Below are 57671 nucleotides of genomic sequence, written 5' to 3'. Positions count from 1 at the left end.
TACAGGAACGTAAACCACCCATTTGCTGGTGAATGATTTCTTTCAGGCGACCTTTATAGGCAACACGGCCTTCGATGCCTTCTGGTACTAATTTGTCTGCTGCGTTATCAGATTGGAAATAACGGTCTGAAGAGCCTTTAGACATTGCCCCTAATGAGCCCATACCACGGTATGCTTTGTAAGTACGGCCTTGGAACAGGATAGTTTCACCCGGAGATTCTTCAGTCCCTGCGAACATCGAACCCACCATCACACACGCAGCACCCGCTGCAATCGCTTTGGAGATATCACCAGAGAAACGAATACCACCATCAGCAATAACTGGAATACCCGTGCCTTCAAGTGCTTCTGCAGCTTCAGCGATTGCAGTAATTTGTGGTACACCAACACCCGTTACGATACGCGTAGTACAAATAGAGCCAGGGCCAATACCGACTTTCACTGCGCTCACGCCTGCATCTGCTAACGCTTTTGCGCCTTCAGCTGTTGCAACGTTACCACCAATGATTTGTAAGTCAGGGTATTTTTGGCGAGTTTCACGAATGCGTTGTAATACACCTTCAGAGTGGCCGTGTGAAGAGTCTATCAGTAAGACGTCTACACCAGCTGCAACCAGCGCATCAATACGCTCTTCATTGCCACCACCAGCACCAACCGCAGCACCAACACGTAAACGACCTTGCTCGTCTTTACATGCGTTTGGTTTACGTTCTGCTTTCTGGAAGTCTTTAACGGTGATCATCCCTAACAGATGGAAGTTATCGTCGATGACTAAGGCTTTTTCTACGCGTTTTTCATGCATTTTTTGTAATACGATTTCGCGTGCTTCACCTTCTTTGACGGTAACTAAACGCTCTTTTGGCGTCATAACCGCGGTAACCGGTTGGTCTAAATCTGTCACGAAACGCACATCACGGCCTGTAATGATACCGACTAATGAATTGTCTTTCGCCACCACTGGGTAACCTGCGAAACCATTACGTTCAGCCATTTCTTGCACTTCGCGGATAGTGGTATCTGGGGTAACGGTGACAGGGTCTGTGACAACACCACTTTCATGTTTTTTCACGCGGCGAACTTCTTCCGCTTGACGCTCGATAGACATGTTCTTGTGGATAAAGCCAATCCCACCTTCTTGAGCCAAGGCGATTGCAAGGTCAGATTCAGTGACGGTGTCCATTGCTGCAGAAAGCATTGGAATGTTCAGGCGGATGTTTGCAGTCAGTTGAGTAGAGAGATCAGCTGTATTTGGTAATACTGTTGAGTGTGCAGGAACGAGTAATACGTCGTCGAAAGTTAGTGCTTCTTTTTTAATGCGTAACATAGGCAATATCCCACCAGGCAGCGTTATGGAAAGGTATAAAATATTGCCGCGGCATTATACACACCGTAATCGGTTGCTTCCAGCCTTTTTTTGAAAAATTACTTGATAACTCCGATAGCTAGGTTAGTATTTAGCGATTAAGTCCTTGTTTTAAAATTTGATCTGGCTCACATGTCGACTTCACAAAATAGTGCAATTTTTTCTGTTAGTAAGCTTAACCTTGCCGTGCGCGAACTTCTTGATCAGCAAATGGGGCGGATATGGCTAACTGCAGAAATTTCAAATTTTTCCCAGCCTAGTTCAGGTCATTGGTATCTGACGCTGAAAGATGACCGTGCACAAGTTCGTGCGGCGATGTTCCGTGGGCAAAATGCACGGGTAACCTTCCGTCCTCAAAATGGGCAACAGGTTTTAGTGCGCGCCACTGTCACGCTATATGAACCCCGCGGCGACTACCAGTTAATTATTGAGAGCATGCAACCTGCGGGCGAAGGGTTATTGCAACAACGTTTCGAGTTGCTAAAACAAACGCTAAGCGCGCAAGGTTTATTTGATACACGGCATAAAAAACCGTTACCCAGCCCAGCAAAATCTGTGGGGATTATCACCTCTGCAACGGGTGCGGCTTTGCACGATATTTTAAATATTCTTCGCCGTCGTGACCCTTCACTACCGATTGTTATCTACCCCACGGCGGTTCAAGGGGATCTCGCCCCTGCTCAAATCGCACGTATGATTGAATTAGCAAATTTACGCCGTGAATGTGATGTATTAATTGTTGGCCGCGGTGGCGGTTCATTAGAAGACTTATGGGCGTTTAATGAGGAAATCGTCGCAAGAGCGATATTTTCGAGCCAATTACCCATCATCAGTGCTGTAGGCCATGAAACTGACGTCACCATTGCAGATTATGTGGCGGATGTGAGAGCACCGACACCATCCGCTGCCGCGGAACTGGTCAGTCGTAACCAACAAGAAATGCTCCGCCAGATAAAATCAGCACAACAACACCTTGAAATGGCGATGGACTATTACATCGCAGGGCAACAGCAACGCTTTGCTAAGCTTCATCACCGTTTACAACAGCAACACCCGCAATTACGTTTAGCAAGACAACATAATCAGTTGAATTTATTACAGCAAAAACTTGCACAGTCAATGACTCGTCAATTGCAAACTGCCTCAGTTAAATTTGATAGAGCCAATCGTCGTCTGCAACAAAACGATTTACAACCACAATTGCAAAAACAACAGCGCCACTTACAACAAGTTCAATACCATTTACAAAATATGATGACGCAATTAGTGAACAGTTACAGGCAACGTTTTGCAGTAGCGTGCTCAAAAATGGAAGCTGTTAGCCCATTAGCAACACTGGCTCGTGGCTTTAGCATTAGCGAAGCACCTGATGGCGCAGTTTTGAAAAAAACCACCCAAGTTAAACTGGGACAACAGCTACGTACGCGCTTAAATGATGGTTGGGTAGAAAGTGAAATTACCCATATTGAAAAAGTAAAAGCAAGGCGCGCCACAAGAAAAACAAATTAACTGTTTTATGGGTTTCATCTTTTTAATTTAATGAAACCCATATTTTAACCCTAATTAGAAACGAATTTGCCCACCCAACATATAGGTACGCCCTCTTGCCGTCGCATTGTGTTTACCACGTTCCTCCATAATTGCTGTCGAATTTGAACGGTTTAGTGCATCAGAATAATTTTTATTTGTTACGTTATTTATTGTCATCATCAATTTGACGTTCTTGTTGATTTCATAATCGGTGTATAAATCAATCACGGTTGGCTGCTTTTCATATTTATCTTTTAAAGCATTCCCTTCATTATCTACAATAGATTCAACACCAATACGTTTGGATGGCCCAGTCCATGTAACCGTCGTTCCCAATGTTAACTTTTCATCCAATAAACGGACACCTGAATCTAAAGTTAGATAATAATCAGGTAGTTCCGTAAAATCTCCTGCACTAAAATCTGCGGTTTTCGCAATGGACGTAGGCTGGTCTCCAGTCTCTTTTGTATAAGAAAGCATTGAATAGAATACACCTGCATCATAGTTTGCTTGCAGTTCATAACCACGCAAATTAACGTCTTTTATTTCATTCGAATAGATATAGCTTTTTTGAGTAATATTCGGAAATTCGTTGTCCCAAACATCATCGTTCATCAAACACCATTCTAATTCAACCGCATTTGTTGGCTTACACAATAAATATGGCTTGCTCGTAATGTAATTTTTAATTTTTGTATTAAACCACAACGCTTTCAGATTAAATTGGTCGCCTTCAACAAATAAATCAGGTTTTAAACTGTTAAACCCAACCTGCCACGTATTTGCTCTTTCACCTTTTAAAAATGGGTTCATACTTTGTCCGCCATTTTGCGAATAAAAAACTTCCTGTGAATTTGGTGCCCTCATTGAATGTGCATAACTCACAAAAGGCTGGAATTCAGGTATGATTTCAGCAGAAAGTAATACTCCAGGGTTAAAACCACTCTCTTTTAAGTTAATATTAGCTTCTTCCTGAGGGAAACATTTCTCAGTTTCATCGCAAGCGGGTTTATAACCTTTTAAACGGTAGTGCATATAATTCAAATCAAATACCGCCGTATAAATATCGTATTTCGCTTCTAGTTGCGTATAACCGCTGGATAAATCCAGTATGCCTTCTGGGGAAAAAGGGTTATATTTTAATGTGTCATCATCAATAACTGAGCTTACTGTCTTTTGGTATTTCGTTTTCGATAATTTAGAACCGATTTTCCATTGAAAATCGACATCTCCATAAGAAAATCGGCTCGTATTTGAGATATTAAGGCCATCTGCAATATTTTTAGACCCGCCCTCTCTTAAAGCCCACCCAAGGGAATCCCCTTCAAACTTTTGGTTGCTATTACTGTGGTTTGCCAACACCTCAATATCCACTAGTTCATTTAATGGCGTATATTTATATTTAAGGTAATAATCTTCACTATCAATTTTACGGCGAGTTAATTTATTTTGTAAAAAACGGCCGCTAAACTCTAATTCATGTGTATCATTGGGTTTATATTTTAATTTGGTTAATTGTGATTGAGGCTTTTGTTTGAACGTTGAATCCGTTGCAAAATCATCACTGTCATATCCCGCACCATTTTTATAACTTCCGGGAATATTGTGACCGCTGATGGCAATTAAACCACCAAAATATCCTTCCCCATCATTTAATAATGTTTTTCCTGCAACGGAAACCATACCGTTATAGCCAAGCCCGTTATCTCCCCAACTTCCTTTGCTACGTAGTCCATATAAATTATCTTTAAAAATTACATCATCAATACCAAGAGTACGAAAGTTTGCGCTACCAGCTAAAGCATTCACACTATTACTGCCATTTAATTGCCCTTTTTCTACATCAACTTCAACAATAAAATTAGGGTCAATTAACGCGCCGAAATCATTATTGGGCTGTTGCCCATGCGTGTATTGGCTAGGCGAAATACCGTAGTAACTTTGTGTGACACCATCCACCATCATATTAACGCGACCAAAACCGCTCAGGCCTCGAATATTTACATTAATTGTGCCTTGGCTACCATCCATTTGGGTGTACGTCCCTGGCATAGTACGGATAATTTTATCCATACCTTGTAACTTATTTTCAGTTCCAACAGCACTGTAAGCACCTGGTTTTTCCAGTGCTTTAACCAAAGGCGTTTGTTTTTGCGCACCTGAGACTTTTAATTGGCTAAATTTAACAACCTTTTCTTTACCTTGATTTTCTTGCTGTGTATTTTCAGCGAAAGCAATCCCCTGAGCACCAGTAAAAACCATACTCGCACTCAATATTATTATTTTATTTTTCATTTAAACCATTCCTGTAAACGCAATATTTCTATTCACGCCCACAGTGCATTCCAATATAAAAAAGATAAATTCAATACCCATAATTGAATTATCAAAAAATGTTTCCCCCTAAATATATTCACACATTTAGGGGGTTATTATTAGATTGAATAAATTATTTTAAATAAGGAAAGTATTTAGCTTTATCTTCTAGCATTAAAAGAAAACTGTAATCCAGAGCAATATCATCAAGTGCATTAAAACGCCCAGATTTCCCGCCGTGCCCTGCGTTCATGTTAGTTTCCAATAATAATAAAGAATTGCCTTGTTTCATATCGCGTAATTTTGCCACCCATTTAGCGGGTTCCCAATATTGAACTTGAGAATCATGCAGGCCTGTGGTGACCAACATATGTGGATAACGCTGTGCTTTAATATTGTCATAAGGACTATAGGATTTTATGCGCCAATAAGCCTCTTCATTTTCAGGGTTTCCCCATTCATCATATTCCCCCGTGGTCAATGGAATAGAAGGGTCAAGCATTGTCGTCACAACATCCACAAATGGAACCGCAGAAACCACGCCTTCATATAACTCAGGCGCCATATTCACAATCGCCCCCATTAATAAACCACCTGCACTCCCCCCCATCGCATAAATATGCCCTTTTTTTCCATAACCTTGGTCAATAAGCGCATTGGTCGCATCGATAAAGTCAGTGAAGGTATTCATTTTATGAATAGTTTTTCCTTGCAAATACCATTTTTTACCCAGTTCACCACCACCACGAATATGTGCGATAGCATAGACAAAACCGCGATCTAACAGAGACAATCTTGATGAACTAAATGAAGGGTCCAAACCATAACCATACGCCCCATAGCCATAGATAAGTAATGGGTTTTTGCCTTGTTTAAAGAGGTCTTTGCGATAAACCAGTGAAACGGGGACTTTTACGCCATCGTTAGCCGTTATCCATAAACGTTCACTTTGGTAATTTGCCTTATCAAAATTTTTGATATCTTCTTGTTTTAGTAACTGTTTTTCTTGCGTTTGCATATTGATTTCATACACAGAAGACGGCGTAGTCATCGATGAATAGCCATAACGCAATTTGTTAGTATTAGGTTCTGGATTATTTGATATCCATGCCATGTACGCAGGGTCGTCAAACGTCACATAATTTTCTTGCTGAGTTTGCCAATCAATTTGGCGAATATTCACCAAACCATTCGCCCGCTCTTCAAGCACTAACCAGTTATTAAAGAGTTCAAATCCTTCTAAATCAACATCATCGCGAGGAGCAATCAACGTCGACCATGCCGAAAAATCATCATGTTTTTCTGCATTGTTATTAGTGTACAAACCAAATAATGGGTTTTGATGGTTTGAACGAATATAGAATTTCCCATTGAAATGATCAGGGTAGTATTCCACACCCGTTTGGCGAGGTTTAAAGGTTTCAATCGCTTTATCAGGTTGGTTAGCATCGATAATCCGATATTCGGATGTCTCAGTACTGGTAATGCCAATAAAAATGATCTCTTTCGAAGTCGATTTGCTTAAACTCACGTAAAACGTATCATCGTTTTCTTCATAAAGCAGTTTGTCTTGCGCTTGTTTTGTGCCTAACTTATGGCTAACCACTTGATATGGTAATAACGTTTGCTTGTCTTTATTCACATAGAATAAAGTTTGGTTATCATTCGCCCAAACAATATTGCCTGATGTATTCATCAACACATCATTTTGCCACTGGCTTTCATTAATTTTACGAAATGAAACCGCGAATTCATTACGCCCTTGTCTATCCTCTGCAATTGCCATTATCGTGTTATCGGGTGAAATTGTTAACGCCCCCATACGATAATATTCTGTACCTTCCGCACGTTGGTTACCATCGACTAAAACAGTCCATTCACCTTGGCTATTTACAGGGCGTCTTTCATAAATTGCATAATTTTTTCCAGCAACAACACGAGTGCGATAAGTATAGCCATTAAAATCGTACGGAACTGACTCGTCATCTTGTTTCATCCGTGAGAATAACTCGTCGTAAATTGCTTTTTTTAATGACTCACCTGATTTAAGCTCTTGCTGTGTATAGGCATTTTCTTGGGTGAGATAGTCAATGACCTCTGGCGCTTTACGCTCGTCATCCCTTAACCAATAATAGTTATCGACACGGGTATCTCCGTGGATTGTCATCGTATGTGGCTGCTTTTTGGCCATCGGTGCTGTCATTCGTTCCTCCGCAAACACTGCGCTTGTCTGTAATCCCAATAATGCAATAAGACAAAATTTAACGGCTCCTGATAAGCCTGACAATCTATTTAAGTGCGTTCGCATTTTTTACCCTGATTATTTATTTTCAATCGTAAAATCAATCGGCAATTCCACCGTCACTTTGCCTTGAGTTAACATATCGGCAGGGGGTACTGGCAAGGGCTCAGCTCGAGTGAGTACCCGTTGCGCTTCTCTATCTAATGAGTTTGTACCTGAGCTTCTGACTAATGCACTATTCACGATATATCCCTGTGCATCTACCTCAAATTTAATCACGGGCCTTCCAACGCGATTACGCCGTCTAGCATCTTCAGGATAGCGTTTAAATTTATTCAGTTGCCCAAGAACTAGCGCTTCCCATTGGCGTTGCTCATCATCTGATTGAGCATGGCTGTTAAATGCAGCCGCAACGCGATCTGTTTGTTGCTTTGCCGCCGCATCGCTTGTCACTGGGGCAGCACTGGCTTTTGAGTTATCACTTTCCAACTCGCTAATTCGCTTATTTTTCACGTCCTTGCGTTCTTTTTTAGGCACTGGCTCAGTTTTCTTTTTTTCCACCTTTGTCACCAACACTTCAGCCTCTTCGTTAATTGGCACTGAAGGAGTGACAACATCATCCATAACCGATTCTTGTGCTTGGCTTGCTATCGCGAGCTCTTGAGTTTCACCGATATTAGTTTCAGTTAACTGTTTAGCTTGTGATTCAATGGAAATTTCCATAACCACTGAAGGTGGCGGTAATAAATATTGCCAATCATTTTCCGTAATTTTAAAAAAAAGGAGAATAACCGCAACATGCAGAATAACAGCCAAAGCAAAAGCGCCACTGGTTTTCGTCGTTCTACCGTATTCAAAAGTGATCGTCGACATTTTAATCTTTCATGTAACAACAAAGAACGCAAATGATAATCAATAACAAATGCAAATGAAAACCATTTATTACAAATAGTGCTAATTCATTCACATTATTAATATTTATTTAGCTTAATTAGCCTGACTATTAATCACTTGTTGGGGTATACCAGACGTAATCAGCATGTAAATTATCAATCTCACTGCCTTTTTCAGAGATAATTAATACCTTAAATTCAGTTTCTGGTGATAAATCTTGTAAGTGAAGAGGCACGCCAATCGCACGAGTTGCATGATATCCACCCGCAAACAGTAATGCAGGTTGTGGTGCGTTAATTAAAGCGTTAGCCATTGCGCGGTCACGCATTTGTTGGATAACCGTCATTTTGGTGACTTGTTCAGCTGTCAATTCACCACCATGTGAAGATTCAATCGTTTTACTAATAATCTCTTGTACAACGGGTTGAGTTGAATGTGCTCCCGTCAATTTAGGCGGATTTGCATAAGCCTTTGTAATCACATCTTTATCTAAGTTTGCGGCTAACACAGGATAAGGTTGCACTAATACATGTTTAATCAGCTCGCCGTACTGCTCCCATGGCCAACCCGTATTCCATTTGATCGCTGTTTGTAGCCGCTCATCACGAATATAAGCATTTCCCTGCAATTCCGTTTTTGCTCTATTGAATTCTTTTTGTTGCGATGGTGTCATCATCTCTAGTAAAACCGCACCTTGCGGCCTGACCTGCTGCATTTCTTGGACTAACCACTGCTCTATTTGATGGTGATAACGGTTGTCATGCTTTTCGCCCACAATCACATGGGAAGATTGAGCGAGTTGTTGCACCAGTTGTTCTGGGGTGATTGATTTCCCTGAAGATAAATCAATCAATTGATTTTTTTCTACGAGTTTATGATCGAGTTGAAGTGTTTTTTGCGGGGATTTCTGAACACACCCCACCAGTAACACTAGGCCTGCCAGTAATGTGATTGTTTTTCCAATAAAGCGTTTTGATATCATTATTTTATTTTCCAGTATGCAGATGAAGCACACAAAATACAGATAATGATAATCATTTTCAATTAAAAAAGGGCCTCATATAAATACGAAAGCCCTTTTATGCTTAATTTAAATACAAACCGACTGCCATATTAGAGTGGGTTAGTTTGTGCCTCAACAACCGCCAGCGCCACCATGTTCACGATACGACGAACAGAGGCAATTGGCGTTAAAATATGCACAGGTTTCGCTACACCCATTAATACTGGACCGACAGTCACACCATCAGAACTGGTCACACGCAGTAAGTTATAACTAATACGTGCAGCTTCCATCGTAGGCATAATTAATAAGTTAGCAGACCCTTTTAATGGGCTATCTGGCATCACATCTTTACGAATGGACTCAACCAACGCTGCATCTGCATGCATTTCACCATCAATTTCAAGGTGCGGATCACGAGCTTTGATCATAGCTAAGGTATCGCGCATTTTTTGTGCAGAAGGACAATCGGAAGAACCAAAACTTGAGCGTGATAATAAAGCCACTTTTGGCTCAATACCAAAGCGACGTACCGTATCTGCAGCCATCAAGGTAATTTCGGTCAACTCTTCAGGGGTTGGGTCTTCATTGACGTAAGTATCGGCAATAAAAGTGTTACCGGTTGGCAGCAATAAGGCGTTCATTGCACCTGCCGTATGGACGCCTTCGCGGAAACCAAATAGATCTTTTACTACTTCATAGTGTTCGCCATAACTGCCTACTGTACCGCAAATCATACCGTCAGCTTCACCACGTAACACCATGATACCGCCAATTAACGTTGGGTTATTGATCACGGCACGGCGAGCCATTTCTTGCGACACCCCACGACGCTTCATGATTTGGTAATATTCTTGCCAGTATTCTTTATAGCGCGGGTCATTTTCATTGTTGACCACTTCAAAATCTTTGCCTAATTCAATATGTAGGCCCAGTTTCTGAATACGCATTTCAATAACACTTGGGCGACCCACTAAAATTGGGAATGCCAAACCTAATGAAACCAGCTCCTGCGTTGCATGCAATACGCGCTCTTCTTCCCCTTCCGCTAAAACAATGCGTTTTTTCGCTGTTTTCGCTTGAGAGAAAATCGGTTTCATAAATAAATTTGTTTTATAAACAAATTGGTTTAATTTTTCGATATAGGCATCGAAATCTGCAATTGGGCGAGTGGCCACACCTGAATCCATCGCAGCTTTCGCCACCGCGGGGGCAATCTTAACAATCAGACGTGGGTCAAATGGTTTAGGAATGATGTATTCTGGGCCGAAAAATAAGTCTTGGTTGCCATATGCTGAAGCAACTTCTTCACTTTGTTCTGCAAGTGCCAAATCGGCGATAGCATAAACACAAGCCAGTTTCATTTCTTCGTTAATAGTCGTTGCCCCAACGTCCAGCGCGCCGCGGAAAATGAATGGGAAACATAATACGTTATTAACTTGATTTGGGTAATCAGAGCGGCCTGTACAGATAATGGCATCTGGGCGAACTTCTTTCGCCAGTGGTGGTAAAATTTCAGGTTCTGGGTTCGCCAGCGCTAAAATGAGAGGGTCTTTCGCCATCGTTTTCACCATTTCTGGTGTCAATAAGCGTGGGCCTGAGCAGCCTAAGAAAATATCCGCATTTGGAATAGCGTCAGCTAAAGTACGTTGACCATTATCTTCAATCGCATAAGCGGCTTTCGTAACATCCATGCGTTCATCACGGCCTTTATAAATCACACCTTTTGAATCACAAACTGTGATATTTTCACGTTTAAGGCCTAATGCAACCAACAAATTCATACATGCGATTGATGCAGCACCTGCACCCGAGACCACTAAGCGAACATCGCCAATCTCTTTTTTCACAATACGCAGGCCGTTAATTACCGCTGCTGTACAAATAATCGCCGTACCATGCTGGTCATCGTGGAACACAGGAATTTTCATGCGCTCACGTAATTTTTGCTCAATATAAAAGCACTCTGGCGCTTTGATATCTTCTAAGTTGATCCCACCAAAGGTCGGTTCAAGTGAGGCAATAATATCAACCAATTTATCAGGATCAGTTTCATCGACTTCAATATCAAAGACATCAACGCCAGAAAACTTTTTGAATAGAACCCCTTTCCCTTCCATAACGGGCTTACCCGCTAAGGCGCCAATATTCCCTAAGCCAAGAACAGCTGTTCCGTTTGATACCACTCCCACCAAATTACCTTTCGCTGTATAACGATAGGCTTTAAGTGGATCATCAGCAATTTCAAGGCATGGCACAGCAACGCCAGGAGAATACGCTAAGGCAAGGTCACGCTGGGTCGTTAAAGGTTTTGTAGGGGTAACCGTGATTTTCCCTGGATGTGGAAACTCATGAAAATCAAGAGCACTTTGTTTTAATTTATCATCCATCGTCAAGTCCTTTCAAAATAGGTAAGGTAAGAGCGATAACAGTATAAACACATCTCGCTAGCAAATCATGATCATGCTGGCAATTTCCAGAAAAATCTTTTGATAAGCAGGAATTTGCAACAGCAGACTGGATAAAACATCTGCATTTAAACGTATCATTTAGCTTTTTTCTCAGACGGCATGGTGAGGTGAACCTCTAGCCTATTTAATTAAATAAAAAACATACTATGAATATAATCATTATAAATTGATAATGTATATGTCACTTAACTTTTTACTTAATTAATACATTAATTATATATTAATTAATTCCGCCCTTATTATTAATTAAGTATCATTTAAATTATTCAAATTACCGATATTAATTTTCCAGAATTAATGTATTATCAAAAATCAGTAAAAGTTATCTTAATTTCATATTTAAATTGCGCTTTACATATTTTATCTCAGCAATGTCAAATAATATTACACATATTAAACTCATAGCCATTAGCATATTAAATAATAAAAATGGTTATATTAACGTCAAAATAGTGATTATTTCTATCACACCTGTCCAAATAGTTCGTAACGTTTCAGACATAACAAAGGAACCCTCTATGTCTAATTACACAGTAATGATTGTTGATGAGCACCCTATTATACGCTTTGGATTGCGTCAGCTCATCAATACCGATGAACACTTCGTTGTAATGGCAGAAAGCTGTAATTGTACCGAAGCATTAAGTATTGCAACACATCTACAGCCCGATCTTATCGTGATAGATACCAATATGCATGGCAATAAAACCTTTGAAACCATTCGGATGCTCCGCAAACAATGCTTAAATAGCTATCTATTAGTTTTATCCGCATCTACAATTAAAACCGATATATACGGTGCTATTGATGCAGGAGCCCAAGGTTATTTATTAAAAAGTAGTGAACTTGATATGCTATATTACAGCATGAAAAAGGCCTCTGTAGGGCAACATGTATTCAGTGAAAAAATTTATCAACATTTAATGACTCGCCATCAATCTAATGACCCACTATCCACATTAACACGAAGGGAATGTGAAATTCTGCATGAGCTTGCCGCGGGGTTAAAAAACAGAGAAATTTCTAAGTTACTTTTTATTTCTGAAGAAACCGTTAAAGTACACATTCGAAATATTCTAAAAAAACTGCGCGTGCGTTCTCGACTCGAAGCCAGCTTAATTTACATGCGTTCAAAATAACCAATATGAATTATTCAACCACTCATTTATATAATAAGTATTGGTTATAATGATTATATAAGACATTCATTATAACCAACGTAATAAATACCTACTTTTATTTATATTGTTGGGGGTAGACCCATAATGCATTTTCCCGCATTATGTAAGATAAATCATTTGCTTTAGAGGAAAACTGTATGTCTAAAACCCCTTCTTCTCCTTATATCATGTACGGAATTAAAAACTGTGACACCATCAAAAAAGCACGTCGCTACTTAGAAGACAACGGGGTCGACTATCAATTCCATGACTATCGGGTTGATGGCCTAGACGATGCCTTACTTTCTGTATTGATGGAACACATTGATTGGGAGGTTTTAGTCAATAAACGAGGCACAACATGGCGTAAACTCAGTGATGAGCAAAAAAATGCAGTGGTTGACGCAACAAGTGCAAAGCAAGCATTACTTGCTGAGCCAGCAATGATTAAACGCCCTGTTTTAGTTTCAGCAGATAATCGCTATCTGGTCGGTTTTAGTGCCGATGAGTACCAAACTTTTACTCAGTAGTTAGGTGGTATAAATGGATTGTCCTGTTATTCAATTAGCAAAAGAGCTTATTTCACGCCCCTCGATTAGCCCTGATGACCAAGGCTGCCAAGCATTACTCACCGAAAGGCTACAAAAAATTGGTTTTACCGTTGAACCAATGCCCTTTGGTCATACACTCAATTTTTGGGCTCACCGCGGTACTGGAACAACACTCGCGTTTGCAGGTCACACTGATGTTGTTCCCGCGGGAAATAGCGAAAACTGGCAAACGCCACCATTCACTCCAACAATTATTAACCAACATCTATATGGTCGTGGCGCAGCAGATATGAAAGGTTCTGTTGCCGCTATGATTGTAGCTGCTGAGCGTTTTGTCGAAAAACACCCTACTCACCAAGGTCGTTTAGCCTTTCTGATTACCTCTGATGAAGAAGCTGACGCCCATGATGGCACAGTTAAAGTTGTTGAGGCGCTGATCCAGCGTAACGAAACCGTTGATTACTGCTTGGTGGGTGAGCCCTCTAGCCAATCAACGCTAGGCGACATCATCAAAAATGGGCGCCGTGGTTCTATTACCGCTGATTTAACTATTCTTGGTACACAGGGTCACGTTGCTTATCCACACCTCGCCGATAACCCTGTCCATCGTGCAGCAGCCTTTTTACAAGCGCTAACGACAACAACATGGGATAACGGTAATGCATTTTTCCCTGCAACTACCATGCAAATTGCCAATATTCATGCGGGTACAGGGGCGAGTAATGTCATTCCTGGTGAATTATTTATTCAATTTAACTTCCGTTTTAGTACAGAGCTAACAGACACTGTAATTCGTGACAGGGTCACAGAAATGCTTTCGCACTATGGACTAGAATATAAAATTGAATGGTCGTTATCTGGTCAGCCATTTTTAACGGATAGTGGCAAGTTAGTTTCGGCAACCTTACAAGCAATTCAAGAATTAACAGGCCGTACTACGGAATTATCCACCAGCGGTGGTACCTCTGATGGTCGATTTATCGCACAAATGGGGACACAAGTCATAGAGCTAGGGCCTTTAAATGCCACAATCCATAAGGTTGATGAATGCGTTAGTGTCGATGACCTACAGCAGTTGGCTTTGATTTATGAACGGATAATGGAGTTACTCATTCTATGATCACCATTGAAATGCTCACTGGCCGCTCAACGGATCACTTGGTCACTCTGGGGGGGCCTCACCGTTTGCAATTTAATGCAACCAAAGCCTTTCTTGCAATGCAGCAAGCCGCAGCAAAAGCAGGCTTTAAATTACAATCAGCCAGTGCGTTTCGTGATTTTTCACGGCAACAACTGATATGGAATGAGAAGTTTTCAGGTAAACGCCCTGTGCTGGATGCCAACAGCCAGCCCCTGGATATTACCCAACTTTCTGAAGGTCAACTTTGTGAGGCCATTTTGCACTGGTCTGCACTACCTGGTGCAAGTCGTCACCATTGGGGAACTGAGATTGATGTTTATGACCCCTTACGCATTCCAGCTGGGCAAACGTTGCAATTAGAGCCTTGGGAGTACGACACAGGTGGTTACCTTGCACCGCTAAATGATTGGTTGTCAGACAATATGGCCACCTTTGATTTTTACCGTCCTTTCACTGCAAGGGATTCAGGTGTTGCCTATGAACCTTGGCATATTAGCTATTGGCCGCTTTCACACGAAGCAGAACAATTGTTAACACCCGAGGTCATCAAAAATGTTTTGGAAAAAGAAGATATTCTTGGGAAAAATTGGTTAATCAATAACCTAGGCTATATTTTTAACCACTATATTAAAATTCCAGAGTAACGTTTAACCCTTCTTTTTAATTCAATGCAACCCCATAAGCTAGATATTGACTTATGGGGTTGTTTTATCACGCGTTTGTATGGCCTCGTCAACGACAGGTAGCCGATACATAAAATAAAGCAACCAACAAAGTAATCCAAACAAGCCTATTTTCAACCACAAATAGCTCACAACCCAAATTGATAATGAAAAAGTGAGTAAAATCAAAATAATCGCTTTAGGCTTAGCACCTTTAGGCAGTCCTCTATACTTCTGCCAATGACGTAAATAACCACCAAACCAAGAGCGATACAATAACCACTGATGAAAACGCGGCGAGGAGCGTGAAAAGCACCATGCAGCGAATAATAAAAATGGCGTTGTTGGTAAAATAGGCAATACTACGCCTGCAAATGCAAGCGCCACCGCCAGCCAACCCAAAATAATAAGAAGGATTTTTTTCAAATTTGCCTGCGCTCCCTTGCAAACTCATGTAAACGTAAAAACCCTGATAAATATGTGGTAACTCACAGTAATATCAATGATATACTGTAATCGCAAATAGGTTTAGTGAAAAGTCGCTTTTCCCTGTTTAAACCCATCAGTGAAATCGTTGAGTTATATCGTGTCACTCTCATTAGTGATATAAACACAATATAACTGGCTCGACGAAAAAGCAAAAATGATAAATGGTGATAAAAATGCAATGGCTAGCAGACTACTGGTGGATAATTCCGCTTCTCTTGGTTGGACTGATTTGGAACTCCGTCAAAGAAATGATGAAGCTTGACCCTAAAAAGTTTCTTGATGATAAACCAGAGGTTCCTCCCCACAAAGATAATAACCACCTGTGGGATGATGAAGATGATTGGCCTAAGGACAAAAAGTAATCACCTTTTGAACAATCTCAGATAACAGCGCTGGCTGGTATTGCCTGACAAAAACACCAACCTGCTTTCGCACACAATCCAACCACTGTTTTTTGCCTGTTAGCTTGAATTCTTCGCATATTTGAGACAGTGGCTTATCCTGTTCGAAATAATGTCTTAAAAGAGGGGCTGGATCAGAATATTGAGCCAAAAAGCGCAAAATAGCACTTTGACTGGCTGCAACTGGCCGCTTAAACTCACTAAAACCAATAAGTTCAACCCAATCTTCTTGATTAAGCTGTTGTTCATCCGTTGAACAAAGGGGGAAATCCGCTAAATCTCTTCGCCAGTAAAGATCCCGTTGAAGCAAGATTTTACCGTATTCGCATAATTGCTTAGCGCTTAAGGAAAGCGGTAAAATCGCCATCGCTGTATAACACCCGCTACTTGCTTCTTTCTGTGACCCAATACGAAGTAAACTAAACCCTGCTTTTTGCCAAAATGCATATAAATCAGGCGTTAGGCCAAAACTAACAGAAAGAAAATCAATATCTTGTATGATACAATCCTGCTTTTGTTGTTCAACTAATGTCAGACCAATTTGCTGGCGACGATAATGTGCATCGACAGCAATGCGCATCACCCTTCGCGACTTCCACTGTGCTGCCTGCGGAAAATAACTATGCGCCGCTAACGATTGAGCGACTAGATTCCCTCGAGGACGACGTAAACCCGCCCAAACTTGCCAACTTAATTCTTCATCTAATAACCCCTCATCCACCATCCATAGCGCAGCTAAATAGTGTTCATCCATTTGTTGGCTAGAGGCGGCCATGAAATGCTGTTTGTTTGCATCTAATAAACGACGTAAATCTAATGGTGATGTTCGATAATGAGCACTCATTAACAAACCATAAAATGCGGTTAATTTACGCTCATTCCTTGCCAATTCGTCCTGGCTAATTGATTGATATTCAATAATCGAATGCGAAGTCAAAGTTGAATTTGAAGTTGAATTTGGCTCTTGCAATAACAGTGCTTGATTTAGCCATTTTTCTAACGGGTCATGCCGTGCAAAACGAATCGGCTCATCGAGATTTAAAGGCGTAAAATTGGGTAAGCTTGCACAAAACTTCAACACAAAACCGCGCCCTGTACCTTCATAGCCATCAACCGTGGTCGTTAATAACACACGAGGAAAATAATCAACTAATTGGCATAATATATAGTTCGGGATAGCAGCGGCCTCATCGATAACCAACCAATCTGCTGTTATTTTATGACCCGCTTGACAATAAGCGAGTAAAGCATCTGGCGCCCAAAAATGCAGTGGTTTAACAGCATGTTGTGCTAGCACTTCAGTGGAGACTTTAGCGGGTGCACAGCACCAACATTCCCCTAGCCATTGTTGTATTAGCTGACCTGCGACCGTTGATTTCCCACGGCCTCTTGGCGCAATAATCCCCCAAACCCCTGTTGACGCTGATAATAGTTGATTTAAGGCCTGCTGCTGCTGCGCTGTTAATTGCCCAGTTGGTGGTAACCAAACAGGGCTATTGCTCAGTAATTTTACGCGTACTGTATTGCCTTGCTGGTAAAAGATGACATCATCGGAGGCGCACATAGCACGTTGCAAATGGCGCACAAAATTGGGTGTTGAGATCATGCCATGCTGTTCATTCCAGCGCAGACTATCAATGTCTAGGTGATTAGGCCATGTCTCTTGCGCTACCGTGCAAAAAACCAGCAAACTGCCCGCCTTTAGTGAGCCTGCTAGCATCGCAAGTGCTTCACTATGAATACCCTTGCGTGCATCAAAAATACCATGCAAGAATTCACGTCCTAACAATAAGTGAGCATTCTCTGGTAACACACTGTTAGATAAATCAGAGGAAAGTGTCAGCCAATCCCCTGTTAAGGTGGTTTGTAGTTCAACTAACCGCTGAGTAATCCATTCATCGTCGCCAGATAAAACCAATAAGCGGCGAAAACCAAACATACGCAGCTGCTCAACGCAGGCAGACAGCAAATCATTCATGAGGTGATTAAGATTTCCCAATTAATAATGATAATATCCCTGCAGCAATCAAAGGCCCAACAGGCACACCTCTAAATAAGGCAACACCAATCACGGTGCCAACAAGCAACCCAGCGACAGTCGAGGGTTGGTTTGACATTAACGCGACCCCGCGGCTCCCTAACCAAGAAACCGCGACACCAATGACGATTGCCAGAATGGATTTCCAATTTAAAAATGAGCCCAAGACTTCACTCGCGCTGATTTTACCACTCGCAATCGGAGCCATTACCCCAATAGTTAAAATCAAGATCCCGATGGTTAATCCATACTTTTCAATCCAAGGAAAATAATTATTTAGTGGTGTTATTCGTACAACCAATAAAAATAACATGGCAAGTGTTACTGTCATATTATGGCTAATTATTCCTAACCCAGCTAAGACCAAAAGAATGATTAATGTGGGGTCAACGTGACTCATAGATTTTTCCCTGTAGAACTGGCAATTTTTTGTAAGTAGCAAAATAACTTATTTTAAAACATGTTATTGGGTCATTAGTTAAGAAGCAAATAATTACATCAACTCTTTTTATTATTAGCCATATTCACTATTAAATCTGTGTTTTTATTCACCTAAACATGAAGTTTCAAATACGCATGAGTAACAATGGGGATTTTGATACAAATAAGCATCAAAAACCCAAGAGCGGGATATGATTAAAACTCGCGTCATGCTCCTCTTAATGAATCTCCACCTCCCAGTATAATCCATGGCAAACAAGCAAAATGAAAAAATAAACCATGACTGCACTGGAATTTAACCTCTCGATTGAAAACCTAAGTTAAATTCTTGGAATATTCATCACTCTTTATTTTTTTATCTGCCTTTTTTTTTGATTTTCCTCACTATAAACACCAACTCGTAGAGGGTTTTCCTGAAGTTTGCATCACATGTCTTATCCCCCCAGAAACGCATCAATTATTGCGTATAATGCCCCAGAGCAATCAATACACAAAAACTTATAACCTAGCATTATTTATCATTTTAATGTTTTACATGCTTGTGCGACATTCAGCACAATTTCAACTCTAGGATTGAAAACATGACCCAAGCATTACCCCTTTATTCAAATGCACGTTTTATTGCGATCCGCTTACTTCCAGGTGACGACGTTTTATTAACCTTAAGAAAACAGATTGCCCTACATGGGTTCCAAGCCGCCTTTATTGCAGGCTGTGTAGGGAGCCTTACGAATGTTGCATTACGCTTTGCTGGCCAAGAAGATGCCGACCATATCCGTGGAAAATTTGAAATTGTTTCATTAATTGGCACCTTAGAAGCCAATGGTGAACACCTGCATTTATCCGTTTCTGATGAAAAAGGCCACATGCGAGGCGGTCATATGATGCCTGGTTGTAGTGTTAGAACAACATTGGAATTAGTCATTGGTGAACTTGAAAATATTGCCTTTACACGGGAACCCTGCTCCCTTTCTGGTTATGAAGAACTTGTTGTTATTTCACGCTAATTTTTCTATTTTATTTTGCAAGGAATCATTTTTTTATGAGTAAATCATCGTTTGTTTCCAGCCGCACCCTAACGCTAATTGTTTTTTCAATTGCGATCAATATGGTTGTAGGCCAATTAAGCTCCATGTTAAAGCTGCCTATTTTTCTTGATTCTATCGGAACATTAATTTGCGCCTTACTCGCAGGGCCTTGGGCTGCTCTCACTAGCGGATTATTGACCAACTTATTATGGGGGCTTCTAAGTGGTCCAATCGCAGCGGCTTTTGCCCCCGTTGCAATGATGATAGGTTTAAGTGCGGGCCTTTTAGCACGTGCTGGCGGTTTTCGCACATTACCAAGAGTGATTTTATCAGGCGTTGCGATCACCTTCGCGTTAATGATTGTTGCCGTGCCAATTCGAACGTATTTATTTGGCGGCACAACAGGCAGTGGCGCCGATTTCTTTGTCGCCTATTTCCATGCTGTGGGTGATAACTTACTTGAATCCGTTGCTATCACCGTTTTAGGGGCAAATATTGCCGATAAGATCATCTCAGCACTCGTTGCATGGTTATTAGTTCGACAATTACCTGAACGTGTGCAACGCAACTACCCAAATATGGCGAAGGTGCGCTAAATGCACCCGTTCACCTCACTGACGTTGTGGCTTTGGCTCAGTGCCAGTGCATTGTTATTACCGCTAGACTGGCCATTGATTCTGCTGGGGTGTAGTACATTTCTTGCTTTACTATCATGGCGCCCAGCTCGCTCTCGCTGGAAAATTGTTGCATGGTTTATGATCCCAATGGCATTAGGTTTATGGCTAATACATGGAGGGTGGTTCGCACAATTGCTGACAGGTGAAACACTGAAAAATAGCCGACCTGAGTTTGCTTTAGCCTTATGGTTTAAGTTGTTAACAATTATCAGTTGTTCACAAATTTGGCTGCAATATGTACCAACTGAGCGGTTTATCCGTGCTTTATTTGCTAGCAGACTACCTGCTAGCTTTTCTTACCTTCTTGCTGGGCCATTATTACTTGTCGAACAACTTAAGCAACAACTGAATATTATCCGTGAAGCACAATTAGCAAGAGGTGTTCCACTTGACGGTAATTTTTGGCAACGATGCACTTCATTACCCGCTATTTTGTTCCCCTTAGCCAGCAATACATTAAGCGAGCTAAGTATTCGTGGCGGAGCTCTGGATATGCATGCGTTTCGCTATAGCACCAAACGCACAACGTTGAATCCACCTGCGGATAGCTACTGGCAAGTTATATTACGTTACAGCCTGTTATTATTGATATTTATTGAAGGTGGGTTAGCTCTGTGGTGGTAAATTTACAGCAAATGCAATTTATTCCCCAAGGTGCACAGCACTCGTTACTGGGGCCCATTGATCTCCAGCTTAATGCAGGCCAATGGCTTTGCGTATTGGGAGGAAATGGTAGTGGAAAAAGCACATTAGCACAGCTTCTTGCTGGTTGGCATGGGGATTTATTACACGGTGAATTAACAGGGATAGCAAACGTCTTACAACAACCGCTGGTAAATAACGCATTAGTTCAAGCGTCTGTTACACGTCAACTTATTCAGCAATCCCCTCAGTTGCAACTTTCTGGCTGCACATTTACCGTCGAACAAGAAATCGCCTTTGGCCCCGAGAACTTAGGCTTGTCACCCGATGAAATCGCTCAGCGTATCGAACATGCTATCGCATTCACTTTTTGTGAGCCACTCAGGCATCGGCACCCTGCGACCTTATCTGGTGGCGAAGCACAACGTGTTGTTTTGGCAAGTGCCCTGGCGATGCGTCCCAAATTATTGTTGTTAGATGAAGCTTTTAGTCGATTGACCCCCAGTGCGACGCAGCGCCTATTGTCTCAATTGAAACACTATTCAATTCACACCAATTGCTGCATCATATTATTTGAGCGTAATTTATTACCCGCTATCAATTACTGTGAAGACTACCTTTTACTCAGTAGCGGTAAGGCATTTTCTGAAGCAGGAAGAATGCTCTCCAGTGGTTCTTTAAACACAATTTTTCCGAGCTCAATTGCCACGATTAATATGCCCGATGCATGGCGTGCGATTGGGGAGTTAATTAACCTCGGCGAATGGCAAAGTTCAATCCCTCGTGATGAAACACAATTAATTGATGCGTTTAAGGTGTTATATGCTACAACTCAATAACGTCAGTTACCGCTGGCCAAGTTCAAATATCAATAATATTTCTGATTTATCATTCAATGTACAGGCAAGTGAATGGGTTGCGCTTGTCGGTGATAATGGCGCAGGGAAATCGACACTTTTGCGACTTTTAGCGGGGTTATTATCCCCTAACCAAGGTGATTTACTGCTACATAACCAGCCCCTCGCACAATTAACAACCCCTCAACGCGCTAACCAAGTCGGTATCTTATTTCAAGAGGCGGAAAAGCAAATTTTTCACAGTACAGTAAAAGCCGAAGTCGCATTTGGATTAAAACGAAAAAAGCTGCCAAAAGAGGTCATTACTGAACGTGTACAAAATGCATTGGAAGCTTGCCACTTAACTGATGTTGCGGACAAACACCCACTCGACCTGCATGCAGGGCAACGCAGAATGGTTGCAGTCGCCTGTTTAGAAGCCGTCTCGCCATCGCTAATCTTACTCGACGAGCCGAGCCGTGACTTCGATGCGTTATGGATGCAGCGGTTTGAAAATTGGTTGGATTTACAACGTATTAAAGGCACTACTATTGTGACTATTAGCCATGACTTTGACTTTGTGGCGCGCCATTTTAAGCGGGTACTACATTTATCCCATGGAAAACTGATTGCAGATGGCTCACCAATAGAGGTGCTCAATCATAATGCATTACAAGTTGAGTCTGAGCTCCCTGCTCCAACCTTGATTTCATTGAGCCAAACGTTGGCATTATCAACCGCACCCGTCACACCTAAAGCATGGGTTAAAAATTTTCTTCATCTTGATGAGATAAAAAAATAGCCTGCTAAGCAGGCTAAAGTCATTCTATTTTATAGGAAATAATTAATCTAATTGAACCCCGATGCGACGCGCAACTTCTTCATAAGCTTCGATCAAACCACCAAGACTTTGGCGAAAACGGTCTTTATCCATTTTGTTTAGTGTTTCTTTATCCCACAAACGGCTACCATCAGGGGAAAACTCATCACCCAGAACCACTTGGCCGTTAAATAAACCAAACTCCAATTTAAAATCAACTAGAATCAAACCTGCATCTGCAAAAATCTTGCTTAATACATCATTAGCTTTGTAGCTAAGCTCACGCATTTTAGCGAGATTTTCTTTGCTCACCCAGCCAAACGTTTCGCAGTAAGATTCGTTAACCATTGGATCGTGTTTAGCATCATCTTTTAAGAACAGGTCAAATAATGGCGGGTTTAATACCATCCCTTCTTCAACACCTAAACGCTTCACTAATGAGCCCGCAGCACGGTTACGGATCACGCACTCAACAGGCACCATGTCTAATTTTTTGACCAGAGCTTCGGTGTCGGACAGTAACGCTTCCATTTGTGTTGGAATACCCGCTTCTTCTAACTTACTCATAATGAAGTGGTTAAACTTGTTATTAACCATGCCTTTACGGTCAAATTGCTCGATACGCTCACCATCGAGTGCTGATGTATCATTACGGAATTCCAGAACTAACAGATCAGGATCCTCAGTGGTATAGACAGTTTTTGCCTTGCCACGATACAACTCAGCTTTCTTTTGCATCTTACACACTCCAGAGATGTGATTGAACTATAGAGAAAAACAATAGGTGAATAGATTTTGTGACGCTGTTTTGCAGAACACAAAATTAACGGAAAATGGAAAACAGATAAAAATGCCTTTTCTCAGTTAATTTTTCGCTCTGTTTCAGTCAGTTAACCATCAAACCGTATCGTTAATCTAACTTACTGATATTCAATATTTTATCTTTCAATGCCTATTATGATAATAAAATTTCACGTTTGACGCAAACGATTACTTAACGATAAACACTGATTTTTTGTCCATTTGTTTTTCGCTCATGAGGTATTCGTTTTTAATTTACCAATAACTAATTAGCCAACTATATAGTTGATAATAAAAGGAAGAGTATTGATAAATGAACTGATTAATGATCAGCTTTATTATTTGGACTGGTTCAATGGTGATTGGCTGATAACAACTAATCTATGTGGATGATTATCCTTGTCTTTCCCCCAGTACACGTCCATCCAGTTAAGGTAAAAATCCTCCATATTTGCAATACGAGCAAGGGGCCTCTCTTCTTCGCCATTAGATGCGTAGACAAAGTAATGATTAAAAAATGCCCAGTTAATCATATTCTCCCAAAAGCGTTGCCCATCTTCAGTTTGTTCTTCATCCGTCACCATAATATTGTACGTATTGAGCAAATAAATGAAAAACCTTTCAGGTAAATCCTTGATAGTCATTTTATGATTAGGCGCAAAAGTTCGCCACACTTTAACCTGAGTACACGTGGTTTTCCCTATTACGATGTCCCGTCGAAACCGCAGTTCAACCAAGTACACCGTTTCAGGCTTCTCGCCTTCTGCAATTAAGCGGTATTGATCCTTCTCTCGGGATTTCACTAAACGATAACCGTTAGGTAAAACAAAACCAGGGAGTGCAAATTCACTCACTCCTTCCGCTAAAAAATGTGAGGTGTCTTCTACATTTCGGCGGGTGATGCGTAATTTTTGGTTAAATTCTGTGCCTGAAATTTTCCTTGGCATAATATCGTTGCTACCGTTTTTTGTGGGTTGCGCCGAATGATTATGCACGTTTCGCCTCTGCGGTGTTATTGATATTAAATAAGGTATATCCGAAAAATTTCTGATGATAAATCAATCAAAATATACGTGACGAGTATCGATTATTAATATAAATAATCGATCACTATTATTTCTTTTCCCATAAAAAAACCGTGGCTAATAACGCCACGGCTTCTATTTTTTAACCATCAAAACTGAGTGATTATTTTTTTGCTGGGGCTTTACTGAACGCCGCTTTTAATGCTGCAACCATTTCGTCATTTTGTTTCTGCGTTAATGCAACGCCTTTTGTCGAAATAAACTGCAACGTACTACGGTTGTTTAAGTCGCCCACTTGCACTTTATAGTCTGCTTCAGGCACAGTTGGGTCATCAATGCCCAACGCTTGCCACTCAGAACTGCTTAAACCTTTATAAGTCACCATCACTGAACCTGTTGAACGCGTGCGGTCACCCACTTTCATCCCCACGCTTTCTAAAGTGTGTGGTAAGCGTTCCCATACAGCATCAAACGGTGCACGGACAACAATCAGCGGTAAGCCAGTATCATCACTGCCAGTTTGCACATCAATGATGCCATAGGCGTTTTGCAGGCTATTTTTATTTGAGGTATCACGTAACGCATACAAGTTGTCAGTTAATTCATTTAATAACAATTTGTTATAACGTTGAATTTCAACAACATCCGTAATAGTTTCATCACCTTGACGCATACCTAAGTTAGTCACCGTCAAGGCTATCATGCCATTTTCAGGTTTAACTGACACTTTATGACGACTTTCCATCGGAATGTTTTCGTCAGCACGCGTCCATTTTATCCAATCAGTTTCAATGGAGTGAGTACCGTCATCTTTCGATGAAACTGGAATGTTACGTTGCTCTAAAATCATCGTAACTTGTGACCATAAAGCACTATTTTCAGGTGTGTTTTCTAGCAACAAACGGCTTGCATCAGCGCTATTTTCCGTACGCGAACCAGCTAATTGCGAAATCGTCAGTACTGGTGGACGAATATCTAACGCTTTCCCAACTGGACCTGTTGAGGTCGTTTTTGGAATGTCGTATTCACCATTTTGTGCAGGCAATGTAATCCCTTGCGGCACATTTAATACTTTCAATGGCGCGGCGTTAAGGTATTCCTCATCACCACTGACCTGACGTTTATAGCGCTGATCGCTGGAGCAGGCTGCCAGTAACACCACAAGTGACAGGCCAGCAACCTTCATAACCTTCGATTTTTGCAATAATGTTGCCATTAAAATTCCCTAAATTTTACAGTAACCCAGCGAGTTTTAAAGCGTCCTCAACTTTTTGCTGGCCTGCCGCAGTTAACGGTGTCATTGGTAACCGTAATGTTCCATCGGCAATCAGACCTAAGCGATGACAACCCCATTTCGCTGGAATTGGATTCGGTTCAACAAATAACTGTTGGTGTAAGCCCATCAGTTTTTTATTTAATTCACGCGCCTCAGTATATTTGCCTGCAAGCGCTAAGTCACACATTTTTACCATCTGAGCCGCAGCAACGTTCGATGTCACTGAAATAACGCCCTTTCCGCCCAGTTGCATGAAATCAAGTGCGGTCGCATCGTCACCCGTTAATAGCACAAAATTATCATCAACCAGCTCTTTGATTTGATGAACACGTGCTAAGTTCCCTGTCGCTTCTTTAATTGCGACAATATTCGCCAATTTTGCTAAACGACCCACAGTTTCTGGCAGCATATCGCAACCTGTACGTGATGGTACATTATAGAGAATTTGTGGCAAGCTCGTGTTTTCTGAAATTGCTTTAAAGTGTTGATATAACCCTTCCTGTGAAGGCCTATTATAATAAGGTGTTACAGTCAGGCAAGCAACCACACCACTGTTTTCAAAATCATTTGTGAGTGAAATAGCTTCTGCAGTCGCATTTGCGCCCGCTCCTGCAATAATCGGGATACGACCATCAGCAAGCTCTAATGTTGCTTTCACAACATCCACGTGTTCTTTATGCGTTAAGGTTGCTGATTCACCAGTAGTACCAACAGAAACGATAGCCGTTGTGCCGCTTTCCACATGGTAATCGACCAATTTTTTTAAGCTAGCTTTATCTAAACGCCCCGCTGAATCCATTGGTGTGATAACTGCGACAATGCTTCCTGTTAAAAATTCTTTGTAGTTTGCGTTTCCATTAGCCATAGCGATACCCCTTAAATAATTGAACCTCCATGTTACGTTTTCATTTCCAAGAAGAAAACCACCCAACAGCAAGATTTTAATGAATTTTGTTAATGCCAACAGAGTTAACTTAAATAGAAGTAATAATTCACTGACTTTTCTCGCAAGAGTGAATGACGCCTCTTGGCAGATGTCACTTTTTATGGTTTCCTTACTCCCAGTGGCCGTCAGTTTTTATAGTCTCGTTTTAAGGCTATATTCTAATCAAATGTTTAACTGGCATAATCAAAAAAATAAGGAATAGACTTTGCCTAAGACTGAACAGCAATTTCTTGTCATTACTGCGCTGGGAACAGATCGTCCGGGCATCGTGAACACCATTACACGTATTGTCAGTGAGTGTGACTGTAATATTGAAGATAGTCGCTTAGCGATGTTTGGCAAGGAGTTCACTTTCATTATGATGTTATCTGGAAGTTGGAATGCAATTACCCTGCTTGAGGCAACCTTGCCTCCTAAGGGAGCTGAACTCGACTTGCTGATTGTCATGAAGCGAACTCAGAGTGTTCAAATAACTTATTATCCATCCACAGTTACTGTGAATGTCGTTGTCGATGATGCACCTCGAATTGTCGAGCAATTCACAAATTTATTTACAACTTCGCAATGTAATATCGCAGAACTTGTTTCTAAGACTCAACCAGCCAATAATAATATGCCTGCTCAACTGGAAATTCAGATTACTGCACATGACCCGTTGGACGATAATGGCATAATTATAAAGAATAAATTTCAACAACTATGTACAATGCTAAATGCCACAGGCAATATCAGTATTGTTAACAACCCCAATATGCAGAGTTAACGGAGATATATGTAATGAACCCATTGAAAGCCGGTGATAAGGCGCCACAATTTAGCCTTCCTGACCAAGATGGTGAGATCATCAATCTTTCTGATTACCAGGGTCAGCGCGTATTAGTTTACTTTTACCCAAAAGCGATGACTCCCGGCTGTACAGTTCAAGCGTGCGGCTTGCGTGATGAGATGGATACACTCAAAGCAAAAGGCGTCGAAGTGTTAGGGATTAGCACTGACAAACCAGAGAAACTGTCGCGTTTCGCTGAAAAAGAAATGTTGAATTTCACACTGTTATCCGATGAAGACCACCAAGTGTGCGAGCAATTTGGGGTTTGGGGCGAAAAACAATTTATGGGGAAAACCTACGATGGAATTCACCGTATTAGTTTCTTAGTCGACCCAACAGGGAAAATCGAGCACGTTTTTGATGATTTCAAAACCACTAACCACCATGAAATCGTTCTCGCGTACATCAACGCAAACGCATAATACTTTATAATTCAATAGTGCTGTATATCCCATACAGCACTATGATTGATTTCTTATTTAGCCTCTTCTACTGGCTCTTCTGGCCAAACATGGATTACTGCTTTAATTAAAGTCGCCAACGGGATTGCAAAGAAAACCCCCCAAAAGCCCCACAATCCGCCAAATACCACCACGGATAAAATAATCACCAATGGGTGTAAGTTAACAGCCTCTGAAAACAGTAATGGCACTACAACGTTGCTATCCAGCCCTTGAATGACCAAATAAACTAACATCAGATACCAAAATTCACTGCCAATCCCATATTGAAATAACGCGACAATAACCACAGGAATGGTGGCAGCAACTGCACCAATATAGGGTATGAGTACCGCGACACCGACTAGCACCGATAACAATACCGCATAGCGCAAGTCGAAATAGGCAAAACATAAATAGGTTGCGACACCGACAATCACCATTTCCGTCACTTTACCGCGTAGGTAATTGGTGATTTGCTCGTTCATTTCGACCCAAACTTTCCCGACTAATAACCGGTTTTTAGGTAGCAATTTTAAGAAACTGCGACTAATACGTTCTTTATCTTTTAGTAGAAAAAAGGTCATTAATGGCACTAACACTAAATACACCGCAAGGGAAAAAATGCCAATTAGTGATGCTACCGAAGCCTTAACCACGGAATCAGCAATCCCAGACATACGGCTACGTAAGTTATCAGCCATCATATCTATGATCCCAACATCGACTAATGCAGGGTATTGCTCAGGGAGTTTTTGAGCAAACTCATTGAAGCGGTTAACCATATTAGGGAGATCGGCTATCAAATTAATACCTTGCTGCCATGCCGTTGGCGCAATAATTAAAATAACCATGGCACTTATTCCTGCAAACAAGGTCAAAATAATGCTCACGGCAACTGCGCGGGATAACCCTGCGCGCTGTAGTATATTTGTTGGCCATTCAAGTAAATACGCCAAGGCAATTGCCACCAGCAATGGAGCCAGTATACTGCTGAAAAAGAAGATGATCACAAAACCTGAGACCAACAATGTAAACAGTGCCACGGCTTGTGGATCGGCAAAACGCCGACGGTACCATTGTAAAAACAATTCCAGCATGTGTTGCTCCCGAGGAATTAATGCGAAGGACAGTTCCTAAATTAACGAAAATTATACCGAATAACAGATTTTACGATAGCTTTTGCTATCATGTGTTTTAAACTTTTCGAGTTATTTGATGCCTTGTGTTTATGTACTCGAAATAAAGTTGGCACTTACCCTAAATTTTAAACGTTGTATGGGATACTCACGTTTCATGAAAAAAAAATTGAAATACCCATTATTGGCTTTCATGATCGCTGCACTCGTCAATGGTGCGGTTTTGCCTGCTTATAGTGCAATTGAAGATACCTTACCTGACATCGGTACCACTGCGGGTGGCACGCTTAGCATTAACCAAGAAATTATTATGGGTGATGCCATTACCCGGCAAATTCGCGCCAGCACACCACTAATTTACGATCCCTTGTTAACTCAGTATGTTAACAAGATTGGCATGCGTTTAGTGAAGAATGCTGACTCAGTTAAAACCCCGTTTAAGTTTTATTTAGTCAATAACCCAAATATTAACGCCTATGCTTATTTTGGCGGCAATGTGGTGCTGCACTCCGCTTTATTCCGTTATAGCCAAAATGAAAGCCAGCTCGCTTCTGTTATGGCTCACGAAATTTCTCACGTCACGCAAAGGCACCTTGCGCGAATGATGGAAGACCAAAAAAGCACCACGCCGTTAGCCATTGCAGGGACAATTGGCTCACTCCTTTTAGTCATGGCCAATCCACAAGCGGGTTTTGCTGCACTAACAGGTACGATGGCGGGTGTGCAACAAGGTAGGATTAGTTTCACACAAGCGAATGAGCAAGAAGCAGATCGTATTGGCCTGCAAACATTGCGCCGTTCGGGTTTTGATCCTCATGCGATGGCGGATTTTATGCAAACCATGGCAGATCAAACGCGCTATATGTCTAAACCGCCTGAAATCTTGTTAACGCACCCCCTTCCCGACAGCCGTTTAGCGGATGCACGTAACCGTTCAAGTCAGTTACCCAAAGCCAGTGTGCCTTCATCATTAGATTTTATGTTAGCCCGTGTCCGTATTTTAGCCATGTATGGCACAGAGCAAAAGCATGCCCTTGACCAGATCATCGAAAATTACGAGAAAGGTTCGCAAAACGAACAGCTTGCTGCGCAATATGGTAAAGCCCTGATCCTTTCACAGGATAAAAAATACGCAGATGCAGGTAAAATTCTCACTGAATTATTAAATAAACAGCCCGATAATCCGTGGTTTATCGATAGCATGACAGATGTTGATATCGAGCAAAATCAAGCAACTAAAGCCATCACACGCCTGCAAGGTGCACTCAAAAAATCACCGAAAAACACGGTGTTTATTGTTAACTTAGCGAACGCGTTAATCAACAACCATCAGTATAAAGAAGCGACCACGTTACTGAACAAATACACTTTTGATTATCCTGATGACCCAATTGGTTGGGATTTGTTGGCTGAAGCATCAGCAAAACAAGGCAATCGCCCCGAAGAACTCGCGGCTTATGCAGAAGGCCTCGCACTACGCGGTGGTTATGACACAGCAATCAATTATTTAAGTGATGCCAGCCGCCAAAGCCGTTTAGGCAGTTATGAACAACAACGCTACGATGCACGTATCGATGCATTGAGAAAACTACAATTACGTGATGAAAATGCAAAACCGTAAGGACTCAAAATGACGAATTCAATTAAGATTTACCATAACCCGCGTTGCTCTAAAAGCCGTGAAACCTTAGCGCTTTTAGAAGAAAAAGGGATCGCACCAACGGTGGTTGAATATTTAAAAACAGCACCGACTGCTGCTGAGATTAAAAAATTATTGAAAATGCTAGGTTTTAAAGATGCTCGTCAATTAATGCGCACAAAAGAAGACTTATACAAAGAGTTGAATTTGAGTGATGACAGCTTAACGCAAGATCAACTCATTAAAGCGATGCATGAGAACCCTAAATTGATTGAACGCCCTATTGTGGTTAATGGTGATAAAGCCCGTTTAGGTCGTCCACCTGAGCAAGTGTTGGAGATTTTGTAAAAATCCCTCTTAATAAGCAAAAACCAGTCTCACTGAAAAATTAAGACTGGTTTTTTGTTATTTCTGACCTTTATATTCCATATAGCTCAGTATGGTTAAAAAAAAGCAGTGGGGAAGCCCACTATATTTGAAATTATTATTGCTTCAATAAAATCACTTTTACCATAAGAAGATTTACCAACCTTATAGAGTATATTTAATTGGTTAATTAATTGGCTTATGACTATAACGCCAAAAAATAACAAATAAACTTAAATAAAAATAGATAAAGTACAACAAAATTTTCATTTGTTCATTATCTCCTTTTAAGTTGTCATCTATATTTTTCTTCGTTAATTCTGATGATATAGCACCCGTAGCACTACCAATAATATTAGGGTACTTAGATTGTTTTGGAGGAGCAGATATGGATGGCATATGTGTTAAAATCGTTCTTTCAACCCACTAGACCATATATTCATTTTTTATCTAATAAAATAAAACCTGCATATTCCCTTTCGTTTATGATTGAGTTTCCTAACTTTATTTTATCGTAAAGAAAAATCTAAAATACTCTTTTTTTATAGTCAACTAACCATATCTTTTATATTTATTATTTTAAATACCTTTGCCATTCAAGTTTAAGGCTATATTAATAATTAAGGTAGTAATAATACTATAGATTTAGAATATCTTTAACAAACGGAATGGTGAGTTTGCGTTGGGCAACAATCGAGGCGTGATCTAACTTGTTGAGAATATCAAACAACGTACCCATTTTTCTGTCGAGGCGTTTAAGCACAAAACGGCATACATCTTCAGGCAATTCAAAACCCCGCATGCGAGCACGTAATTGTAAGGCGTAGATTTTATCTTCATCACTTAATGGATGTAGTTTGTAAATCTGCCCCCAGTCGAGACGGGAAGCTAAATCAGGCAGTTTAAGGTCAATTTGACGAGGTGGACGATCACTGGTGATCAACAAGCAGGTACGGCCAATTTCGAGAATACGATTATATAAATTGAACATCGCCATTTCCCATTCCTCATCCCCAGCTATGCATTGAATATTATCAATACACACCAGTGATAGGTTTTCCATACCTTCAAGGACATCAGGCACAAAATAGGCACGTTTATCTAAAGGAACATACCCAACAGCAACGCCTTGCTCTGAAAGCTCTGCGCACGCAGCATGGAGTAAATGGCTTTTTCCGCCACCTTCACGTGACCAATAATAAATATAGCTACCATGTGCTTGATTGATTGCAGATTTTATAGCAGACAGCAACGCTTCATTTTCCCCTGCATAAAAGCTGGCAAAGGTTTCATCATCGGGTAGATAAAGTGGTAGTGAAAGCTGTGATGGTGTGTTCAGAATCGCCTCTGGCTGTACAAATCAATTTTCGCTAAACAGTTTACCACAAAAAACGCGGGTAGATGAACAAGATCCCTTTCAATTGCCGCTGCTTTAACCACAGCAGCAATTGTCATAAATTAAAAAATGTGATTACTTATCGTTATTTAGCTCTTTAACTTCACTGTTTACAAACTGTTTTTCAGGACGAACAAAGGTAATAAAACGGAACAGTAATGCCATAAAGATCCCGACAATAGTCGCTAATGCCATCCCTTTTAGTTCAGCTTGGCCAATGTGAATAACCGCGCCACTCACCCCGATAATCAAGATCACAGAGGTTAAAATTAAGTTTTGAGGCTTATTATAATCAACCTTCGAATCAATCAGAACGCGAATACCTGACGCACCAATAACTCCGTACAGTAATAATGAAACGCCCCCCATCACAGGTACAGGCACTAATTGGATTGCAGCGGCTAATTTACCAATGCACGATAACAAAATAGCGATAATCGCTGCCCCACCGATGACCCAAGTACTGTAAACCTTGGTAATTGCCATCACACCGATATTTTCACCATACGTGGTGTTTGGCGTTGAACCAAAGAAACCAGATAACACGGTTGAAAAACCGTTAGCAAACATCGAGCGGTGTAAACCTGGGGATTTCATCAAATCCCGTTCAACGATATTGGCCGTAACCACTAAGTGGCCTACGTGTTCTGCGATAACGACTAACGCGGCAGGTAAAATAGTGAGGATAGCAAACCACTCAAAACGTGGAGTATAGAATGTTGGGATTGCAAACCAAGGCGCTTCAATCACTGGGGTAAAATCCACAACCCCCATAAAGTATGACAACGCATAACCCGTTAAAAAACCGATTAAAATAGGGATAATCGATAAGAAACCACGGAACATGACCGCACATAAAATAGTCACCGATAACGTGGTTAATGAAATGATTAAAGTGTTAGTATCAACCGCCGCGCCATCTTTTGGCAGTAAACCTGCCATACCTGCCGCCGTTTGGGCGAGTTCTAAGCCGATAACAGCAACAATTGCTCCCATCGCCGCTGGCGGGAACATCACATTGATCCAGCTCCTTCCTGCCACTTTGACGATTAACGCCACAAGGCAAAACAATACACCACAAATAATAAAACCACCCAATGCCAGTTCATAACCCAATGGCAATAGAATTAACACTGGTGAAATAAAGGCAAAACTTGAGCCTAAATAAGCAGGGATCTGACCTTTACAGATAAACAAGTAGATTAATGTACCAATTCCGTTAAACAGCAAGATAGTTGCTGGGTTTACACCAAACAGAATAGGTACGACAACGGTTGCGCCAAACATCGCAAAAAGATGCTGAAAACTCAGTGGAATAGTTTGTAGTAATGGTGGTCTTTCTTCAACACCAATAGTGCGACGTGTCATTTGAGCTTATCCCCTTTTAGCTATGATTTATGCAAGTGGCCGAAGACTTGCAAACATTGATTTCATTTAATAAATCAAAAAAAAGCCGACTTCTCAGTCGGCTCATTTTTATTTAGTACCAAATATCTTATCGCCCGCATCACCGAGGCCTGGAACAATGTAACCTTCTTCATTGAGATGCTGGTCAATGGAAGCGGTATACAGCTCAACATCTGGGTGGACTTTTTCTAATGCTTTGATCCCTTCAGGTGCAGCAACTAAGACTAAAACCTTAATTGACTTACATCCTTCTTTTTTCAGTAAATCGATAGTCGCGATCATCGAACCGCCCGTTGCCAACATAGGGTCAACAACTAACGCCATACGCTCATTGATATCTGAAGTCAATTTTTGGAAATAAGGGACAGGCTGCAGTGTTTCTTCATCACGGTACACACCAACCACACTGATACGTGCGCTAGGAATGCTTTCCAATACACCATTCATCATACCAATACCTGCGCGGAGGATTGGGACTACAGTGATTTTCTTACCTTTAATTTGTTCTATTTCGACAGGACCACACCAACCATCAATAGTCACTTTTTCAGTTTCTAGGTCAGCGGTTGCTTCATAAGTCAGTAGGCTACCAACCTCTGAGGCCAGTTCACGAAAGCGTTTGGTGCTTATATCATGATCTCGCATCAGGCCAAGTTTATGTTTAACGAGAGGGTGTTTTACCTCAACGATCTTCATGGGTTTCTCCTACTATTTTAGACGCTGGCGGACAAAAAAATCGCGGGATTATAACTCTTTTAACCATGAATGCCACTAGATTACGTTTGATTTTGGTCAAAACAGCAACGATTAGGCAAACTTTTTTAAAATAGTATACCCCATATCGGTTAAGTTGCATGTTGATGATCTCCTGAATTTATTTTTTTGCCAATATTTAAATATTGGGCATATTTCACCTTGTGAACAGGCTCACTTTCTGCCATTTTCAGCCATAATAATTTTCATTCACAAAGCTATCGCAAACGTTTGCTTAGCCTGTTAGAATACTGCCCATGATGTTATTTTTCTCAAAAATGTAATTGCCTTGGGGGCCGTAGTGACTGATAAAACCTCTCTCAGCTATAAAGATGCCGGTGTCGATATTGATGCAGGTAACGCACTGGTTGAACGTATTAAAGGTGTCGTAAAAGAAACGCGTCGTCCCGAAGTGATGGGGGGTCTTGGTGGGTTCGGTGCATTATGTTCCCTGCCACAAAAATACCGCGAGCCCGTACTTGTTTCAGGTACCGACGGCGTTGGGACAAAATTACGTCTGGCAATGGATTTAAAACGCCATGATTCAATCGGGATTGACCTTGTTGCCATGTGCGTTAATGACCTTATCGTTCAAGGCGCTGAGCCATTATTCTTCCTTGATTACTACGCGACAGGTAAATTAGACGTTGATACCGCTGCCAGCGTCATCACGGGAATTGCCGATGGCTGTAAACAATCTGGCTGCGCATTAGTGGGTGGTGAAACCGCTGAAATGCCAGGAATGTACCATGGTGAAGACTATGACGTTGCAGGCTTTTGCGTCGGTGTGGTTGAGCGCTCTGAAATCATTGATGGCAGCAAAGTCAGCGCAGGTGATGCGCTAATCGCCCTCGCCTCAAGTGGCCCTCACTCAAACGGCTATTCATTAGTGCGTAAAATTTTAGAAGTCAGCAAAACGAACCCCGAAACTGAACAATTAGATGGCAAATCATTGGCTGACCATTTATTAGAACCTACACGTATTTATGTGAAAAACGTGTTAGAGCTGATTGCGAAGAATGACATTCATGCGATCGCACACATTACAGGCGGCGGTTTCTGGGAAAATATCCCACGCGTTCTACCGGATAATACCCAAGCGATTATTGATGGTAGTAGCTGGCAATGGCCTTCAGTTTTTAGTTGGCTACAAAACGCGGGTGATGTCAGTACCCATGAAATGTACCGCACCTTTAACTGCGGTGTTGGCATCATCATTGCCCTGCCACAAAGTGAAGTCAATACCGCATTAGCGTTATTAACATCACTGGGTGAAAACGCATGGCAAATTGGTTCAATCGGCCAATTACCTGCGGGTGAAGAGCAGGTTGTGATCCGCTAATGAAAAAAATCGTTGTCCTCATTTCTGGCAGTGGCAGTAACTTACAATCGATCATCGAAGGTTGCCAGTCAGGCACAATAAAGGGTCGCATTGTGGCCGTAGTGAGCAACCAAAACACGGCTTATGGACTAGTGCGGGCACAGCAGGCAGGGATCCCTGCCGCTTGCCTTGATGCAAAAGCGTATAGCAATCGCCAAGCCTATGATGCCGCTTTATTAGCGCTTATTGAACAATACCAACCAGACTTGGTAGTCTTAGCTGGGTTTATGCGTATTTTATCCCCTGATTTTGTCACTCATTTCACAGGGAAATTACTCAATATTCACCCTTCTTTATTGCCTAAATACCCTGGGCTACATACTCATCGTAAGGCTTTGGAAAATGGTGATAAAGAACATGGTACTTCCGTTCATTTTGTCACTGAGGAATTAGACGGTGGCCCTGTGATATTACAGGCTAAAGTTCCTATTTTCCCTGAAGATACCGAAGCAGACCTCATTGAACGAGTAAAAACGCAAGAACATACTATTTACCCTCTGGTTGTACAATGGTTTAGTGATAACCGCTTGACCATGGTTGAAGGTAAAGCCGTATTAGATGGTAAAGTGCTCCCTCAACGGGGTTATGCTAATGAGTAGTTTATTTTCTGTATAAATAACGATTCAAAGGGTGGAATTTCCACCCTTTTTGTTGCACTAAAATTGGCGAATATACAATCTGTCAATTGATTGTTTTTTCAGCGATTAACCACTTAGTTCTGCATAAAGTGAACTATTCTTCAACAAGGGGATGATCTCTCTGTGTTATGTCATTATTTTATCCCAAATAAGTGGTATCCTTATTTAAGCAAAAAATGTTTTTTCATAACCAATAGAGGTGTTTTATGACTACCGGGCAAGTTCATCCGTTTAGGTTGCGCCCACTTGAACGTGAAGATTTAGCGTTTATTCATCAACTTGATAACAACGCCAGTGTGATGCGCTACTGGTTTGAAGAGCCTTACGAGGCCTTTGTTGAGCTAAGTGATCTTTACGACAAACATATTCATGACCAATCCGAACGCCGTTTTATCGTGGAAAATGATAGCGAAAAAGTCGGGTTAGTTGAATTGGTTGAAATTGATTATGTTCACCGCCGTTCTGAGTTCCAAATTATCATTGCACCGCACCACCAAGGCCATGGCTATGCGAGCCGTGCAGCAAGGCTGGCAATGGACTATGCTTTCTCTGTATTAAATTTGTATAAGCTTTATCTCATTGTTGATAAAGAAAATGTCAAAGCGATCCACATTTATAATAAACTTGGCTTCCATACTGAAGGTGAATTGATTGATGAGTTTTTCGTGAATGGTCGCTACCATACGGCTATCCGTATGTGCGTTTTCCAACAGCAATATTTTGCAATGAAACAGCAATCAGAGAACCCTGAAAGCGTCATCGCACAAGATAAAGCAATTAAGCATCACATTTAGTTAACTGGCTGATACAATCGCCATTAAGTAACAAGCGTCTAATACGGAGTCAGAATGTCCCAAGAACGTCTCTATCATGAAAAAGAGCTAAGCTGGCTGTCTTTTAACGAGCGCGTTTTGCAAGAAGCCGCCGATAAGCGTAACCCGTTAATTGAGCGAATGCGTTTTTTGGGCATTTATTCCAATAACTTAGACGAGTTCTATAAAGTGCGCTTCGCCGACGTGAAGCGCCGTATTTTAATTAATGAAGAACGTGGCTCTGCCAGTGGCTCTCGCCATTTACTTAAGCGCATTCAAGCAAAAGTCGCCAAACAAGAACAAGAGTTTGACGTTTTATATAATGATTTATTGCTTGAAATGGCCCGTAACCAAATCTTCCTGATTAATGAGCGACAGATTTCCCCACGCCAACAAATTTGGTTGCGCCAATATTTTCGCCAAAATCTGCGCCAACATATTACACCGATTTTAATCAACCCAGACACAGATTTAGTTGAATTTTTAAAAGATGACTATACCTATCTTGCGGTTGAGATAATTAATGGCAATGACATTCAATATGCACTGCTAGAAATTCCATCGGATAAAGTCCCGCGTTTTGTTAATCTCCCCCCAGAGATGCCAAAGCGCCGTAAATCCATGATTTTAATTGATAACATTCTTCGTTATACGTTAGACGAAATTTTCAAAGGCTTTTTCGATTACGACGAACTTAACGCGTATTCCATGAAAATGACTCGTGACGCCGAGTATGATATCGCTACCGAAATGGAGTCCAGCTTGCTGGAAATCATGTCGTCGACGTTAAAACAGCGCTTAACCGCAGAGCCTGTGCGTTTTGTTTATCAACGGGATATGCCTGATGAAATGGTCGCCTTGTTGCGGGAAAAACTGGGATTATCCAACGATGACTCCGTCATTGCGGGTGGCCGTTATCATAACTTCAAAGACTTTATTAATTTCCCCAATGAAGGAAATAAAAATCTATTAAACAAACCATTGCCTCGCTTGCGCCACCGCTGGTTTGATAATTTCCGTAACGGTTTTGATGCCATTCGGGAACGCGATGTGTTGCTGTATTACCCGTATTATACCTTTGAGCATACCTTGGAGTTATTGCGCCAAGCCTCATTCGACCCAAATGTGATATCCATTAAAATCAATATTTATCGTGTCGCAAAAGATTCACGCATCATCGATTCCGTGATCCACGCGGCACACAACGGCAAAAAAGTCACTGTGGTCGTTGAATTACAAGCACGTTTTGATGAAGCAGCGAACATCCATTGGGCTAAACGATTAACAGAAGCGGGTGTGCATGTTATTTTCTCCGCGCCAGGTCTGAAAATTCATGCCAAGTTATTTATCATCTCCCGTATGGAAGAAGGCCAAATTGTCCGTTATGCCCACATTGGGACTGGAAACTTTAACGAAAAAACGGCACGGTTGTATACCGACTATTCCTTACTAACGGCTAACGAGCAAATCACCAATGAAGTGCGCCGCGTATTTAGCTTTATTGAAAACCCATATCGCCCTGTCACCTTCGATAATTTGATGGTTTCACCACAAAATACACGGACAAAGTTAACTGCGCTAATTGACCAAGAAATTACCAACGCTCTGGAAGGTCTACCAAGTGGAATTACATTAAAAATTAATAACTTGGTTGATAAAGAACTGACTGATAAGCTCTATGACGCCTCTAATGCAGGGGTGAAAATTCGTTTATTAGTTCGTGGGATGTGTTCGCTAGTGGCTGGCCAAGCGGGTTACAGTGAAAACATTCAAGTCACCAGCATTGTTGACCGCTTTTTGGAGCATGACCGCGTCTATGTGTTTGCCAACGCAGGAGATGAAAAAGTCTTTATTTCTTCAGCTGATTGGATGACTCGAAATATTGACTACCGAATTGAAGTCGCGGTTCAATTAGTCGATCCCCTTTTAAAACAACGGGTTTTGGATATTCTGGAATTACAATTCAGTGATACTGTAAAAGCGCGTTATGTTGACAAAGATTTAAGTAATCATTATGTTCCCCGCGGCAACAAGCGAAAAATTCGTTCTCAGCTTGCCATTTATGAACATTTGAAATCACTTGAAACGCCAGATACCCGAGCTTGATACTATGCCAATAACAACATCATCAGCACCAAGACCCCAAGAAATTGCGGCCATTGACCTAGGTTCAAATAGCTTTCATATGGTGATTGCGCGCGTTGTCAATGGTGCGCTTCAAGTACTTACCCGCCTAAAAAAACGTGTTCACCTTGCTGATGGACTGAGCGATACCAATGAATTAAGTGAAGAAGCGATGGAACGCGGGCTTTCTTGTTTAGCACTATTCGCCGAACGCCTGCAAGGCTTTTCCCCCGATAACGTCTGCATTGTGGGCACCCATTCCTTACGTGTCGCCACCAATGTGAAAAATTTTTTGCAACGCGCAAAAGAGATCATACCCTATCCTATTGAAATTATTTCAGGGCAAGAAGAAGCCCGTTTAATTTTTATGGGTGTCGAACATACCCAGCCAGAAAAAGGCCGTAAACTGGTTTTAGACATTGGTGGTGGTTCGACCGAAATTGTTATCGGTGAAAAATTTGAACCCTTATTGATTGAAAGCCGCCGAATGGGCTGTGTCAGCTTTGCAAAAAACTATTTTCATAATGAAACTATCACACCTGAATTTTTTAACCGTGCTTACCTTGCGGCTTGTTTAAAATTAGAAAGCACTGCCATTCTATTTAAAAAATACACATGGGATGTCGCAATGGGGGCGTCGGGGACCATTAAAGCAGCACACGGGGTTTTAGTGGAACTTGGTTACAAAGACGGCATGATTACCCGTGAACGCCTTACTGAAATAAAAAATATGGCGTTGAAATATAAAACTTTTTCTTCTCTGGATATTCCTGGACTGTCCAATGAACGCAAACAGGTTTTTGTTCCTGGCTTAGCGATTTTACTGGCGGTTTTTGACTCATTAGAGATTAAAGAATTACGATTATCGGATGGCGCACTGCGCGAAGGGGTTTTATATGAAATGGAGGGCCGTTTTCGCCACCAAGATATTCGCCAACGTACTGCTTTAAGCCTTGCTGAGCACTACAATATTGATAGAGAACAAGCAAAACGGGTGTTGAAAACCATGGAAGAACTTTATTACCAATGGGGTCAACAAAATCCTAAACAAATCAATCCACAATTAGAGTCTATTTTAATTTGGGCAGTGATGCTTCATGAAGTTGGATTAAGCATTAACCATAGTGGCATGCATCGCCACTCCGCTTATATTTTGCAAAATACCAATTTGCCTGGCTTTAACCAAGAACAACAACTGTTGTTAGCTACGCTAGTGAGAAATCATCGCCGAGCCATAAAATACGATGATATTCCTAAGTTTAACCTATTTAAACGCAAACAGTTTATGCCGTTAATTCAAATTTTGCGGCTCGCTATTTTATTAAATAATCAACGTCAATCCACCACCATTCCATCATCTTTGCGCATCGAAACAGACGATGGATATTGGACACTTTATTTACCTGCAGAATATCTTGAGCAAAATGCCTTGATGTTATTGGATTTAGAAAAAGAAAGTGCTTATTGGGAAGATGTTCCTGGTTGGTCATTAAGTATATGCGCGGAGAATAAATAACTTTCAGCCATTATTGTGGTGATTTCTTCTTGTTTTTTTCACGCTAAACGCGGAAATCACTGCCTGTTTGGTGCGACTATTTGATATATTATTCAAATGGGCGACAATAATGATAATAAATTTCGTCCGCTCACAGACGAATTAATAAAACGCGCTTCGGCGCGGCTATTGTTTTAAGGATTAAAATGTCACAATCTGCTTTCTCAAACGATGTGGGGCCAATAGTTAACCCGCACTCACAAAAGCTGGCACACATTCGCCAGCAGATCCTGACGCTTTTTTTAGATGACGAGGAATTCGTCCACGCACTTGTTGAAAATGATCAACACGTCAGTATTGATGACAAAGCAATTAGTGAAAAAATCAGTACTGTTAAAGAATTACTTCTCGATTTACACACCGCGGATATCGCCGATATTTTAGAAATGTTACCCTACGATGAACGTCTCGCCTTATGGCGTTTAGTCGATAATAACGAGCGCGGTGAAGTACTCGTCGAGGCCTCTGTCTCTGTATGGGACAGCCTGATTAAAGACATGTCGGATAGAGAATTGCTACGCGCGGTTGCTAGCTTACATGTGGATGAACAAGCCTACATTGCCGAACATCTTCCGCGCGACACCATGCGCCGCCTGTTAACCTATTTAGAACCAAGCCTACGCAGCCGTATTCGCGAAGTTTTACAATACGCAAAAGACAGTGTCGGCCAAATGATGGATTTCGAATTCGTCACCGTTCGTCCAAACGTAGCCTTAAAAACAGTACAACGTTACTTACGCCAACGCGGCAAAATTCCAGAAGCCACCGATAAAATTTTCGTAGTAGATAACAACAATTATCTGCAAGGGGAATTACCTCTAACCACCATTTTGACACAATCACCCGATAAAATCGTCGCCGACGTCATGAAAACGGATACGGTTACCTTCCTGCCTGATGAAAAAGGGGAAGACGCAGCGAGCGCGTTCGAACGGTATGACTTAATTTCTGCTGCCGTTGTGGACAGCAATGGCTTACTGATGGGTCGTCTGACGGTTGAAGACATCGTTGATAATATTAGCGAAGAAAATGATAACAGCATCCGTCGTATGGGGGGGTTAAGCCCTGAAGAAGACGTCTTTGCACCTGTAGGCCAAGCGGTTAAAACCCGTTGGACATGGCTGGCCATCAACTTGTGTACTGCTTTCGTCGCATCCCGTGTGATTGGTGTGTTTGAAGACACCATCTCTCAGCTGGTTGCTCTCGCCACTTTGATGCCTATTGTGGCTGGGATTGGCGGAAATACAGGGAACCAAACTATCACCATGATCGTGCGTGCGATCGCACTCCACCAGATCCAAAGTGGTAGCTTTTCCTTCTTAATGCTCAGGGAGCTGGGTGTCGCCTTTATCAACGGTATTGTCTGGGGCGGTATCATGGGGGTAGTCACCTATTTCCTCTATGGCGATCTTGCCATGGGTGCAGTGATGACGCTTGCAATGGTACTAAACCTATTGATGGCGGCAATAATGGGTGTGCTTATCCCACTTATTATGATCAAAATGGGGAAAGACCCTGCTATTGGCTCTAGCGTAATGATTACAGCTATCACCGATACTGGCGGCTTCTTTATTTTCCTCGGCCTCGCTACCCTATTCTTAGTATAATCTTTGTTCGTGCATGTTCAGCGAGAGCGTTGAGCATGCACGATTTATAAAACTCCGCCATTTCCAATAAAAACCACACAAATATTTCAAACTTAACGTAGAAAACTCATTGCATTGCAAAGTATTTATTATTTTATTAGCAAGTTCATCTATTATATAGATTAAAATTACCATTCAAATAATTATATTTAGTGTTTATTTCATTACATTAAATAGTAAGAAATTATTAAATTAATCATAATTAACTAAATATATTACTATTTTAAATATACGATATTCTGCAAAATGCAGATTATTAACATCATATAAGGTTATTTAAAGCCGCATTAGATATTAAACCCTAACAAAGAAAACTAATAAGAATGTTATGCTTGTTTTTGGTGTTGCGGTTTACAGAATATAGAATTTCCTGCTATAAATAAGGCATGCAAAAAGATACTGTGTATTGAACTACGTTATACCCATCCAACGTTTTCGACCTCTTATCTGCACCCAATAAATATGATTGGCTCATTATTTTGAGTAAATGCTTGTTACCCTGAATTTATATCATCGTGAATATTTTCAGGTATTTTAGAAGGATAGTATTATGACATCGCAAACAACCAGCCAGCCCTCGGCACGACCGTTGGGCAAAGAAGATTATAAAACCTTAGGCTTGTCCTCTTTAGGCGGTACACTGGAATTTTATGATTTCGTTATTTTCGTCTTCTACGCGAAAATTATTTCTCAGCTCTTTTTCCCTGGGGATAATGAATTTCTCGCGCTAATGGCGACACTTGGCTTGTTTGCAGCGGGTTACCTTGCTCGCCCACTTGGCGGTATTATTATGGCTCACTTTGGTGACAAAATTGGCCGTAAAAAAATGTTCACCTTGAGTATTTTCTTGATGGCATTTCCAACATTCGTGATTGGTTTCTTGCCAACATTTGAAACCATTGGTGCCGCAGCGCCACTGTTATTATTGTTAATGCGCATCATGCAAGGTGCCGCTATCGGTGGTGAAATGCCAGGGGCATGGGTATTTATCGCGGAGCATACGCCAAAACAGCGTTACGGCTTAGGTGTTGGCACATTAACGTCAGGGATCACTGGTGGTATCTTATTAGGTTCCATCGTGGCTATCATTATCGAGCGCACTTACACGACTGCTGAAGTCCATGACTTCGCATGGCGTATTCCGTTTATCTTGGGCGGTATCTTTGGCTTTATCTCTGTGTATTTACGTCGTTTCTTGCAAGAAACGCCTATTTTTAGGGAGTTAGCTGCGAAGAAAGCGTTATCTCAAGAATTACCTGTAAAAACGGTCATTAAATCCCATAAGCAAGCCTGTATGATCACTGCAGCGCTGACATGGTCATTATCAACGGCGATTGTTGTGACGATTTTGATGACACCTGATGTGGTTTTAAAAGGCATCTACAATATTGACCGTAATATTGCGTTACAAGCCAACTGTGCTGCCACATTAACCCTGACGTTAGGCTGTATTTTTTGGGGCTGGTTAGGGGATAAAACAGGTACTCGTACTTCTATGACCTTGTCATGGGGCGGATTAGCAGTCACAGCGATTTATTTCTATTCGTCTTTATCAACGGATATTGCCGCCAACACCTTAATTTTTAACTATGGCTTGATGGGCTTCTTTGTCGGTGCGATTGCAACAACGCCAATTATCAGCACGCGTGCATTCCCACCTGAAATTCGTTATTCAGGTTTATCATTCGCTTATAACGTTGCCTACGCCATCTTTGGTGGTTTAACACCAATTTTAACAGGCGCATGGTTGCAACAATCTCACATGGCGCCTGCGTATTATGTGGCAGGCGTGTCATTGTTAGCCGTTGCCGTTGCCTTCATTCCTCTTTCTTGGAAGGGGTGGACGGTCAATAACAATAAAAATGATGAGCGTGTACCTGTCTTAAATTCCGAAGCAACAAATTAATAAAATATAAACTTAAATGGCCCCTCATATTCTTAATAAACAGGGGCCTCTTTATGCTAACTCCTCTGACCGTAAAAAAGCTTATCTAGTGATCTTACAAAATTATGTTGATCTTGAGCGATAACTGTATCACCGCTAGCAATGCTACTCATTAGTGAAATAATTTCATCTAGATATACTCGAGTATCATCTTTACTTAATTCTTTCTTATTATGATTGAATTCGCTTCTCTTGATCAGACTATCTAGATAGCCCTGTCGTTGTTCGTACTCTTTATTTTTTGCAATAAACAATTCTGTATCTAGCGTATTTGCACCTTCATTGTTTATCTTCTTAGATAAGCCTTTTATCTCAGTCTTTAATTGCATGACCTCACTCAATAATGCCTCTAAATGATTATGGCCTTTATATGGTATATTAGATGTAAGTCCCTTCACTTCATTCTCAATATATATTATATCTGCAATCAATTGATCTGAAGCCTTTTTCAGTTGCTTATTACTTTTAATTATCAATAATAAACGCTCTTTCTCATATGGTTCCATTATAGATATTGGTGCATATCTGTTATTGGTTATTTTTGTATAATCCTCAACTAATGACGTTTTATTATCTGAAAAATCAAAATATAAATCGTGTTTAGTTCTTTCTTTATCGTATGCACAGCAAACTTGATTTCGAATTACCCTGATAAAATCTTTTGCATGAAGCAAGGTGAACTTAAAGTTATTTAAATTACCGCAATAGTCTTTTTTGATATCAAAAATCAAATCATAATAATCTGAGTTATTTTTATATTTAACATCCCCCTGTGCGCCTAACACTGAGAAATTCGCCAAATATCCATCTACTCTTAACGCGTAAGATGCTAGCTTATCTTCAAGAAGATTAATTTTTCCATCGAGATTTAATAACTTATTTTCTATTTCCATAAGTTTATTAATATAATTTTTTCTTTTCGAATCGACTGAATAGTTCATAAATTTAACCTTGTTATTCGTTACCCATTAGCCTTCTTCCATCCAAAACAGAGGCTACTATCAATGAATTACTAAAATATCAATGCCATAAATAGCATACCAAAACATCCATTACATAATTAATGGCTATATTATTATTTTAAGTAACCGTTTGAATTTGCATCTCTGTATTATCGGTAACATTTTTTTCAGTTATTTTCCATTTTAATAAGTTAGTTTTATACGTAAAACCTAACAATGGTACATATCGACCAGCACTTAAACTTTATGCGTTTTAAACCGCATAAACTAATTTTTTATTTATATAATTCTGAATAATTCATTTTTAAATGACGTTGAAAAAACCATAACCGACGGAATATAAAAACAAAAAAACAGTACTCACCTCGGCTTGGAGATATTCCGAAATGTATCATCCTTCCTTTGCATCAAACCACTAGTTAGTGGTACGTACATAAATTGACACTTATTCATAATTCCTCCATTTTTCTTTGTGCCTATCAGGCTAAACTATTAGTATGTGTAACTGACTCTTTTCAGTTAGTTTTTTGCCTCACAGCCAGACTAATTTTATCCACTCTTTTGAGTTAAGCGAATGACCAAAAATGAATAAGCAAAATCGCCGCAAATCTTTTACTCGCTCTGCTATTTTTGTTGCCATCATTGTGGCCGCTGGAGCGACTTGGTATTTTTACAATCAAGAAAAAACCGCAGATACGCCTAACTCAAGCGCGGTTGCCAAACCCAATTCACAACGCAGTGCAATGGGCCGCCCTCCTCGCGTTTTAGCACCAGTACAATTTGCTGTCGCTGAACAAAAAGTGGTTCCACGGTTTTTATCGGGCTTAGGAACGGTCCAAGCCGCTAATGTGGTGACAGTAACCAGTCGCGTTGAAGGGCAATTGATGAAGCTCTATTTTACTGAAGGGCAATACGTCAATGCAGGGGATTTGCTCGCACAAATCGACCCTCGCCCATTTGAGGTACAATTAGCCCAAGCTGAAGGCCAGCTCGCAAAAGACAAGGCAACACTCGCCAATGCTCAACTGGATTTAGCCCGTTACCAAAAATTAGCGGGTACAAAAGTCATTTCACAACAAGAACTGGATAACCAACGTGCATTAGTATTACAAGCTCAAGGCAGTATTAAAGTCGATCAAGCCGCTGTCGACAGTGCTAAGTTGCAATTAACTTACAGCAAAATCACAGCCCCTATTTCTGGACGTGTAGGTTTAAAACAAGTCGATGTGGGTAATTTTGTCTCGTCGGGAACATCAACACCGATTGTTGTGATCACCCAAACGCAGCCCGCAGATGTATTGTTTGCCTTACCTGAAGGGGATATCCCCGCAATCCAGCAAGCCCAAGCGAACAGTAAAAATGTCCTGATTGAAGCTTGGGATCGTAATAACATTGCCCTGATTGCTCGTGGCGAACTGCTCAGTACCGATAACCAAATTGATGCGGCAACAGGCACATTGAAAATTAAAGCACGCTTCACCAATGAGGAACAAAAATTGTTCCCGAACCAATTTGTGAATGTGAAGATGCAAGTCGAAACCCTACAAGATGCTGTAGTTATCCCCACCGCAGCCTTACAAATGGGTAATGAAGGCCATTATGTCTGGGTTCTCAGTGAAGATAACAAAGTGAGCAAGCATACCGTCACTGTAGGGATGCAAGATAGCCAACAGGTAGTGATTGAAAGTGGTTTAGCCGCCAACACAAAAGTGATTACAGACGGTGTAGATAAGCTCACCGATGGTACAACAGTTGAAGTCGTTACCCCTGAAAGCTTAGCGAAAAAAGACAAAGAACCCCGTAAAGGTCAACCGACTCGTGCGGAGAAAGCATAATGCGGCCTGAAATGTTAAAAGGTGGCGGCCCATCTCGCCTATTTATCTTGCGCCCAGTTGCAACAACCTTATTCATGGTGGCTATATTACTGGCAGGGATTATTGGCTATCGCTTCTTACCCGTTTCCGCTTTACCTGAGGTCGATTACCCCACCATTCAGGTCGTGACGCTGTATCCTGGCGCAAGTCCTGATGTCATGACCTCCGCAGTTACAGCCCCTCTGGAAACCCAATTCGGGCAGATGTCAGGCTTAAAGCAGATGTCATCCCAGAGCTCAGGTGGCGCGTCTGTGATCACTTTGATGTTCCAGCTTTCATTGCCGTTAGAGGTTGCTGAACAAGAAGTACAAGCCGCGATTAATTCCGCCAGCAGTCTATTGCCATCGGATTTACCTTACCCCCCCATCTATAACAAAGTGAATCCTGCAGACCCGCCTGTTTTAACGTTAGCGGTGACATCCGATGCCATGCCGTTGACACAAGTACAAGATATTATTGAAACGCGGATCGCACAAAAAATCTCCCAAGTTAATGGTGTGGGTTTAGTGACACTCGCTGGCGGTCAACGCCCTGCTGTGCGGGTGAATCTTAACCCTCAAGCGATGGCAGCCAAAGGGCTGGACAGCGAAACTATTCGTGTCGCGATTAATAATGCCAACGTCAATTCTGCTAAAGGGAGTTTTGACGGCCCAACTCGCGCGGTGACCCTTTCCGCCAATGACCAAATGAAATCCCTCGATGATTACCGTAAGTTAATTGTTGCATTCCAAAATGGTGCACCTGTTCGCCTTGGCGACATTGCAACCGTCAAAGAAGGTGCTGAAAATGCATATCTCGGGGCATGGGCAAACAACGAACAAGCGATCGTGATTAACGTTCAGCGCCAACCTGGTGCGAACGTAATTGAAACCACGGATACTATTCGTACATTATTACCTGAACTTATTGAGAGCCTCCCTAAATCCGTTAATGTCGATATTTTAACGGACAGAACCAGCACCATCCGCGCTTCAGTCAATGATGTGCAATTTGAGTTGATGTTAGCCATCGCGCTGGTTGTCATGGTCATTTATCTCTTTTTACGCAACGGGATTGCCACGTTAATTCCAGGTATCGCAGTGCCACTTTCCCTGGTTGGCACCTTTGCGGTGATGTATTTTTGCGGATTCTCCGTGAATAACCTAACATTAATGGCGCTAACCATCGCTACAGGCTTTGTCGTGGACGATGCCATTGTCGTGATCGAAAATATCTCCCGCTATTTAGAACAAGGGGATAAACCGCTGGTTGCGGCATTAAAAGGCGCAGGGGAAATTGGTTTTACCATCATATCCCTAACCTTCTCTCTTGTTGCTGTGTTAATTCCGCTGTTATTTATGGGGGATATTGTTGGCCGCTTATTCCGTGAATTTGCCATTACCCTTGCTGTTGCCATTTTGATTTCAGCGGTGGTATCCCTCACGCTCACCCCAATGATGTGCGCGCGGTTATTAAAACCAGAATCGCAGCATAAACATAACCGTTTTGAGTTAGCATGTGAGCGATTCTTTGACCGCATGGTGGCAGGTTATGCCATTTGGCTAAAGCGAATTTTAAACCACCAGTGGCTCACGCTGTCCGTTGCGCTTGGTACTATGGTACTCACCGTCTTGTTATATATGTGGATCCCAAAAGGCTTCTTCCCATTACAAGACAGCGGCATTATTCAAGGCTCCATTGAAAGTCGGCAATCCATTTCGTTTTCTGCGATGGCACAAAAGCAGCAAGAAGTCGCGAACAAGCTCCTCGCCGACCCTGCCGTTGATAACGTCACCACCTACGTCGGCGTCGATGGCACAAACGCAACACTGAATAATGCGCGCCTTCAGATTACCTTAAAACCCCTTGATGAGCGTGAAGATCGCGTCGTTGCTATTATTGCTCGTCTGCAACAATCCGTAGATAACATTGCGGGAGTGAATTTATACCTACAACCAATGCAAGATTTAACCATTGATACGCAAGTGGCTCGTACTCAATATCAATTCACCTTGCAAGCAAGTACTCTTGATGAGTTATCGACTTGGGTGCCTAAGTTGATGAGTGAGTTAGAGCAGCAACCTGAGTTAACGGATGTGAGTAGTGATTGGCAAAATAAAGGGTTAGTCGCTTATGTGAATGTTAACCGCGATACAGCAAGCCGTTTTGGCATTACCATGTCATCCATCGATAACGCGCTGTACAATGCCTTTGGTCAGCGCATGATTTCAACCATTTATACCCAATCGAATCAATATCGCGTCATTTTAGAGCATGATACGCAAACCCGCGATGGTATGGATGCCCTGAACGATATTCGCTTAAAAGGTACCGATGGCGCCATAGTGCCACTCAGTACCTTAGTGAACATTCAAGAAGGCTATGGCCCATTGGCGATTAATCACCTTGATCAATTCCCTGCCGTGACCTTCTCATTTAATGTGGCCGATGACGCATCCTTAGAATCCGCAGTCAATGCGGTTAAGCACGCGGAATCACAAATTTCGATGCCAAAATCCATTACTACGCAATTCCAAGGCGCGACGTTAGCCTTTGAAGCTGCATTAAGCAGCACCATTTGGCTAATCGCAGCCGCGATTGTGGCGATGTACATCGTGCTAGGTATTTTATATGAAAGCTTTATTCACCCCATTACCATTCTTTCGACCTTACCCACGGCGGGCGTGGGTGCACTGCTCGCCTTAATGATGGCAGGAAAAGACCTCGATGTTATCGCGGTAATAGGGATTATCTTATTGATTGGTATCGTGAAAAAGAACGCCATCATGATGATTGACTTTGCTCTAGCCGCAGAGCGAGAACAAGGCATGTCACCGTATGATGCCATCTATCAAGCTTGTTTATTACGTTTTCGCCCAATATTGATGACAACAATGGCTGCATTGCTAGGTGCATTGCCGTTAATGCTCAGTACGGGTGTAGGTGCCGAGTTGCGCCAACCGCTGGGGATTTGTATGGTAGGGGGCTTGATTATGAGCCAGATATTAACGTTATTCACGACCCCTGTGATTTATTTGTTATTTGACCGTTTGTCACATTACCTAAAAGCACGCCGTCAAATAAATAAGGCGCAGGTATCGTAATGAAACGCTTTTTCGCCCTGTTTATTAGCCGCCCCGTTGCCACCACACTGATTAGTGTAGCGATCACCTTGTGCGGTGCATTAAGTTTTCTCTTTTTACCTGTCGCGCCGCTTCCCCAAGTGGACTACCCTGTGATTAACGTGACAGCGTCACTTCCTGGCGCATCTCCTGAAACCATGGCATCTTCCGTTGCAACGCCTTTAGAGCGTTCATTAGGCAGCATAGCAGGGATCAGCGAGATGACTTCAAGCAGCGCACTGGGTCGCACCACAATCACCCTCGAATTTAATCTTGATAAAGATATCAATAACGCGGCGCGGGAAGTCCAAGCCGCCATTAATGCCGCCCAAACCCTGCTGCCTAGCGGTATGCCCAGTCGCCCACGCTACTACAAATCGAATCCATCCGATGCGCCAATCATGATTTTAACCATGACATCGCAGACCTTAGGAACAGGGGAAATTTATGATATCGCCTCGACACGCCTTGCCCAACGTATTGCACAAATTGAAGGCGTTAGTGAGGTTTCTGTAGGCGGTAGTTCACTTCCCGCAGTGCGTGTGGAATTAAACCCAACAGCGTTATTCAACCAAGGCGTATCCCTTGATGCCGTGCGCTCAGCCATCAGTAGCGCTAACGTGCGCCAACCCCAAGGCTACATTAACGATGACGAAAAACGGTATCAGGTACAAACCAACGATGAGTTAAAAAAAGCGGCAGATTACCGGCCAATTATTGTGCACTATAAGGCAGGCAACGCAGTTAAGCTCAGTGACGTTGCCAATGTCAAAGATTCTATTGAGAATGTCCGTGCAGCTGGAATGGCAGATGGCAAGCCCGCCATCTTGATTGTGATCCGCCGTGAGGCGGGTGCCAATATTATTGAAACCGTCAATCGCATACGGGCTGAAATCCCTGAATTTAGGGACATGATCCCTGCCGCCATTGACCTCAAAGTCGCACAAGATAGAACGCCAACCATTCGCGCTTCCCTTGCAGAAGTGGAACGTGCCCTGTTAATCGCCGTCGCATTGGTTATTTTGGTGGTACTGCTATTCCTACGTTCTGGACGTGCTACCTTAATTCCCGCTATTGCCGTACCTGTTTCGCTAATTGGTACTTTTACTGCCATGTATTTATGTGGCTTTAGTCTTAACAACTTATCATTGATGGCATTGACCGTTGCTACGGGCTTTGTGGTCGATGATGCAATTGTGGTTTTGGAGAATATTTCCCGTCATATTGAAAATGGCATGAAGCCCTTTATGGCTGCAGTCAAAGGGGTGCATGAAGTCGGCTTTACTGTCGTCTCCATGAGTATCTCCTTAGTGGCGGTGTTTATCCCTCTCCTCTTGATGGATGGGCTGGTTGGGCGGCTTTTCCGTGAATTTGCCATTACCCTTGCAACCGCAATTGGGATTTCATTAATTGTTTCCCTCACTCTGACCCCCATGATGTGCGCATATTTGCTTAAAAAGCGGGGAAAAAATAGTAAAGCCAAACACCGTGGCTTTGGTCGTATCTTACTGTGGGTTCAAGAACGCTATGGTATTGCACTAAACTGGGTGTTAAACCACCGCCGTAGCGTATTAGCGATTTTGTTTGTCACTATTGGGCTTAATGTTTATTCATATATTACTGTTCCTAAAGCATTTTTTCCTGAACAAGATACCGGTCGTGTATTGGGCTTTGTCCGTGCCGACCAAAGTATCTCGTTCCAATCAATGAAAGAAAAAATGACCCGTTTTATGGAACAGGTTAAAGAAGACCCCGCTATCGATAATGTAACGGGGTTTACGGGTGGCAGCCGCGTTAACAGTGGTTTTATGTATATCTCCCTGAAACCACTTGGGGAGCGCACTGAAAATTCAGCGACCGTTATTAACCGTTTACGCACCAAGCTTGCCAATGAGCCAGGGGCAAACTTGTTTATGATGCCAGTACAAGATATCCGTGTTGGCGGTCGCCAGGCAAATGCCAGCTACCAATTTACCTTGCTTGCTGATGAACTTAATGCGCTAAGAGATTGGGAGCCCGCCATCCGTAAAGCATTAGGTGAGCTTCCACAATTAACGGATGTGAACTCTGATAAAGAAGACAAAGGCGCAGAAATGGCCATCACCTATGACAGAGACCTAATGGCACAATTAGGAATAGATGTACGTGAAGCCAACAGTTTACTGAATAACGCCTTTGGTCAGCGTCAAGTTTCGACGATTTATGAAGCCATGAACCAATATAAAGTGGTGATGGAAGTCGCGCCTGAATATACCCAAGATGTAAGCGCCCTTGATAACATGTTTGTAATTAACAAAACAGGGCAAGCAATCCCCCTTTCCTATTTTGCTCGCTGGCAACCTGCCAACGCGCCACTTAGTGTGAATCACCAAGGGTTATCAGCCGCGTCCACGATCGGTTTTAACGTGGCGGATGGCTATACGCTAAATGATGCAATGGTGGAAATTGAAAAAACAATGACAGCTCTTGGAGTGCCTTCTACTGTACGGGGGACTTTTGCAGGCACCGCGCAGGTTTTCCAAGAAACCTTGAAATCACAGCTATTTTTAATTTTAGCAGCTATCGTCACAGTCTATTTAGTGCTCGGTATTTTGTATGAAAGCTACATTCACCCACTGACAATTTTGTCCACCCTACCGTCTGCAGGGGTCGGTGCATTATTAGCCTTAGAATTATTTGATACGCCATTTAGTTTAATCGCCTTAATTGGCATTATGTTGCTCATTGGCATCGTGAAGAAAAACGCCATCATCATGGTGGACTTTGCTATTCAAGCACAACGAACTGCGGGTTTAACGGCTCGAGAAGCCATTTTTCGCGCCAGTTTATTGCGCTTTCGCCCCATTTTGATGACCACACTAGCAGCGATTTTCGGTGCTTTACCCTTAGTTTTAGGCAGTGGTGATGGTGCAGAATTACGCCAACCGCTGGGGATCACCATCGTTGGCGGTTTAATCATGAGCCAGCTGCTCACACTATTCACCACGCCAGTGGTCTATTTAAGCTTTGATAGCTTGAGGCAACGTTGGGCAAGCAAAAAGGCAGCGTCACGCCTTAAAACGGAGAAACACCATGAAGCTTAGGTTTAACAGTGTGAGTACCCGCTTGTTTCTGGCTATCTTCGCCACCTGCTTGCTGCTTGTGGTGATCATGCACCAAGGCGTACGCATGAGTTTTCAACACGGCTTTGTTGATTATATTAAAGAAAATGATCAACAGCGGGTGGAACAAGTCTCTGCCGCCCTTGCGGAGCAATATCAAGAAATGGGCAATTGGCGCTTTTTATTAGGTGATGAGCGGACTTTTTTCCGCATTTTGCGCGCTGTTGAGCACCAACAACATCGAGGCCCGATGCGCCAGCGATGGAGAACAATATTTTGGGTTTATGACACGCAAGATAGACTAATTTTTGGTAAGGACACCCCGCTGCCAAGCAAAGTAATCCGTGAGCCAATTATCACCGATGATGGCAACACCGTTGGTTGGCTTGTTGCCAGCTATGAAGATGGTATTAGCAGCGCGCTTGACCGTCGCTTTGACAGCAAACAACTGTATACTAGTTGGGTGATCGCAGGGCTTTCCCTGTTTGTGGCACTGATAGCCACTATTTTTCTGGCTCGGAGTTTTTTAAAACCCATCAAACGGTTACTCGAAGGCACGAATCAGTTAGCACGTGGTGACTTTACCACCCGTGTACCTGAAGAAGGCCGCGACGAACTTGGTCAATTAGCGAAAGATTTCAACCACCTCGCCTCTACCCTTGAAAAAAATGAGCAAATGCGCCGTGATTATATGGCAGATATTTCTCACGAGTTACGCACGCCGTTATCCGTTTTACGCGGTGAATTAGAGGCGGTACAAGATGGCGTGCGCCAAGCAACACCCGAAACAATTAATTCCCTACTCAATGAAACTCACACGCTAATCAAATTGGTAAATGATTTACATCAACTATCGCTTTCTGACCGTGGTTCACTGATCTATCGCAAACACCCCATTGATATTATTCCCTTATTGGATATGGTCATCGGGCAATCTCGCTGGCGTATTGAAGACCAACAATTAACCGTTTCACGCCACTTTAGCGAACAAGCCATTGTATTTGCTGACCCAGACCGTATTAACCAATTATTCTATAATTTGATGGAAAATAGCCTTCGCTATACTGATTCAGGTGGGAAAATTGCCATTGATGTCACAGAGCAACACCATCAGCTGTCTATTGTTTGGCAAGATAGCGCCCCAGGTCTGAGCGCGCTGCAGTGCCAACATATTTTCGAGCGATTTTACCGTGCTGAAGGCTCCCGTAACCGCGCCAGTGGCGGCTCTGGTTTAGGGTTAGCCATTTGCTATAATATTGTTGAAGCGCATAATGGTTCTATCACCGCAGAGCCTTCATCCCTCGGCGGTGTCAAAATTACCATCACTTTACCGCTACAATTTCAGGAAAAAGGGATTTAACCATGGCAGAAAGTCACAATGCACATGTTTTGATTGTGGAAGATGAGCCCAAGTTAGGCCAACTTTTGTTTGATTACTTGCAAGCAGCAAATTACCTCCCTACCTTATTAAGCCGTGGTGATGAGGTCATTCCTTATGTGCAAAATAACCACACTGACCTGATTTTATTAGATTTAATGCTGCCTGGCTTAGATGGATTATCGGTTTGCCGTGAATTACGCAAATTCAGTGATGTTCCCATTGTGATGGTGACGGCAAAAACGGAGGAAATCGACCGCTTATTAGGGCTAGAAATTGGTGCTGATGACTATATTTGTAAGCCGTTTAGCCCGCGGGAAGTGGTTGCTCGTGTTAAAACCATTTTACGCCGTTGCCAAGTTGCCAATGAGCCATCTCAATCCCATCATTCAACGCAATTGATTATTGACGAAAATGCGTTCCAAGTGCGCTATGGCACAAAATTACTTGAGCTCACCCCTGCTGAGTTTCGGTTGCTTAAATTTCTTTCCGATAATGCAGGCACCGTGTTCTCCCGTGATCAACTCCTCGACATTCTCTACGATGACCATCGTGTCGTCACAGACCGCACAATCGACAGCCACGTAAAAAATTTACGCCGAAAACTAGAATCATTAGATAACGAAAAAACCTTTATTCGTTCAATTTATGGACTAGGTTATCGTTGGGATGATGTTTAAAGGCGAAATAGACGTACTTTTATTAAGGGATATTTGGTTTTTGGCGCAATTAGCGTTAAAATCACCGCCCTTAATACGCCATTTCCACGGAAATGGTGCTGACTTGATATCAGATAGAGACAAACCATGTTTACACCAGAACTTTTATCCCCTGCTGGTTCATTAAAAAATATGCGCTATGCATTCGCTTATGGTGCCGATGCCGTTTATGCAGGACAACCCCGTTATAGCCTACGCGTTCGTAACAATGAGTTTAACCACGAAAACCTCGCTAAAGGCATTCAAGAAGCCCATGAGCTGGGCAAGAAATTTTATGTGGTGGTCAATATTGCACCACACAATGCCAAGTTAAAAACCTTTATTCGTGACTTAACACCTGTTATCGAAATGGGCCCTGATGCGCTAATTATGTCTGACCCAGGTCTGATTATGATGGTGCGTGAAGCCTTCCCTGACATGGACATTCACTTATCTGTTCAAGCAAATGCGGTTAACTGGGCATCGGTAAAATTCTGGAAACAAATGGGATTGACTCGTGTGATTTTGTCCCGTGAATTGTCTTTGGAAGAAATTGCAGAAATCCGCCAGCACGTGCCTGACATGGAATTGGAAGTGTTCGTCCACGGAGCACTCTGTATGGCGTATTCAGGCCGTTGCCTGCTATCAGGTTATATTAATAAACGTGACCCGAACCAAGGTACCTGCACTAATGCATGCCGTTGGGAATATAAAGTGGAAGAAGGTAAAGAAGATGATGTGGGCAATATTGTTCATGTTCATGAGCCCATTCCCGTGCAAAACATCGCCCCAACATTAGGGGCTGGCGCGCCAACGGATAAAGTGTTTATGATTGAGGAAGCCAAACGCCCGGGCGAATATATGACCGCGTTTGAAGATGAACACGGCACGTACATCATGAACTCTAAAGACCTTCGTGCGATTGAACATGTTGAAAACCTAACTAAAATGGGTGTTCATTCACTGAAAATCGAAGGCCGCACTAAATCTTTCTATTATTGTGCTCGTACTGCGCAGGTCTATCGCCGTGCGATTGATGACGCTGTCGCAGGTAAACCATTCGACCCAACGTTGCTATCCACATTAGAAGGGTTAGCTCACCGTGGTTATACCGAAGGTTTTTTACGTCGTCATACTCATGATGCATACCAAACTTACGAATACGGCTATTCTGTGTCAGATACTCAGCAGTTTGTGGGTGAATTTACGGGTAAGCGTGTTAATGGCCTTGCGGAAGTGGATGTAAAAAATAAATTTAGCGTGGGCGATAGCTTAGAAATGATGACACCTGCAGGTAACATTGTGTTTATGCTCGATGCATTAACGAACCGTAAAGGTGAAGCCATTGATGTCGCACCAGGTAACGGCCATGTAGTATACCTGCCTATTCCTGAAGACGTTGATGTCAATTTTGGTTTGTTGATCCGTAACCTTGCAGGAACAACAACCCGCGACCCGCACCAAACTCAGTCAGAAAACCCCATTGCAAGCTAACGCTTAGCGATAATTTTCGATAAAAATACATGATGACCTAGCCAAGAATTCATAATTTAGTTATTTGAATTTTTGGCTTTTTCATCGGTAATCGATAAACCAATTTCACTTTAAGTGCCATTTCGTATTTGAGAATCATTCTCGTTATTGACATTTTCTTTGAACAGTGCACTTAATATCCAATTTTATGCAACAGATCACATCAATTGGTTATTCAATATCGTATAGTCACTATCGAAAACG

At 41.9% G+C, this 57671-nt stretch carries 45 protein-coding genes and 1 pseudogene (1 of these 46 cut by a window edge); 28 read left to right on the top strand and 18 right to left on the bottom strand.

The features are described from left to right. Positions 1 to 1324 carry the 5' portion of an IMP dehydrogenase gene (gene guaB, locus AABS66_RS05165; RefSeq protein WP_206086581.1) on the bottom strand. The gene continues 143 nt to the left of window position 1, outside the view, so only the first 1324 of its 1467 coding nucleotides appear in the window; its start codon is at positions 1322 to 1324; its stop codon lies off the left edge, out of view. Between the two features lie 171 nt (positions 1325 to 1495). Between guaB and xseA the strand changes: the two genes are divergently transcribed. Further along, positions 1496 to 2872, top strand: coding sequence for an exodeoxyribonuclease VII large subunit (xseA, locus tag AABS66_RS05160; protein WP_430224637.1), 1377 nt, complete (start codon positions 1496 to 1498; stop codon positions 2870 to 2872). A gap of 54 nt (positions 2873 to 2926) precedes the next feature. Here xseA and AABS66_RS05155 read toward each other — a convergent pair whose 3' ends face one another. The 5 genes from AABS66_RS05155 to maeB form a co-directional block, all read right to left on the bottom strand. After that, complete coding sequence (locus AABS66_RS05155; RefSeq protein ID WP_430224635.1) at positions 2927 to 5188, bottom strand: TonB-dependent receptor; 2262 nt, start codon at positions 5186 to 5188, stop codon at positions 2927 to 2929. 154 nt (positions 5189 to 5342) lie between these two features. Beyond that, entirely contained in the window at positions 5343 to 7517 is a 2175-nt protein-coding gene (locus AABS66_RS05150) for a S9 family peptidase (protein ID WP_206086578.1), read from the bottom strand. A 12-nt stretch (positions 7518 to 7529) separates the two neighbouring features. Then, positions 7530 to 8324: a TonB family protein gene (locus tag AABS66_RS05145; protein ID WP_430224634.1), complete on the bottom strand. Its 795-nt coding sequence runs from the start codon at positions 8322 to 8324 to the stop codon at positions 7530 to 7532. 130 nt (positions 8325 to 8454) lie between these two features. Continuing rightward, positions 8455 to 9327, bottom strand: a complete 873-nt coding sequence (locus AABS66_RS05140) for a ChaN family lipoprotein (protein ID WP_272539414.1) — start codon at positions 9325 to 9327, stop codon at positions 8455 to 8457. A 131-nt stretch (positions 9328 to 9458) separates the two neighbouring features. Continuing rightward, positions 9459 to 11738 carry an NADP-dependent malic enzyme gene (gene maeB, locus AABS66_RS05135; RefSeq protein WP_206086575.1) on the bottom strand — a complete coding sequence of 760 codons (2280 nt, stop codon included), beginning with the start codon at positions 11736 to 11738 and terminating at the stop codon, positions 9459 to 9461. A 599-nt stretch (positions 11739 to 12337) separates the two neighbouring features. On the opposite strand from maeB, the gene AABS66_RS05130 reads away from it, so the two are divergent. The 4 genes from AABS66_RS05130 (at position 12338) to AABS66_RS05115 (ending at position 15315) form a co-directional block, all read left to right on the top strand. Continuing rightward, positions 12338 to 12958, top strand: coding sequence for a LuxR C-terminal-related transcriptional regulator (locus tag AABS66_RS05130; protein ID WP_206086574.1), 621 nt, complete (start codon positions 12338 to 12340; stop codon positions 12956 to 12958). A 179-nt stretch (positions 12959 to 13137) separates the two neighbouring features. After that, entirely contained in the window at positions 13138 to 13509 is a 372-nt protein-coding gene (locus AABS66_RS05125) for an ArsC family reductase (protein ID WP_241016903.1), read from the top strand. A gap of 13 nt (positions 13510 to 13522) precedes the next feature. Next, positions 13523 to 14650, top strand: a complete 1128-nt coding sequence (gene dapE, locus AABS66_RS05120; RefSeq protein WP_272539416.1) for a succinyl-diaminopimelate desuccinylase — start codon at positions 13523 to 13525, stop codon at positions 14648 to 14650. Further along, positions 14647 to 15315, top strand: a complete 669-nt coding sequence (locus AABS66_RS05115; RefSeq protein WP_206086572.1) for a M15 family metallopeptidase — start codon at positions 14647 to 14649, stop codon at positions 15313 to 15315. The genes dapE and AABS66_RS05115 overlap by 4 nt, the downstream gene beginning before the upstream one ends. A 51-nt stretch (positions 15316 to 15366) precedes the next feature. Here AABS66_RS05115 and AABS66_RS05110 read toward each other — a convergent pair whose 3' ends face one another. Beyond that, positions 15367 to 15759, bottom strand: coding sequence for a DUF454 family protein (locus AABS66_RS05110; RefSeq protein ID WP_206086571.1), 393 nt, complete (start codon positions 15757 to 15759; stop codon positions 15367 to 15369). 236 nt (positions 15760 to 15995) lie between these two features. On the opposite strand from AABS66_RS05110, the gene AABS66_RS05105 reads away from it, so the two are divergent. Beyond that, positions 15996 to 16184, top strand: coding sequence for a YpfN family protein (locus tag AABS66_RS05105; RefSeq protein ID WP_047757402.1), 189 nt, complete (start codon positions 15996 to 15998; stop codon positions 16182 to 16184). Here the strand turns inward: AABS66_RS05105 and AABS66_RS05100 are convergent. Further along, complete coding sequence (locus AABS66_RS05100; RefSeq protein ID WP_430224633.1) at positions 16168 to 18201, bottom strand: tRNA(Met) cytidine acetyltransferase TmcA; 2034 nt, start codon at positions 18199 to 18201, stop codon at positions 16168 to 16170. The two genes, AABS66_RS05105 and AABS66_RS05100, sit on opposite strands and share 17 nt — an antisense overlap. Positions 18202 to 18208: 7 nt before the next feature. Next, positions 18209 to 18661, bottom strand: a complete 453-nt coding sequence (locus tag AABS66_RS05095; protein ID WP_206086569.1) for a DUF441 domain-containing protein — start codon at positions 18659 to 18661, stop codon at positions 18209 to 18211. Positions 18662 to 19283: 622 nt separating this feature from the next. Here AABS66_RS05095 and AABS66_RS05090 point away from each other — a divergent pair. Genes AABS66_RS05090 through AABS66_RS05070 form a run of 5 tightly spaced genes read left to right on the top strand, consistent with a single transcriptional unit; the run spans position 19284 to position 22687 of the window. After that, positions 19284 to 19709 (top strand): PPC domain-containing DNA-binding protein, encoded by a 426-nt coding sequence (locus tag AABS66_RS05090; RefSeq protein WP_206086568.1) that lies wholly within the window; start codon positions 19284 to 19286, stop codon positions 19707 to 19709. A 35-nt stretch (positions 19710 to 19744) separates the two neighbouring features. Next, entirely contained in the window at positions 19745 to 20326 is a 582-nt protein-coding gene (locus AABS66_RS05085) for an ECF transporter S component (RefSeq protein ID WP_206086567.1), read from the top strand. Further along, on the top strand, positions 20327 to 21031 hold the full coding sequence (locus AABS66_RS05080) for an energy-coupling factor transporter transmembrane component T (RefSeq protein ID WP_430224632.1): 705 nt from the start codon (positions 20327 to 20329) through the stop codon (positions 21029 to 21031). After that, positions 21022 to 21888, top strand: a complete 867-nt coding sequence (locus tag AABS66_RS05075) for an energy-coupling factor ABC transporter ATP-binding protein (RefSeq protein ID WP_206086565.1) — start codon at positions 21022 to 21024, stop codon at positions 21886 to 21888. The genes AABS66_RS05080 and AABS66_RS05075 overlap by 10 nt, the downstream gene beginning before the upstream one ends. Next, a complete protein-coding gene (locus AABS66_RS05070; RefSeq protein ID WP_375084269.1) occupies positions 21872 to 22687 on the top strand; it encodes an energy-coupling factor ABC transporter ATP-binding protein in 816 nt (271 codons plus the stop codon). The genes AABS66_RS05075 and AABS66_RS05070 overlap by 17 nt, the downstream gene beginning before the upstream one ends. 42 nt (positions 22688 to 22729) lie before the next feature. On the opposite strand, the gene purC is transcribed toward AABS66_RS05070, so the two are convergent. From purC to dapA, 4 genes are all read right to left on the bottom strand, one after another. After that, the gene (gene purC, locus AABS66_RS05065) at positions 22730 to 23443 is read right to left on the bottom strand and encodes a phosphoribosylaminoimidazolesuccinocarboxamide synthase (RefSeq protein ID WP_206086563.1); all 714 of its coding nucleotides are present in this window, start codon (positions 23441 to 23443) and stop codon (positions 22730 to 22732) included. Positions 23444 to 23844: 401 nt separating this feature from the next. Continuing rightward, positions 23845 to 24501 (bottom strand): hypothetical protein, encoded by a 657-nt coding sequence (locus AABS66_RS05060; protein WP_430224631.1) that lies wholly within the window; start codon positions 24499 to 24501, stop codon positions 23845 to 23847. Between the two features lie 193 nt (positions 24502 to 24694). Then, positions 24695 to 25747, bottom strand: a complete 1053-nt coding sequence (gene bamC / locus AABS66_RS05055) for an outer membrane protein assembly factor BamC (RefSeq protein ID WP_206086561.1) — start codon at positions 25745 to 25747, stop codon at positions 24695 to 24697. A gap of 16 nt (positions 25748 to 25763) precedes the next feature. Further along, positions 25764 to 26672: a 4-hydroxy-tetrahydrodipicolinate synthase gene (gene dapA / locus AABS66_RS05050; protein ID WP_206086560.1), complete on the bottom strand. Its 909-nt coding sequence runs from the start codon at positions 26670 to 26672 to the stop codon at positions 25764 to 25766. 286 nt (positions 26673 to 26958) lie between these two features. Between dapA and AABS66_RS05045 the strand changes: the two genes are divergently transcribed. Both AABS66_RS05045 and bcp read left to right on the top strand, forming a co-directional pair. Further along, entirely contained in the window at positions 26959 to 27516 is a 558-nt protein-coding gene (locus tag AABS66_RS05045) for a glycine cleavage system transcriptional repressor (RefSeq protein ID WP_206086559.1), read from the top strand. A gap of 14 nt (positions 27517 to 27530) precedes the next feature. Then, positions 27531 to 28001, top strand: coding sequence for a thioredoxin-dependent thiol peroxidase (gene bcp, locus AABS66_RS05040; RefSeq protein WP_206086558.1), 471 nt, complete (start codon positions 27531 to 27533; stop codon positions 27999 to 28001). A gap of 53 nt (positions 28002 to 28054) precedes the next feature. Here the strand turns inward: bcp and AABS66_RS05035 are convergent, their stop codons facing one another. Next, the gene (locus AABS66_RS05035) at positions 28055 to 29119 is read right to left on the bottom strand and encodes an AI-2E family transporter (RefSeq protein ID WP_206086557.1); all 1065 of its coding nucleotides are present in this window, start codon (positions 29117 to 29119) and stop codon (positions 28055 to 28057) included. A gap of 196 nt (positions 29120 to 29315) precedes the next feature. On the opposite strand from AABS66_RS05035, the gene AABS66_RS05030 reads away from it, so the two are divergent. Further along, complete coding sequence (locus AABS66_RS05030; protein WP_206086556.1) at positions 29316 to 30779, top strand: beta-barrel assembly-enhancing protease; 1464 nt, start codon at positions 29316 to 29318, stop codon at positions 30777 to 30779. Positions 30780 to 30788: 9 nt separating this feature from the next. Then, positions 30789 to 31145, top strand: a complete 357-nt coding sequence (gene arsC / locus AABS66_RS05025) for an arsenate reductase (glutaredoxin) (protein ID WP_430224629.1) — start codon at positions 30789 to 30791, stop codon at positions 31143 to 31145. A 655-nt stretch (positions 31146 to 31800) separates the two neighbouring features. On the opposite strand, the gene hda is transcribed toward arsC, so the two are convergent. From hda to upp, 3 genes are all read right to left on the bottom strand, one after another. Next, positions 31801 to 32505 carry a DnaA inactivator Hda gene (gene hda, locus AABS66_RS05020; protein WP_206086630.1) on the bottom strand — a complete coding sequence of 235 codons (705 nt, stop codon included), beginning with the start codon at positions 32503 to 32505 and terminating at the stop codon, positions 31801 to 31803. A 129-nt stretch (positions 32506 to 32634) separates the two neighbouring features. After that, positions 32635 to 33927 carry a uracil permease gene (gene uraA / locus AABS66_RS05015; RefSeq protein ID WP_430224628.1) on the bottom strand — a complete coding sequence of 431 codons (1293 nt, stop codon included), beginning with the start codon at positions 33925 to 33927 and terminating at the stop codon, positions 32635 to 32637. A 108-nt stretch (positions 33928 to 34035) separates the two neighbouring features. Then, positions 34036 to 34662, bottom strand: coding sequence for a uracil phosphoribosyltransferase (gene upp, locus AABS66_RS05010; RefSeq protein WP_206086546.1), 627 nt, complete (start codon positions 34660 to 34662; stop codon positions 34036 to 34038). 358 nt (positions 34663 to 35020) lie between these two features. Here upp and purM point away from each other — a divergent pair, with 358 nt between their 5' ends. The 7 genes and pseudogenes from purM (at position 35021) to AABS66_RS04975 (ending at position 44781) form a co-directional block, all read left to right on the top strand. Further along, positions 35021 to 36061 (top strand): phosphoribosylformylglycinamidine cyclo-ligase, encoded by a 1041-nt coding sequence (purM, locus tag AABS66_RS05005; RefSeq protein ID WP_206086540.1) that lies wholly within the window; start codon positions 35021 to 35023, stop codon positions 36059 to 36061. Then, positions 36061 to 36699 (top strand): phosphoribosylglycinamide formyltransferase, encoded by a 639-nt coding sequence (gene purN, locus AABS66_RS05000; protein ID WP_430224627.1) that lies wholly within the window; start codon positions 36061 to 36063, stop codon positions 36697 to 36699. The genes purM and purN overlap by 1 nt, the downstream gene beginning before the upstream one ends. A 245-nt stretch (positions 36700 to 36944) precedes the next feature. Next, positions 36945 to 37532 carry a spermidine N1-acetyltransferase gene (gene speG / locus AABS66_RS04995; protein WP_206086537.1) on the top strand — a complete coding sequence of 196 codons (588 nt, stop codon included), beginning with the start codon at positions 36945 to 36947 and terminating at the stop codon, positions 37530 to 37532. A 54-nt stretch (positions 37533 to 37586) separates the two neighbouring features. Then, positions 37587 to 39656 (top strand): polyphosphate kinase 1, encoded by a 2070-nt coding sequence (gene ppk1, locus AABS66_RS04990; protein ID WP_206086530.1) that lies wholly within the window; start codon positions 37587 to 37589, stop codon positions 39654 to 39656. A gap of 4 nt (positions 39657 to 39660) precedes the next feature. After that, positions 39661 to 41190, top strand: a complete 1530-nt coding sequence (locus tag AABS66_RS04985; RefSeq protein ID WP_430224626.1) for an exopolyphosphatase — start codon at positions 39661 to 39663, stop codon at positions 41188 to 41190. A 365-nt stretch (positions 41191 to 41555) separates the two neighbouring features. Further along, positions 41556 to 42836: pseudogene (gene mgtE, locus AABS66_RS04980) on the top strand (magnesium transporter); the annotation flags it as partial. A 589-nt stretch (positions 42837 to 43425) separates the two neighbouring features. Further along, positions 43426 to 44781, top strand: a complete 1356-nt coding sequence (locus AABS66_RS04975; RefSeq protein WP_206086508.1) for an MFS transporter — start codon at positions 43426 to 43428, stop codon at positions 44779 to 44781. A gap of 56 nt (positions 44782 to 44837) precedes the next feature. Here the strand turns inward: AABS66_RS04975 and AABS66_RS04970 are convergent, their stop codons facing one another. Further along, positions 44838 to 45761, bottom strand: coding sequence for a hypothetical protein (locus AABS66_RS04970; protein ID WP_430224625.1), 924 nt, complete (start codon positions 45759 to 45761; stop codon positions 44838 to 44840). Positions 45762 to 46366: 605 nt separating this feature from the next. Between AABS66_RS04970 and AABS66_RS04965 the strand changes: the two genes are divergently transcribed. From AABS66_RS04965 to yegQ, 6 genes are all read left to right on the top strand, one after another. Then, complete coding sequence (locus tag AABS66_RS04965; RefSeq protein WP_206086504.1) at positions 46367 to 47617, top strand: MdtA/MuxA family multidrug efflux RND transporter periplasmic adaptor subunit; 1251 nt, start codon at positions 46367 to 46369, stop codon at positions 47615 to 47617. Beyond that, on the top strand, positions 47617 to 50739 hold the full coding sequence (locus tag AABS66_RS04960) for an MdtB/MuxB family multidrug efflux RND transporter permease subunit (protein ID WP_371007525.1): 3123 nt from the start codon (positions 47617 to 47619) through the stop codon (positions 50737 to 50739). The genes AABS66_RS04965 and AABS66_RS04960 overlap by 1 nt, the downstream gene beginning before the upstream one ends. Then, positions 50739 to 53840: a multidrug efflux RND transporter permease subunit MdtC gene (mdtC, locus tag AABS66_RS04955; protein ID WP_430224624.1), complete on the top strand. Its 3102-nt coding sequence runs from the start codon at positions 50739 to 50741 to the stop codon at positions 53838 to 53840. Before AABS66_RS04960 ends, mdtC begins: the two co-directional genes overlap by 1 nt. Continuing rightward, complete coding sequence (gene baeS / locus AABS66_RS04950) at positions 53830 to 55218, top strand: two-component system sensor histidine kinase BaeS (protein WP_206086498.1); 1389 nt, start codon at positions 53830 to 53832, stop codon at positions 55216 to 55218. The genes mdtC and baeS overlap by 11 nt, the downstream gene beginning before the upstream one ends. A gap of 2 nt (positions 55219 to 55220) precedes the next feature. Further along, positions 55221 to 55916: a two-component system response regulator BaeR gene (gene baeR / locus AABS66_RS04945; RefSeq protein ID WP_430224623.1), complete on the top strand. Its 696-nt coding sequence runs from the start codon at positions 55221 to 55223 to the stop codon at positions 55914 to 55916. A gap of 126 nt (positions 55917 to 56042) precedes the next feature. Further along, positions 56043 to 57428 (top strand): tRNA 5-hydroxyuridine modification protein YegQ, encoded by a 1386-nt coding sequence (gene yegQ / locus AABS66_RS04940; protein ID WP_206086495.1) that lies wholly within the window; start codon positions 56043 to 56045, stop codon positions 57426 to 57428. Positions 57429 to 57671 lie beyond the last annotated feature (243 nt).

The organism is Providencia sp. SP181 (assembly GCF_050446505.1).
Lineage (GTDB): Bacteria > Pseudomonadota > Gammaproteobacteria > Enterobacterales > Enterobacteriaceae > Providencia > Providencia vermicola.
This window is presented reverse-complemented; position numbering and strand designations above follow the sequence as displayed.

Bases quoted from the DNA above. Each gene is read 5' to 3' on its own strand.
- xseA (WP_430224637.1), top strand. From the start codon at position 1,496: ATGTCGACTTCACAAAATAGTGCAATTTTTTCTGTTAGTAAGCTTAAC.
- AABS66_RS05155 (WP_430224635.1), bottom strand. From the start codon at position 5,188: ATGAAAAATAAAATAATAATATTGAGTGCGAGTATGGTTTTTACTGGT.
- AABS66_RS05150 (WP_206086578.1), bottom strand. From the start codon at position 7,517: ATGCGAACGCACTTAAATAGATTGTCAGGCTTATCAGGAGCCGTTAAA.
- AABS66_RS05145 (WP_430224634.1), bottom strand. From the start codon at position 8,324: ATGTCGACGATCACTTTTGAATACGGTAGAACGACGAAAACCAGTGGC.
- AABS66_RS05140 (WP_272539414.1), bottom strand. From the start codon at position 9,327: ATGATATCAAAACGCTTTATTGGAAAAACAATCACATTACTGGCAGGC.
- maeB (WP_206086575.1), bottom strand. From the start codon at position 11,738: ATGGATGATAAATTAAAACAAAGTGCTCTTGATTTTCATGAGTTTCCA.
- AABS66_RS05130 (WP_206086574.1), top strand. From the start codon at position 12,338: ATGTCTAATTACACAGTAATGATTGTTGATGAGCACCCTATTATACGC.
- AABS66_RS05125 (WP_241016903.1), top strand. From the start codon at position 13,138: ATGTCTAAAACCCCTTCTTCTCCTTATATCATGTACGGAATTAAAAAC.
- dapE (WP_272539416.1), top strand. From the start codon at position 13,523: ATGGATTGTCCTGTTATTCAATTAGCAAAAGAGCTTATTTCACGCCCC.
- AABS66_RS05115 (WP_206086572.1), top strand. From the start codon at position 14,647: ATGATCACCATTGAAATGCTCACTGGCCGCTCAACGGATCACTTGGTC.
- AABS66_RS05105 (WP_047757402.1), top strand. From the start codon at position 15,996: ATGCAATGGCTAGCAGACTACTGGTGGATAATTCCGCTTCTCTTGGTT.
- AABS66_RS05100 (WP_430224633.1), bottom strand. From the start codon at position 18,201: ATGAATGATTTGCTGTCTGCCTGCGTTGAGCAGCTGCGTATGTTTGGT.
- AABS66_RS05095 (WP_206086569.1), bottom strand. From the start codon at position 18,661: ATGAGTCACGTTGACCCCACATTAATCATTCTTTTGGTCTTAGCTGGG.
- AABS66_RS05090 (WP_206086568.1), top strand. From the start codon at position 19,284: ATGACCCAAGCATTACCCCTTTATTCAAATGCACGTTTTATTGCGATC.
- AABS66_RS05085 (WP_206086567.1), top strand. From the start codon at position 19,745: ATGAGTAAATCATCGTTTGTTTCCAGCCGCACCCTAACGCTAATTGTT.
- AABS66_RS05080 (WP_430224632.1), top strand. From the start codon at position 20,327: ATGCACCCGTTCACCTCACTGACGTTGTGGCTTTGGCTCAGTGCCAGT.
- AABS66_RS05070 (WP_375084269.1), top strand. From the start codon at position 21,872: ATGCTACAACTCAATAACGTCAGTTACCGCTGGCCAAGTTCAAATATC.
- purC (WP_206086563.1), bottom strand. From the start codon at position 23,443: ATGCAAAAGAAAGCTGAGTTGTATCGTGGCAAGGCAAAAACTGTCTAT.
- bamC (WP_206086561.1), bottom strand. From the start codon at position 25,747: ATGGCAACATTATTGCAAAAATCGAAGGTTATGAAGGTTGCTGGCCTG.
- dapA (WP_206086560.1), bottom strand. From the start codon at position 26,672: ATGGCTAATGGAAACGCAAACTACAAAGAATTTTTAACAGGAAGCATT.
- bcp (WP_206086558.1), top strand. From the start codon at position 27,531: ATGAACCCATTGAAAGCCGGTGATAAGGCGCCACAATTTAGCCTTCCT.
- AABS66_RS05035 (WP_206086557.1), bottom strand. From the start codon at position 29,119: ATGCTGGAATTGTTTTTACAATGGTACCGTCGGCGTTTTGCCGATCCA.
- AABS66_RS05030 (WP_206086556.1), top strand. From the start codon at position 29,316: ATGAAAAAAAAATTGAAATACCCATTATTGGCTTTCATGATCGCTGCA.
- arsC (WP_430224629.1), top strand. From the start codon at position 30,789: ATGACGAATTCAATTAAGATTTACCATAACCCGCGTTGCTCTAAAAGC.
- uraA (WP_430224628.1), bottom strand. From the start codon at position 33,927: ATGACACGTCGCACTATTGGTGTTGAAGAAAGACCACCATTACTACAA.
- upp (WP_206086546.1), bottom strand. From the start codon at position 34,662: ATGAAGATCGTTGAGGTAAAACACCCTCTCGTTAAACATAAACTTGGC.
- purN (WP_430224627.1), top strand. From the start codon at position 36,061: ATGAAAAAAATCGTTGTCCTCATTTCTGGCAGTGGCAGTAACTTACAA.
- speG (WP_206086537.1), top strand. From the start codon at position 36,945: ATGACTACCGGGCAAGTTCATCCGTTTAGGTTGCGCCCACTTGAACGT.
- ppk1 (WP_206086530.1), top strand. From the start codon at position 37,587: ATGTCCCAAGAACGTCTCTATCATGAAAAAGAGCTAAGCTGGCTGTCT.
- AABS66_RS04985 (WP_430224626.1), top strand. From the start codon at position 39,661: ATGCCAATAACAACATCATCAGCACCAAGACCCCAAGAAATTGCGGCC.
- AABS66_RS04975 (WP_206086508.1), top strand. From the start codon at position 43,426: ATGACATCGCAAACAACCAGCCAGCCCTCGGCACGACCGTTGGGCAAA.
- AABS66_RS04970 (WP_430224625.1), bottom strand. From the start codon at position 45,761: ATGAACTATTCAGTCGATTCGAAAAGAAAAAATTATATTAATAAACTT.
- AABS66_RS04965 (WP_206086504.1), top strand. From the start codon at position 46,367: ATGAATAAGCAAAATCGCCGCAAATCTTTTACTCGCTCTGCTATTTTT.
- AABS66_RS04960 (WP_371007525.1), top strand. From the start codon at position 47,617: ATGCGGCCTGAAATGTTAAAAGGTGGCGGCCCATCTCGCCTATTTATC.
- mdtC (WP_430224624.1), top strand. From the start codon at position 50,739: ATGAAACGCTTTTTCGCCCTGTTTATTAGCCGCCCCGTTGCCACCACA.
- baeS (WP_206086498.1), top strand. From the start codon at position 53,830: ATGAAGCTTAGGTTTAACAGTGTGAGTACCCGCTTGTTTCTGGCTATC.
- baeR (WP_430224623.1), top strand. From the start codon at position 55,221: ATGGCAGAAAGTCACAATGCACATGTTTTGATTGTGGAAGATGAGCCC.
- yegQ (WP_206086495.1), top strand. From the start codon at position 56,043: ATGTTTACACCAGAACTTTTATCCCCTGCTGGTTCATTAAAAAATATG.